This is a genomic window from Actinomycetota bacterium (assembly GCA_014360655.1).
In the GTDB taxonomy this organism is placed as follows: Bacteria; Actinomycetota; Geothermincolia; order Geothermincolales; family RBG-13-55-18; genus JACIXC01.
Map to the genome: position 1 here is coordinate 1 of JACIXC010000013.1, position 57671 is coordinate 57671.

Sequence of the window (57671 nt, forward strand, 5' to 3'; positions counted from 1 at the left end):
AGCAGCTCAAGCAGGACCTGGAGGCCGTCTACGAGATCGAGGTAGCCGATGACGGGAAGAGATGGCTCTTGAGAAGCCCCCTCGAGGGAGTAGCCAGCAAGGTTTTCAAGGCCGTAGGGGTGGCCGCGCCGCCAACGGCGAGGATGGCGGAGGTGTAGTGCCAATCCCTGTTTTTCATGCTAAAAAACGACTATCTACCTGGTATTCTGAAAATGCAACTGTAGAAGATGAGCTAGAAAAGCATGCCCTTGTTTCTGGTGCAAGAATTGAATTCCAAAGGGATAAAGTACATACTCTTTATAACAACCCGAGCACAGCAACGATTGTGTTGTATGGCTTATGGGGATGCTAATATTGACTAGGCAGCAGTTAGTGCAGGTGGGAGGAATATATGGGCTCTCTATATCTTGCCAGGTTATCTGATGAGGAGAAGAATGAACTGAAGCATAAGCTTCTTGAGTCTCAAGGGCAAAAATGCTTTATTTGCGAAAAACCGCTAGACATCTCAATACAAGAATACGAAATTGACCACATCATCCCTGTAAGCATTGGCGGTAAAGATGATATCACAAATATGGCGATAACCCATTCAACCTGTAACGAATCCAAGCAGGATTCTGACCTACGTGTTGCAAGAGTTCTTGCGAGGTTTGGGGCAATACGTGATGCATGTTTTAAGAATAATCGTGGTGTTAATTTAGATGATATTTTAAAGGAATATGGCGGTTCGAAATACGAACTTTCGATTGTTTATGATGAAACTAGAGGTATGGCAAGATATTCCTTCTCTGATATTGGATGTAATGACATATACGAGACCAAAGTCTTTGAAGATGATTTGAGCGGGTTCAAATATTTCTTCGGAATTTTCCCTATAGAATATGTCTTCCATGATGACAGGATTAATCCTCGCTCAATAGGCCAAAACATATCAAAATTGGTAAAAGAGTTCTTCCTAAAGAGGCCTCAGCTTCATGTTCCACTTGGCTGGATTGACCTAACGAACAACCGGAAGGAAAGATTGAAAGTTTTTGATGGACAACACAAAGCCGCAGCACAGGTCTTGCTAGGGGTAAGAAAATTACCGGTAAGAGTTTTTATCAATCCCGATATTGATACTCTCCTTACGACAAATACGAACGCAGGTACCACCCTGCGCCAAGTAGCCTTTGACAAGTCAGTTCAAAGGCATCTAGGAAGCGCTCTCTACTATGATAGGGTAGAAAGATACAGAAAAGAACTCGGGCTTGCGGAAGATGACCTGAGCTTCTCTGAAAGCGATTTAGTAAGATACTTTAAGGGCGAATCGCGAGAGATGAAGAGATACATTCTCGACAATGTAAGAGATTATATTACGCACCATCAAGACAATAAGCTGAAAGACTATATAGACTTCGGAGGCAGGGGAAAGGAAAAGCCTTTATCTTACAGCACGGTAGAAAAAACCTTTTACTCATTTTTTATCTTCCAGGACGTGATGGATAATCCACTTGATTATATGCAAGAAGAGGGAGAAAATCCCAGAGATATCGAGCGAGAACAGATATTGCAATTAATGAACATCATTGCTGAGGAGATATTTATTAATAAATTTGACCCGGTCATTGGGACTTCGAAGATTGAGCATAGGATACAGAAGGGAGAGGATATCCCTGAGCCGCATCTTATTGCTTATAGGATGAGCAAGGAAGAGATTCTTTATAATTGGTTAGGATATATATCCCAGATAGCAAAGAATTACTTTATTATGCAGGGGAAACCGATAACAGAGAGAAAGCTCTTTCAGTACAGATTCCCTCCCGCCCTTTGGGATAGGATACGTGTGTTCATTAGGAATCTGAGGAATCTTCCTTGCTGGGTCAATAAAGAATTGTCATCTACTGTGTTCGGTGGAAAACAGAATTATGATTTCTGGCAGGCAGTTTTTGAAACGGGCTGCACTCCTCAGGGACTCCAAGTATTAGCAGCTCCATTGAACTTAATGGAAATGATAAAAGAGGAATAGCAAACATTCTATCTAGCAATGAACTTAACGGTTTCTGGAACTGATCGACGTCAACTAGATTTTCCCTCTGGCGACAACAAGAATTCCCGTTTCTGAAAGCACACTATGATGTTTTACTATCCTTTTTCTTATCGCCTCCCTCCGCAGGTATCTTCCTGCTCTTACCAACACCTCGCTGCTCCAACCTGTAGGACGGCAGGTTGAGCTCAAGTATGACCGAATGATGCACCAAGCGGTCTATTGCGGCGGCAGTGGTCATGGCATCGCCGAAGATCTGCTCCCAGCGAGAGAAGGGCATATTGGAGGAGAGTATGATACTCTTTCTCTCATAGCGGTCGGAGATGAGGGCGAAGAGGACCTCCATCTCCTCCCGCTCGTGGCTCACATATCCCAGATCGTCGATGAGCACGACGTCGAAGGATCGCAGCTTCTTCAATTTCCTCTCCAACTCCAGCCGGCGCTTGGCTGCGATAAGCTCCTGCATGAGCAGGGAGCAGTTGTAGGAAATGACCCGGGCACCGGAATAGACGAGCTCCTGGCCTATGGCTGATAAAAGATGCGTCTTGCCCGAGCCGACGCCTCCGAAGGCGAGCACGTTTTCCGCCCGCTTGAGAAACTCACCATCAAGGAGCACCCTCACTTGATTCCTTACCCCCGAGGGCAGACGTTTCATATCGAAGGAAGCCAGGCTTTTTTCAAGCGGCAGCCTGGATTCACGCAGTCTACGCTCCACCCTGTGCTCTCGCCTCGATTCCGTCTCCAGGCGCACCAGCTCGGAGAGATATTCCTCGTAGGAGAGACCCTCGGCCCGCGCCCGCTCCGCTTCATCGGCAAAGCATTCCCTCATGGCCGGAAGGCGCAGCTCACGCAGGCGCGAGGAGAGAAGCTCGAAATCGATGGCCTTTGCCTTCATCGTCTTCCGGCCCCCTCGAGAAGCAGGTCATAGGCCGGGAGGTCGGCTGGGGATACGAAGACCTCCGCAGACGTATTTTCGGTGTTCCAGGAGAGGACCTCCTGCACCATATCCGCCGATATCTCTTCCGAGGTGTCCAGAAGCAGTCTGAGCGCCTCAGATGCCCTGGCCTCTCCCTCATCCGCCGCCAGCTTGAGTATCTTTAGATATTCACGGTCAGCACGATGCGGTGAGCTTTTCAGCAGGGCGTCGTAGGCGGCCCGGAAGCGGCTGGAGGGGAAGAGATCGGCACGGTAGCGGTAGGAGGCGAAGGCGCCGGGCTTCCGGATGAGCCAGTCGATGATATGGCGGTTTGGATATGATGACCGCCCTTTCCCCGCAAGCGGGGGATGGTCTCTACCAGCCTCTGGGCGTAGAAGACCTCCAGGCGGTCCGCGTGCACGCGCACGTCCACCTCGGAGCCGATGAGGCGCGAGGGCAGCGAGTAGGTGTTTTGTTTGACCCGGATGGTGGAGGACTTGCCCACCCCCACGCGGAGGCGCGTGAAGTCCTCGGTTCTTCTCTGTGGCAGGCGCCCGAGGTGGGGCAATTCCTCGGCCAGCCGCTCCACCCTTCCGGCGTTGCGCCTCAGGAAGAGATCCTTTATGAACCCTTCGTATTCGGATCGCGAGGAGAAATCACGGCTGCCCCTGAGCATGAGCGCCTGGTCCACCGCCCGCTTCATACGATGGTGGGATTGCTCGATATCCCCGTTCTCGTTGGCCTTGCCCGCCTGGGTCTTGGCCCCTTTTATGCCGTAGTGGGAGAGCAGGGCGTTGTACCTTTGTGTAAACTCCTCGGGGGACTCCGGTTTGGCCACTGCGGTGGTCAGGCGGTCGGTGCGATGCTCACTGGGGGTCCCTCCCAACTCCCACAGGGCGTCCTGCAACCCCTTGGAGAGGGCCTCGAAGCTCTCGGAGAAGCACACCTGCCCCGTTTCCCAGTTGGAGTAGGTCAAAGTGAAGTGATAGAGGAGATGGGGGAAGGGTTCCCCGGCGATGGTGATGCCCAAAGACGTCATGGAGGTGAAATCAGACTGCGAGAGCTTGCCGGGAGTGTGGACCTGGGGGAAGAATACCTCCTTCGGAGGGCCTTCAGTGGCCCGCCATATCTTGACCTTCCTCTGAAGGGTCCTGAGCTGCCCGTCCCGGAAGGTCCCCGGGTATTTTCTCTGCAGGTAATCAAAGAGGGTTTTGGCCTCAAGCCCTGGGCTCTCCTCCAGGAATCCCCTCACTTCGTCCCAGACCTCCGCGAAGGGATCGGGCCTCGTTCGGTAGGTTCTGGGTTGCCTGCATTGACTGGGTAGCTTATCGGAATCCCGCCATTTCCTGGCCGTCTTTTCGTCCATCCCGGCCTCAGCGGCGGCTTGCGCCAGCGTCTTTTTTTTCTGCATCAGCGACAATAGCCTCCTTACCTGTTGATCGGTAACCATCTAAGCCTCCTTTCTTGAGAGTCTTAGATAGTTGTACCGTCCCGCGAGCGGGAATTCTAATTGTCGTTGGCCGGGAATTCTAATTGTCGCTGATCATTTACGAGACGTTCTGCTCGGAGGCGGGGATCGACGAGCCGCCAGACCTAAACGACGACAAGCGTATCATCATAGTCGGCTCCGAGGTAAAGGAGAAACTCGGAAGCGTGACGCTCTGGCTGAGAGACCATACCGTCGATATCAAAGTCATCGAGGTGGAGGTGTTCAAAGAGGGCGATAATCTCCTGATGCAGCCGCACGCAATCATCCCCTTACCTGTTGGTCGGTTCACTTCCACGGGCAAGCCCGCTGGTGGTGGTGGGATGCAGCCTTGGGTCATGAACGGCAGGGAATGGCACCTGGAAAAGAGGTGCAGCCCTCAAACCAGGAAGATGTTTTAAGCTCTGGATGACATTATCAGGGACAACTTCGAGGTCGACGGACCCAGGTGGGGCCAAAAAGGCTACGTTGCATACAGGTTGAACAACTACAATTGGATTAGGGTGGAAACAAGGCCTAACTCTCTTGTCCTGCTCATCCTGGTTGCTCCCGGCAAGTTCAACAAGGCAGAGTTAGCCAAGGCCTTGGAGATAGAGGAATTCGACGAGGAGGGAACGATAGCGGATAAGATGGGACTGCCGAGCTCGGTTAACATAAGGAAGCTCACCGAATCCACTGAGCGGGTCATCCTACGGTTAAAAGGGGATTTCAACGTCCAAAGCGAAGCCTTCATCGGTTTTCTCAATAAGGCGTATAATGCCTTCCCGAAGTAGTCCCAGATATGAGCGGACTAGTCCTTACCCCTGTTGGCAACCAGGTCATCATCTATGCTCTCATTCTCTGAATTTTCCTGAGGCTTGATTTGGTTTAGGAGCTTAATGGCTTCTCTTAGCAATATTTCTGCCACCTGCTCCAACTCCTTCGCCATATCTACCCCGATTGCCGGCTTAAATTAGCCTCTGAACTTAACCTACCACATAAGTGGCACTTTTTCTATAGCTAATTAGCAGGTTTTATAGGTAATAGAAGGCGAGATAACTAAAAATCAGAGCAAAATTATATTAAAGTAACAGAAGCCTCATATTCAACAGAAGCAACATTATTGCCAAAATTGCCAATAGCAAAGCTTTACATGCGTTAGGCGCAAATATAAAATATATCCATGGCGTTCATGAAGGGGCATGGAAGGAGGCGGACATGCAAGAGGCGGAGGAGAAAAAGGAAAAGGGCACCGAGTTCGGGAGGTTCATAAAGCAACAAAGAAAGAGGCTTAACCTGAACCAGCAGCAGGCGTCGGATATCGCCGGCATACACCTGACGCAGTGGTCTACCTATGAGGCGGGAAAGAGCCCGGCGGGAATGACCATAGCGACGCTGGGGAAGTTCGCGAAAGCCCTCAGGATACATCCGTCGGTCCTCATCGCGGTGATCTTCAAGGACAACCCGTTCGCATGGGAGGGTGAGCTTCCGGAATGAGGTCATCGGCCTATCCCAGAAAAAAGCGCTTAAGGCCCTTGTGCCCGTGACCCGTAAACCGTCGGGGATTAGAATGAAGGGGAGTCTGGCGGCGAAAGGCACCGGGGAGGGATGGGAACATCCGACCCCGAATGATCGGGGCGAGGAAGCCGGGGAGCCGGCGGTTAAAGACAGTGGGGAGGGATGGGCGTATCCGACCCGGAACGACCGGAACGGGGAAGCCTAGAAAGTCGGCGGAAAGAGGCAGTGGGGAGGGATGGGCATGTTCGACGTGGTGATCCGCGGCGGCGAGTTGCTGGACGGCACCGGGGCGCCGGCCAGGAGAGCGGACGTGGCCGTGCGCGAGGGCAAGGTGGCCGCGGTGGGCGTCCTGCCGGAGGCCGCCGCCGCGCGCGAGATAGACGCCGCGGGAAAGGTCGTGTCACCCGGGTTCATCGACATCCACAGCCACAACGAGCTCTACGTCATCCGCGAGGATTACCGGGAACTCTTCGAGCCCTACGTTAGGCAGGGAATCACCACCAGCGTGGTCTCCAACTGCGGGTGGTCCCTGGCCCCCTGGCCCCCGGAGCGTAGCGAGCTCTTCGGATCCACCCTGCACACCATGGGGGTTTCCGCGGACTTTCGGCCGGACTGGGAAACGCAGGAGGAATTCCGGCGCTGGCTGCGCGAGCGAGGACTGCCCATCAACTTCGTGCCCCTCTCCGCGCACGGGCCCGTGCGCATGGCGGTGATGGGCAGCGAGGCCCGCTTCTGCACCCCCGAGGAGCTGGAGAGGATGAAGGCGCTCGTGCGCCGGGACATGGAGGCGGGGTGCCGCGGGTTCTCCACCGGCCTCACCTACTTTCCCGGCATGTACGCCCACACCGACGAGATCGTGGAGCTGGCGAAGGTCGCCGGGGAATACGGGGGCCGCTACGTCACCCACGTGCGCAGCCTGACCGACACCTTCGACCGCGCGGTGGAGGAGGCGGTGGAGATCGCCGCGCGCAGCGGCTGCGCCCTGCAGGTGAGCCACTTCATGTGCGTGCCCAACCTGGGCAGGCTGGCGGGGGCCGTCTATGCCGTCACCGGGGTCATGGAAAGGATAAACGGAGTTGTGCCCATGCCGGGATTCCCCAATCCCGTCCTCAAGCGGGCCTACGGGATCGTGGACCGCGCGCTCGCCGACGGGCTCGACGTGGGCCTGGACTTCATCCCCTACGTGATGGGCAACACCACCGTGACCCAGCTCTATCCCCCCTGGGCGCTGCAGGGAGGCACGGAGGCGCTGCTGCGCCGCCTCTCGGACCCCGGGGAACGCGCCAGGATCCGGCACGACGTGGAGACGGTCACCGCCAGGTGGCCCCACTGGGAGCCGGGGTCCTGGTCGACCAACTACGTCAAGTGCCTGGGATGGAAGATGCTCTCCATCCTCTCCGTGGGCAGCGAGAGGAACCGCCGCCTGGAAGGGAGGCGCATCGTGGACCTGGCGGCGGAGGCGGGGAAGGACCCCTTCGACTTCCTCGCCGACCTGACCGTGGAGGAGGAGGGGGCAGTGGTCTTCCTCATGGGCATCCCGCCACGCCCCTGGTCGGAAAAGGTCTTCCTGAAGGGCCAGGACCACCCCCAGCTCTCGGTGGGCGCGGACGTGCTCTTCCCCGAGAGGGGCGCGCCTCCCCAGACCGCCTACGGGACCTTCCCGCGCATACTGCAGCATTACGTGAGGGAGCTCAGGCTCTATACCCTGGAGGACGCCGTGCGCCGCTGCACGGGCCTGGCGGCCTCGCGCTACGGGCTGGAGGACCGCGGGGTGGTCAGGGAGGGGGCGGCCGCCGACCTGGTGGTCTTCGATCCCGCCGGGGTGCGGGACAACTCCAGTTACGACGACCCCCGCCGGTACCCCTCCGGCATCGAGTACGTGCTCATAAACGGCCGGTTGGTGCTGGAAAACAATACCTACCACGGGGATATCCTCCCCGGCGAGGTGCTCTCCCTTTAACGGGCACGGGGGTCGCCGGGCACAGGATACGGTCTGGCCCCTTGCCTGGCCCGTTCGCCCGGCACCAGCGCCTGGCCCCTTGCCCGGCCCGTTCGCCCGGCCCTTGCGCCGGGGAGGGAACGAGCGTTGTGTTGTCAGGGGCCGCGCGGGGAAAAATAGGAAAATACGGGCATGCAGCCATAAGGGGATGCGGCCATGCAAGAACGCGGCCACGCGACGAAAAGGAGGTCGAGATGAACAGGTGGCGGGACATGTATCGCTCCAAGCTGACCACCCCCGAGGAGGCGGCAAAGGGCATAAAGGACGGGGACAGGGTGTTCTGCAGCGGCGCCTCCTCCACCCCGGTGGCACTCCTCGAGGCGCTCTGCAAGCGCGCCCTCGCCGGCGAGATACGGGGGGTACAGATGGGTAGCTTCATCATCCTCGCCCCCATCTTCGACCTCCTCAAGCCGGAGCTGCAGCGCAACCTACTCATCGACAATTACTACGCCTCCCCCCTGGACCGCTCCGCCCTGGCGCAGGGCCTCATGACCCACACCCCCTACCACTTCCACCAGGTCACCCGCCTGGCCGTCGAGGACGTGGGCTACCGCAAGCTCATGGTGCAGACCGGGCCCATGGACAGGAACGGTTACCTCAACCTGGGACTTTTTGCCAATTACCTCGACGTGGTGGACCGCCTGGACGAGATCTACGTGGAGGTCAACGAGAAGCAGCCCGTCGTGCACGGCCCCAACTGGCTGCACGTGAGCCAGGTGACCCGCATCGTGGAGAACCACCACCCCGTCTTCGCCCTGCCGCCGGAGCCGGTGAGCGACGTGGACCGCGCCATCGCCGAGAACATCATCGGCCACGTCGCGGACGGCTCCACGGTGCAGCTGGGCATCGGGGGGACCACCAACGCCATCGGCGAGCTTCTCCTGGAGAAGAAGCACCTCGGCTGCCACACGGAGATGATGGGCGACGCCTACATGAAGCTCTTTGAGGCGGGAGCCCTGGACAACACGAGGAAGAACTTCCACCGCTACCAGATGCTCTGCTACTTCGGGCTGGGGTCGCAGGAGCTCTACGACTGGATGGACGGCAACCCCATGATCTACCTCTCCCCCATAAGCTATAACAACGACCCTTACGTCATCGGCCGCAACGACAACCTCGTCTCCATCAACACCACCCTGGAGATCGACATCACCGGCCAGTGCGCCTCGGAGTCCTTCGGCCCCATCCAGTACACGGCCACCGGGGGCCAGGTGGACTTCACCCGCGGCGCCTGGCTCTCGCGCGGCGGCAAGGCCTTCATCGTCACTCCCTCCACCGCCCTGGACAGGGAGAGCGGGGAGACGGTCTCCAAGATCGTGCCCCGCCTGCGTCCCGGTGCGGTGGTGACCCTCACCCGCACGGACGTCATGTACGTGGCCACGGAATACGGCTGCGTGCAGCTCAAGGGGAAATCGCTGCGCGAGAGGGCGCAGGCGCTCATCAGCGTGGCCCATCCCGACTTCCGCGGCGAGCTGCGCGACTACGCCAGGGACGTGAAGTATTTCATCCTCCCCGAGCACGATCCCCTCGCCGGGGGATGAGCTTCACCGCCTCGAACCACAGGACCGCGAGCGCCGCGGCGCCCACGCAGATCGCCACGTCCAGGGGCGACAGGGCACCGAAGGCGAAGAGGTCGCGCAGGAAGGGCACGCAGAGCGCCAGGGCGAGCAGGATGACCGTCCCCGCCAGGACCCACCAGAGGGCGGGGTTGCGCCTTTTGCGGGTCCGCCAGACGGTGAGCTTCCGGGAACGGTTGACCAGGATGAGCGCCAGGTTGGCGATGACCAGGGTGGTGAAGGTGAGGGCGCGCACCTCCGCTTCCTCCAGCCCTCGCAGCTGGGCGAAGGAGAAGACGGCGCTGACCACCAGTAGGGTGCTCAATCCCTGCAGGACGCTGAGGAGCAGCGTTCGCCCGTCAAAGATGCGTTCACCCGGGGGGCGCGGGGGCCGCTCCATGATATCCTCCTCCTCGGGCTCCGCCTCGAAGGCCAGGGAGCAGGCGGGATCGATGATGATCTCCAGCAGGGCCACGTGCGCGGGGGCGAAGACCAGCGGCAGCTTGAAGAGCACGGGGATGAGGGACATGCCGGCGATGGGGACGTGCACGGCGACGATGTAGGTCATGGCCTTCTTCAGGTTCTCGTAGATCCTCCTCCCCGCTCTCACCGCCGCCACGATGGAGGAGAAGTCGTCGTCCAGCAGGACGAGGTCGGCGGATTCCCTGGCCACGTCCGCTCCCCTGCCCCCCATGGCCACCCCGATCTGGGCGGCCCTGAGGGCCGGCGCGTCGTTCACTCCGTCCCCGGTCATGGCCACCACTTCCCCGTTGGCCTTGAGGGCCTGCACCAGCCGCAGCTTATGCCCGGGGACCACCCTTGCGAAGATGGAGGCTTGCCCCACGCGCTCCCGCAGCTCCCCGTCGTCCATCTCCTCCAGCTCCGGCCCGGTCATCACCTTACCGTCCGTGTCCAGGCCGATCTCCTTCGCCACGTGCAGGGCGGTCCCAGGGTAATCCCCTGTGATCATGACCACGCGTATCCCGGCACGACGGCATTCCCGCACGGAGGCCGGCACGGAGGGCCGCACCGGATCCTCCAGGCCCACCAGCCCCAGGAACCGGAAGGAGAAATCGTGCTGGTTGCTGGGAAGTTCTTCCATTTGAAAGGAAGCCTTGGCCACGCCGAGCAGGCGCAGCCCCCGGGCGGCGAGCTCCTCGACCTGCCCGGCAAGCCGCCGCCTCTGCGCACCGTCCAGGTGGCAGAGGTCCGCCACCGCTTCCGGCGCTCCCTTGGCGGCGATGACGTACTCCCTTCCGTCAGGAGATCTCCAGACGTGGGAGACGGCAAGAAGCTCAGGGGAAAGGGGGTATTCCCTCTCCAGGACCCAGTCGAAGTGCAGGTGCTCGGTGCCGTCGAGCGCGTCGCCCCCCAGGCCGGCGATGGCCACCTCCACGGGATCGTAGGGGTCCTTCTGCGAGGCCAGCACCCCGAACTCGAGGAGCTCGTGAAATTCCTCCGGCAGGAGATCGGAAGACGGGTGGCGGAGATCGTATGATCCCGTGGCCGTCTCCAGGCGGGAGACGGTCATGCGGTTTTCCGTGATGGTACCCGTCTTGTCCACGCAGAGGACGGTGGCCGATCCCAGCGTCTCCACCGCCGGTATGCGCCTGGTGAGCACGCTGTGACGGGACATGCGCCATGCTCCCAGGGTCAAGAAGACGGTGAGGACCACGGGGAATTCCTCGGGAAGCAGGGCCATGGCCATGGTGATGCCCACCAGCAGGCCCTGCAGCCAGTCGTCGCGGGTGGCGCCGTAGACGGCGAACACGGTGGCGCAGAGAACGATCCCCAGGGCCGCCAGGCGGAGGACGAGCCCGCGCGTTTCCCGCTGCAGCGCGGTGGGCTCGGCGGGGATCTCCCGCAACGACTTTCCTATTTTTCCCATTTCCGTGGAGGGTCCCGTGGCCCTGACCTCCGCGATGCCGTGGCCCTTGACCACCAGGGTCCCGGCGAACACGAAGGGCTGATCCTCCCCTCCCGGCGCTCCCATCTCCGGGGGGCCCTCGCAAGGCACCTTGCGCACCGGGACCGCCTCCCCGGTGAGGAGGGACTCGTCCACCATGAGGTTGGAGCAGGCCAGCAGCACACCGTCGGCGGGCACGCGGTCTCCCTCGGCCAGGACCACGATATCCCCGCGCACCACCTCCGTGCCGGAGATGCGCCGGCGTCTCCCCTCCCTGATCACCAGTGCGCGGGGGCTGGAGAGGTCGCGCAGGGCTTCCAGGGCGCGCTCCGTCCGCTGCTCCTGGAAGAAGGTGATGGAGAGGACCAGGACCACGAAGCTCACGAGGATGAGAGCCTCCTGCAGGTCACCCAGGACCAGGTACACGGCCCCGGCGCCGATGAGGAGCAGGAACATGGGCTCCCTGAGGATGTCCAGGGCGATGCGGAAAGGGGTCCTCCTCTCCGTGGATGGTATGAGGTTGGGTCCCTCCTCGCGCAGCCGGCGGGCTGCCTCCCCCTCGGCGAGACCGCCCATACCCGCCAGCGCGTTCTCGTCAAACATCGTCGATCCTCGCCGACTTTGGTTTTTTACGGGAAGAGTGAGCCGCATGCGGCATCCAGCCCACGGCTCCCCCGCGGCAGCCGAAGGGCCCGGGCCGCCTCGCGCAGCACCGGTTCCCTCAGGGGATATCTCTCTTCCAAGCCCTGGATATAAGCGGCATCTTTCATTTCTTGTTCCTATCCATCAGATCGACGGTCCGTCCGGGAGCGGTTTACAGAACATCGCGGTTCCCCCGCGCAAGCCGTGACCATGCCATCCAGACCGCCATCGCGCACCATGCGCCGCACCTCGTTTACGGCGCAGTGGTCCCGGCGCACATGGTTCGTTCCGCACGCCGTTCTGCCGCGCGTCATCTCCGGCGCACGTCGTCCCGCCGCGCTTTGTTCCCGGCGGGGCTCATCACGCGGTTAAGCCTCATCACGAGGCTCAACCGGCGGAGGAGCCGCCCCCGCCGAAGCCGCCGCCGGAGGAGCCTCCCCCGAAGCCCCCGCCGCCGAAGCCGGAGCGAAAGCCGGATCCGCCCGACGATCCACTCCTGTACGGGCCGCCGGTATATAGGGCGGTGGCCATGCCGCTCAGGCCGGCGGTGAGCCTCGTGGCGCTGAAAGCGGGGCCGGCTCCGCTGTACCAGTCCGGCGAGGAGGTGAGCGCGTCCGCGAAAAGGGCGGCCCACCTGTCGGCCATCCCCATCACCATGGCATAGGGGAGGTTTTCCTGGAAGCTCTGCAGGGTCATGGATTGCGGCTCCCCCGCCTCCGCGGTCCTCAGGTACTCCCGGAAACCCATGGCCTGCCAGAAGAGCCGCGATCCGAGCGCGGTGCGCCTGGGCATGGCATGGCCGATGACCCATATCGCTATACCCGCGGGAACGGTGCCCGCGAGCAGGACCCAGAGGTATCCCATGTCCATGCGGTAATGCAGGATGAAGAGGGCCAGCGGCGGCACGAGCAGCATGGCCATGGCCGCCCGGAAACAGATGCCGACCGTCCTCTCGGGGTCATCGTAGAAAAGCTTCCTTTTCCTGGCCTCCTTGCGAATGCCGTTCATGATGGCGGTGAATTTGCCCCTTAGCCTGAGGTCATCCTCCTCCACCCGTTCCCCTTTGGCGAAGATGCCTTTCATGAGCGTACGCTCGTAGGGGAGCAGGTCCCCGGTGGAGGCGTCCCTGCGCTCGAAGATGAAGCTCTTTCTCCCGGGTACCTTCTCCTCCTGGTCCTCGATGATGCGCAGCTTGCCGCGCACCGCCAGGTCCACCACCGTCGCCGCCAAGTCCTCCATCCTCGGTTGCTGGTGCATGAGCATGGCCACCACCGCCGGCCTCTCATCGCGCGGCGGCTCGTAGCAGACCCCGGGCCGGGGTCCGCCGTAGGCATCCCTTCCCCTCCAGAACCACAGCGCGAGCATGAGCAGGAAGGCGCCGAGGAGGCACCCCGCGGCCAGGAGGAGCATGAGCCAGAGGGTGGAGGCGCGGTAGGGCCACGGCTTGTCGATCAGGCCTTTGGGAAGGGAGACGTCGATGGTGAAATCGGTGTAGGGATAGATGTTCTCCGCCTCCCACAGGTCGCCGTCGTAGGGGGTGCCGTCGAGGTTGTAGACCTGCACGTCCTTGACGCGCACCTTGCCGTAGGTCCTCCCCTCGTCGAAGTAGGCCATGCGGGCGGGGATGTCGCGGGTGAGGAAGGAGAAGCTGCCGGTGAAGTTCACCACCTGCGTCTCGCGCACGGTGAAGGAGCCGTCGTCATGCACCTGTACCTGCGAGTCGAAGCGCTCGAACTCCCACTTCTTCTCGGTGTTGCCGACCTGCCCGCGGGTTTCGCTTCCCGGCAGCGGGCTGGCCATGACCAGGCCCGCCGGAAACGCGGGCGCCCGGGACGGAGATCCGGCATCCGCGAGGGTGACGGTAACCGCAAGGGCACCCTGCAGGGCGGGGAAGACGGCGCCGAGCAAGGCCAACGATAAGATGACGCGCGCCACGGGGAGCGATCGCTCATGGCGTTTTCGCATCGGACCTCCTGACGACCGTGCATCCACCGAGCTCGCGTGTATCTCATTGAGACCTTCGCATGTATTATCTCACACGTGAAGCCGCGCAGGCATGGCAGGACGGATGCGGGGGCGGTCCCCGGCGGGAAAACGGCGCCTTTCCCGCGCTCCACGACGCATTAGATGGTATATTTTTCCTTTTGCCATCACGGCAGGCGGCGCGGGCGTGCGGCAACCTCTTGCGCCGGGTCTTCATCCTGCGCGCAGCCGCGGAAAGACGATCGTCCGCGGCGCTCCGCACGTTCGGGGGCGTGGTACGAGGTGAGGCCGCCTAGACGCCGATGCCCCCGCCCAGGAGGTTCTCCACGAAGTCGCGTATACGGCCCTCCACCTCGGCGCGGTTGTACCAGCGCGAGTCGGTGTGGTCGGCCTCGATGATGAGGGCCGGCTTGCCGGTGCGGCGCGTGAACTCCCTGGCCAGGTCATACTGCCCCAGGGAATAGGGCTTGCAGCTGCGGTTGGAGTGCATGATCATGCCGTCCACCTGGAAGCGCTCCGCCAGGGATTCTATCTTGTCCGCCATGCGCTCCAGGTTGATGTTCAGGTAGACCTCGGCGTAGATCCTGGACATGCTGCCCAGGGGGTCGGCCACGTCAACGTCGTCGAAGGTCCAGGCGCTGGTGTAGGTGTCCGCCACCAGGCAGGTCTCCAGCTGCAGGAAGAGCCTCCCCAGGTTGCGCAGCTCGTACCAGACGGGGATGTTGTCCCACAGCACGCGGTACTTCTCCGAGGGGAGGATGCCGATGCCCTGCTCCACGCGCTGCCTCATCTCCTCGAGCAGCCCCTGGTAGAAATCCACCACCTCCTGGGTCCCCCGCAGGGTGACGATGGGTGCCATGAGGATGAAGGCGTCGAAGCAGGTCATGGGGGCCGGCCGGTGCTGGTTGCAGGCCAGTATCTCCCTCCACAGCCCGGAGGCGAAAAGGGACCTCGCGGCCACCTCTACGAAGTGCTGCTCGTCGTATTCTCTATTGGTTATCTTTTCCAGGAAGGCGATGTACTCCTTCATCTGGCGGAGGGAATAGTCGGCGATGTGCCGGGGCAGCTCGCCGCGCACGAAGGGGGTGTCGTAGATGAAGAGGGGCACGTCGAAGAAGCGCGCCAGCTCCTCGTACCACTTGAAGACGGTGTTGCAGATGTTGTTGCAGGCCACCAGCATGGTGGGGCGGGGCAGCCCCCCGATGGGCCCTCCCTTGGTGATGGCGCTGCCGATGTCCCCGCGCGCGTAGGAGCAGAGGTCACGCGAGAAGCCCCGCGCCTCCGCCGCCTCGCACAGCTCCACGTTCATGTGCGCCGCCCCGCACATGGCCCCGTGGTTCTCGGGGTAGACGGGGATGACGTCGAAGGCGATGAGGGGCTCCACGGGGGCGCCGCTGGTGATCCAGGCGATGTGCTTCTCCGTCCCCTCGGCCGCCTTGGCCTCCGTGTAATACTTGACCATGAGGTCGCGCATGGCGTCGGTGGTCTTGATACGACGCCTCTCCTTGTCCGCCGCCCTGGCATCCGCGTTGCCGTTTACGCTCATCTCCAACCCCCTATACTCCCCGAATGGTCTCGATGAAGGCCTGCAGGCGGGTGCGCAACTGCCCGCGCGAGAAGGACTGCAACTCGCTCTCCAGCACCAGGGAGGGCACGCCGAGCTCATCCTGCAGGCGTCCCTTGAGATAGGGCACGTCGAAGAGGTGCGGCTCGCAGAAGGACTGCAGGTAGAAGACCACCCCCCGGGCGCCGCTGTCCTCCACCTGGCGCAGGAGGCGGGTCGCCCTGTCCTCGATGCACTGGTGCTTGGCGGGGCAGTTGACCCTTCCCCACAGGCGCCTCGCCAGGGCTTCCTCCGGCTCGGCCGACTCGTCCGCGTAGGCGTCGAAGTAGCGGTGTCCGCTGCAGAGGTCGTCGTCCACCACGTCCGCGCCCAGCTCGAGCAGAAGCTCCATGAGGTCCGGGGTGGTGCACACGCTGCCGCTCACCAGCAGGGGTACCCTCTCCTCCTGGGATGTCTTCCTGTTTTCCAGTTGCTCCACCAGCTCGTGCAGCATCTCGTTGTGCTTCTCCCTCCGCATCCAGAAGCCGGCGACCAGGCAGGCGGTGGCGGAGAGCCCGTCCAGCGCTCCCGGGTTCTCCCTGCGCAGTTTGTAGAGCCTTTCCGCCAGTCGCCTGTTGCGGTTGTAGACGTGCATGCTCTCCTCGATGGCGTCGTCCCATATCTCCTGCCCGGTGAACTCCTCCACCCGCCTGCGGAAGCGGCGGACCTCCTCGACGATGAAAGGCAGGGAGGTCTCCTCTCCCATGCGGATGGGGAGCACCAGGTCGCCGTGGAAGGAAAACCCGGTGTTGCGCCGCCAGATGTCCGAAAGGCGCATCATGGTGTCGCAGGTCTGCACGAAGACCGCGCCCTCCAGGAAGTCCAGTTCCCCCGCCAGGGCCATGTCCAGGTCGGTGCGCGCCAGGGAGCAGCAGTAGGACTGCAGGTGGGCGTCGGCGTGGGTGATGGTGCGCACCGCCCCCATGAGGCGCACCGGGGTGAGCCCGGCGGCGTGCAGTATCTCCTCCGGCGTGTAGGAGCAGAAAAATGCCACCGGCTTTTCCCCCTCCTCGCGCAGGCGGGCCAGGCGCGGGTAGGGGTTGCGCCACAGCTCCACGCATTCCTCGACAACGGCTTGCACGTCCATGACGCTCCTTTCCTCGGAGGCGGTCGGATATCCCATTATTTTCATATGCAACATGGTCCCAAGGTATGGACTAAGAATTCCTATATTGTTCCATCAGCGCGTACACCGTTTTCCGAAAACGCGTGCCTTGAGGCCTTACCCTGCTTGTCGTTCTTGCCTCCTCTCTCACCCGCGCTTCCTGGAGAAGAGCTCTTCCTAATTATATCCTTTTTGCGGAAAACGGCTGACGCGGTTCCCGCCCGGAAGGAAAGACCTCAAGCGGACCTCACCAAGTAACCCATCCGTTCCCGCCGATGCGTGGAGTCAACATCGTTCTCGAAGACCAAGCCCGGGGATTGTTGCCGCCTCTCCTGCAAACATGTGGAGTCAACTCCCCTGCGGCATTACGGGATTGAGGACGGGAAGTATCTCCTGTAAACATGTTAGGTCAACTCCCCTGCGGCATTACGGGATTGAGGACGGGAAGTATCTCCTGTAAACATGTTAGGTCAACTCCCCTGCGGCATTACGGGATTGAGGACGGGAAGTATCTCCTGTAAACATTTAGGGTCAATACCTGTGCCGGGTGTCAGGCCTTGCCAAGCCCTGTTGGTACCTCTAGGAGATCTTTTCGCTAACGCTCATGATGACCTCCTCCGCTTCTTGTAATGGCTCGGAGGCGCGCACTGTAAATGTCATGGCTCGGAGAGACATCCCGAGAATGTCATGGCCTTGAGGGACATCCCGAGAATGTCATGGCCTTGAGGGACGTTCCAAAAACGTCATTGCGAGGAGGCGCGCAGCGCCGACGAAGCAATCTCGTGTGCATATGGGAGGGCCCTTCGTGGATCCTCCCACAGAGGGGACGACATACGGTTGAGATTGCTTCGCTTCGCTCGCAATGACATATAAGAACAAGAACAATGACATATAAGATCAATGACATATAAGAATAAGAACAATGACGTATAAGATCAATGACATATAAGATCAATGACGTATAAGATCAATGACGTATAAGATCAATGACGTATAAGATCAATGACGTATAAGAAGATCCTCGCGGTGACATGCAAAGCGGACCGTATTTCACGGCCCGGGGTGTTTATCCCTGCCTTCCTCTCCTGCCGCCACCGCCTTCAGCGGGAACCTCCCCCGGCGGGTAGACCACGATGGCGGGGTCTGGGCAGGTGACGCAGGTGTTCTGGCAGGCCCCGCATCCGGTGCAGCGGTCCGCGATCACGCGCGGGCGTCCACGGGAATCCACCTCTATGGCCTGGTATGAACATCGCTCGTAGCAGACCAGGCAATCCTTGCCTTCGTTCCATGCGATGCACTTCGCGCGGTTGACCGATGCCGTGCCTATGCGCACCTCGTCGTCGGCGGGGCGCCGGATGGCGCCCACGGGGCATGCGAGCGCGCAGGCCCTGCCGCATAGCTCGAACTCGCACTTGGCGCGGGCCGGGTTGAAGCGCGGCGTCCACAGGCGAGCGGCGCCGTATTCCTTTCCCGCGGGCTCCAGGCACTCCGTGAGACAGGCGCGCACGCACTCCTGGCAGCGCAGGCAACGGGAGACGAAATCCCCCTCGTCCTGCGCTCCCGGGGGGCGCAGCAGGGGCGCGGCCGAGGCGTCCCGGCGCAGGACGCCGTATAGGAAGGCGGTCACGGCCCCCGTCAGGCCGAGGGCGAGGAAATCGCGCCGGGCGATCCTCACGTCGCGCACGCCGCCTCCTCGGCTCCATCTCCCGTCTCGTCAACCTTCCCCTTTCCCCTGGATACCATGACGGGGACACCCATGGCCCGCAGGGAAAGGGCTCCCTCTCTCGGGCAGGCGGCGACGCACTCCCCGCACAGGGCGCAGTCGGCCAGGGCAAGACGTCCCGTCCTGCGGCTGTCGGCCACCTCAACGATGCCGAAGGGGCAGGCCAGGGCGCATTTCCCGCAGTGGATGCAGGAAGACTCCTCCTTCACCAGGGCCATGGGGCTGGCGGAAGCGGGCAGTCGTGAACCGGCCATTCCCGCCAGGGAAAGGCAGGCTCCCAGGGGGCACATCTCCTGGCACCAGAAGCGCGGGCCCGCAACCGCCGCCAGGACGACGAGAGCGAGAAAAACCGGGGGCACGCTCCCCGCCAGGATGAAAACCACGGCGCGGTTGCCGATGACCAGGGGGTCGAAGACCCAGAGCAGGTTCGCCCCCAAGAGGAAGAGCAGCACCAGGACCGCCAGGAAGATGTACTTCAGGCGCAGGCGGAGGTGGCCCTCCTCGATGGCCCTCCCGAGAATATCCCTTGGACGTAGCTGGGATAATTTCCCACGGCGCCTTCCGCGCGGGGAGGGAATGGCCTCCAGGACCGTCCCCAGTGGGCATATCCAGCCGCAGAAGAAACGGCCGCTCACCAGCGTCAGCCCCAACAGTATCCAGGCGGGCACGAGGTAGAGCCACAGGGAACTGGCATGCGCCGCCGCGAAGGCCGCCAAGGGATCCACGCGCAGGAAGAGGTTCTCGTCGACGGCACCGGAGGGCGGGTAGGATGCCGCCCAGGCCAACGCGACGAAAAGGGCGAGGAAGCAGAGCTGCGCCGCCCTGCGCACCCAGTGCACGGCACGTCTCCTGGCCTTGTCCGCTCGGCCACCTTTTTCCTTCCGCACCGCGGCCAGGTGATCACCCTTTCTCGCCTCTTCTCCACCCGGTTTCCAACTCACCTTCTTCCCCCGTTTTTATCTTTCCCTCCGGGCTTCACGCGGGCCGCCTCTCCGCCCGCCCCGGCCTTCAGGCGCTCACCTCCCGCACTCCCAGGGAGGCGAAATCAATGGTGCCCAAGCCTAGCTCCTCGCCGTGTACCAGGTACCTTATATTCCGCGGCAATACCCCGAAGAAGGCGCACGCGTAGGCGTCCACCGCCACGGGATCGCAGCCGATGACCACCGCTCCCGGCCGGGAGACCGTCCCCGGCCCCCCCGGCCCGTTGTCCAGCAGGATGCTGGTGGCGTCGAGTATCGCCAGCGAGGGCCGGATGACCGTGTTCAGCTCAGCGATGGCGCGGTGGAGGTCGACCTCGTGCATGCGCCCCATGTTCTGGGTGCAGCCGATGAGGTTCTTCATGGCCATGGTGAGACCGGCGCCGCTGTGGTGCTTGGCCTTGGGCATGTTCACGATGATGTCTGCCTGGAAGATCTCTTCCAGTATGCCTGCCGAGGGCAGCGCGCGTCCATTGGGGACCTGGACCACCCGCGCCTTCCCCGGTTTCCCCACCGCGTACACGGCGAGCTCCGCGCCCGCCGAGCGCGCCGCGGGGCCGATGCCGTTTTTTTCCAGGGTGGGCTCCGCCAGGTCCTGCAGGATATGGTCGTACACGGTGACCCCTGCCGCGCCCGCGGCCAGGAAAAGCCTTACCGCCTCGGCCACCAGGTCCGGGTGGGTGGTGGCGGCGTCCTGCGGTGGGCGGGCGAAGGCGGCGTTGACCTTGATGAGCACCTTCTTGCCGGCCGGGTTCAGCCGGGCCAGCCCACCCCATTCCTCCAGGCCGCGGCGCAGCATGGCGGCGGGGTCGTCCCCCTTCACCACCACCAGGCCCGGCATTTCTTCCGCGGCCGGCTCCGGCGCCGGCAGCTCCTCCGTGGATGCTTCCGGCCCCTCTTCCACCGGGCAGGTGCCGCCGCCGTCACCACCGCAGCCCGGCAGGACCGCTGCCAGGTAGAGGGCTCCCAGCCCGGCGGCCACGGAACCGGCCTTTCCCAGGAATTCCCTCCTGTTCACCAGGGGGTGACCCCCGCTTCCCGTTTCCTCTTCGTCCGGCATTTCCCACACCGTCGCCTTCCTTCTCTCGCGATGCGTCCACATATCTCCCCTGTCGTCACTGTCGTGACTGTCGTGACCCGGAAGGTCGCGGTTCTCATGTTACGACCCCGCGCGGGTGCAAGTCCTTGATCGCCGTCATGCCCGTTATCCCGGCCGCTGCCGCCTTCCCGCCGGCGCCCGGCCGCGCCGCGACCCTGCACGCCCGTTCCCACGATCCCCGCATTTGCGGGATCGCGGGAGAGCGCGGGAGGCGTGGCAGGCCGCAGGAATCCCGTCGGGCGGATCCCTGCGGCTCCCGCAGGACGGGGCGACGCAGCGGAGCAAGCGGCCCGCGCGCGGTTCGTTTCCGGCTCGGCGCAGGCCGGGTCAAGAATCCCCGGCGCTCACGCGCACGGTGAGTTCGCCGTCCGGAGCGAGGCTCCATGCGCGAGTGGTGCTTTCGCGGCCGGTTTCCATCTCGAAGATGCCCTGCGCCAGCCCGACCATCCATAGGTGCAGGCAGGAATTGCATATGGTGAGGGAGAGATGGCGCTCGTCCACCTCGAAGGCGGCGAGCATGCCCAGCCCCCGCGCGGCCACGAGCTCCTCCAGCGAGGGAGTGTAAGCCCGCCAGTCGCCCCTGTGGAAGGCTTCCTTCACGAACCTGCGCTGCGCCTCGATGACGGTTTCCGGGATGGTCTCCCCCAGCTCGCTCTCCAGCTCGTGGAAGGCCGCGTCAAGCGAAGCCGGCCCGAACAGGGCCATCCTCCTTCCGGTCGTGGGGTCCGTGATGGTGCCGTTCTCGAGGTCCCAGACGCAGCGTGCCACCACGCGCGGGACACCGCAGGCGGGGCACTTCTCCACCCGCACCTCCCCTTCCCTGTAAGCGTATTTGCGCCTCGCCAGCCTCTCCTCAAGCTCCACCGGGTGGCGGCCCACGGTCAACTGAAGCCGGCAGGTGTCTTCGTCAAGCCTCTCCCAGGTGACCGAGCACGCGCGCCCCGTCACCGCCTCCATCCCTCCCAGGTTGTCGCCGCAGTAGCGGTAGATGGAGTAAGGGTACTTTATGGTCATGACGAGGTAGTCATCTTTTTTCCTCAAGCGCCTCAAGGGGCTTGAGCGCACCTCCTCCACCTCGACATGTCCGTATCCGTAGACGCTGGCGATTCCCGCCATCCTCTTCGCGATCAACGCCGGCTGCAGTAAGTAGAGCGCCCGCCTTACGGCCAGCGGGAACTGCTTTTCCAGGTATTCCCTCGTGGAGCGGCGCTGGCTCTCCACCACGATGCGCTCCACGGAAACGCCGATGATCTCCTCGATCTTGTGGAAAACGCGGTCGATGTTCTCCGACTCGAAGAACACCATGCGGTGGTCAGGGTCCCTGGTCTGCCTGATCACCCCGTTTCCGTGCCAGGTGTGTTGCCCGCCGATCATGAGAGGCACGCCGCATTCCCCGCACGTTCTCACCCTCGCCATGGCAGCCTCCCCCTTTCCCTGCCTAACCTTGTCGCCCGTCCACCATAATTCACCCGTCTACTGCCATAATATTACATACCCCGGTCACTGCGCCGCAATCATCCCCGGTTTCTGCGGCTCAATCATCCCCCGGTCCCCGCCCTACCCTGCCGCTCTCCGGCCGGCCACACGGAAAGGCGCCTCCTCCGCCTCCCCGGTTAACCGTGCGTGAACTTCTGGTAGAATGGTCCTGTGCCCGCAGGGGACCGGCAGCGGGACATCGGGTGGAACGGTTACGTGCGAGGAGGTGCGTCATGAGAGTACTGGTGGCTTACCTTTCCCAGACGGGGAACACCCGCAAGGTGGCCGAGGCCATCTACGACGCCATCGAGGCGGAAAAGGAGATCAAGCCCCTGGGCGAGGTGGAGAGCCTGGAGGGATACGACCTCGCCTTCATCGGTTTCCCCATCCATGCCTCCAACCCGGCGACAGACGCCAAGGCTTTCCTGGAGGAAAAGGGCAAGGGAAAGCGCATCGCGGTCTTCGTCACCCACGCCGCCCCCGAGGACCACGAAAACGTCGCGCGCTACCTCGAGAACTGCAAGGCGTCCCTCGCGGAGGTGGACCTGTTGGGGATGTTCGACTGCCAGGGGGAGATGGCCCAGGCCGTCATCGATTTCCTGGCCAAGAGCGATAACCCTCGCCACCAACAGTTCGCGCAGTACGGCCCCCAGACCAAGGGACAGCCGGACGAGTCCCGCCTGGAGAAGGCGCGCGCCTTCGCCCGCGAGGTGATGGAAAAAGCCTGCTGAGACTTCAGGTTTCCGCCCGTTCAGCGGCAGCGAAAACGCGGTCTTTCCTGGGCACGGCGGGATAGTTCACGGCAAGCCACCGGCGGAGACGGGATAAATATTGCGCCGGCCACTGCAAGCGTGGGCAAAGCCCTGGCGTCTACGTATACACCCTTACGCGCAGGTCCCCGTCATCCGCGTAATCCCATTCCACCTCGCCCCGGCGACCCGTGACGATCTCGAAGAACCCCTGGAAGGTTCCCGCCATGATGAGCGGCAGGCATGCGTTCTCCAGTCTTACCCGCATGCCGTCCCTTTCCAGCGTGTACTCACGCAGGTTCCCCAACCCCTGCAAGGCAAGGCCACGCCTCAGCATCCCTTCGTGCCTCACCAGCTCTTTCTCGAAGCGGCCCTCGGTGGCAAAGCGCCTTGCCGACTCCACGACAAGGCGTGGTATGTGCTCCCCCAGCTCCTCCTCCAGGTCCTTGATGAGCGCGTCGTAGATGCCGAAAGCCCCCAGCGCCATGCGCACCCCGTCGTGCTTCCGGGTGATGATCCCCCTCTCAGTATCCCAGTCATAGGCTGAGAGCTCGACGGGGCTGCCGCATGACGGGCAGCGCTCGTACGCGATATCGCCTGGCTTGACCGCGTAATGGTGTATGTTCAGGCGGCCGCTGAACTCCACGGGATGGTCGGAGATGTAGGCATTGAGCAGGAACTCGCCGGGCGCGATCTCCTCGCTCCTCACGCTGCCCTCCCGCCCGCAGACGGCCTCCACCCCTCCCAGCAGGGTCCCGGCGCAGGAGGGGAGGTAATAGGGGTTCTTCACCTTCACGTTCAGGTAGTCGTCGTCACCCTTCCTGTAGCGCACGGACTCGAGGGTCGCCTCGCCGAAACCGTAGGCCTGCAGAAGGGAAAGCAGGTTCCTGGTGAACGCCTTGAGGGCCACCCGCTCGATTATCTTAAGCGCTACCGGATGTATATAGCTCGCCACGTACTCGCGGCTCGCCTTGCGGGCCAGCTCGATGACCATGCGATCAAGGGGTATCCCGATCATGTCCTCCGTGATCTTCAGGACGCGGGATATGTAGCCGCCTTCCCAGAAGATCATGCGGTAGGTCGGGTTCTTTCTGCTTACTATGGCTCCCCCACCCGTCCACTCGTGTCCCTTGCTCACGGCCCTTGGCACCCCGCAGGCCTTGCACTTACTCGCCTTCAACCGTGTCTCCTTGCTCGCAGAGTACCCCCGAGGCGGGGATACGGCATCATGCCTCCGACGTCTTTCACCCGCAATGCTTATCATTGAATCGGAATGGCCCGCGGAAGGCTTGAGGGCCTCCTCCCCGCGCCGCGACCGCCGCGCCGCTCCGCACGTGACCGCGCCCTCAACCCGCCCTGCCGGGGAAGATGCGCAAGAGGCTCTCCGGGCGCGGGATCCAGTAGTCGGGTCTTTCTCTTTCCAGTATTTCCCTGGGAAAGGGGCCCCACCCCACCACCCCCGCCGGAAGTCCCGCGGCATGCGCGCTGCGCACGTCGAAGGGACTGTCGCCTATGAAGGTGGCCTCCCGCGCCGAGATGCCCAGTTTTTCCAGGGCCTTGAGTACAGGCTCGGGGTGGGGCTTGTGGTTTTCCGTGTCCTCGGCGGTCACCAGCGTCTCGCAATAGGGCGCCAGGCCGAAGAGCTCCAGGTCCCGGGAGGCGTTGCAGCGGCGCTTGGAGGTCACCACCGCGAGGCGGTAGCCGCGTTCCCGCAGCGCGGACAAGGCCTCCCGCACCCCCGGATACTCCCTCACCAGGCGCCGGTAATTGTCGTCGTAAACGCGCTGGTAGAGGTCGAATATCTCCCCGGCGCGACCGGGGTCGATATCCCTTGCCTGCTCCGCGAGGGGCCGCCCGACCTGCAGGAGCAACTCCCGGTCGTCACGCGGCGGGAGGCCCAGGAGGCGGAAGGTCTCCCGGAACGAATAGAGGATGAGCGGGATGGTGTCCACCAGTGTGCCGTCCAGGTCGAAGAGCAGGGAGTTCACCGAGCGCAGGTCTGTTTCCGCCATGATTTGCGCGTCGCTTGCTCCTTCCGGTTATCCACAAATGGCACGGGTTTCCGCGCCGTCGGCCTACCTCAGGTGATAGGTCTCGTTCACCAGCGTCACCGTGGCCGAATCCCGGATTCCTCCCTCGTAGTACTTGACGGCGGAGACGGAAGCCAGGTCGATCTGGATGCGGAACATGCTGTCCAGGTCCATGCGCAGAGCCTCGCAGAGCACGCCCCTTATGGGCCCACCGTGGGAGACGACGAGGACGCTTTCCCTGCCGGGATTGAGGGAGGTGATGCGGTCGACCGCCGCCATGACCCTCTCCCTCACCGCGGCGAAATCCTCACCACCGGGAATGGCCACCGAGGAAGGGTTGCGCATCCAGTTTCCCACCGCATCCCCTTCCTGCTCGAACAGCTCCCGTATGGAGCGCCCGTCCCATTCCCCCATGTCCACTTCCATGAGGCCGTCCTCGACCTCCACGCGGAGGCCCTGCGCCTCGGCGACCGGCGCCGCCGTCTCCAGGCAACGCTTCAGGGGACTGCAATACACGGCCTTCAACTCGATACCGCGGAAGAAGTCAACCACCCGCCTCGCCTGCTCGAGGCCTTTCTCGTTGAGTCCGATGTCCAGGCGCCCCAGCAACCTCTGCTGGGCATGGTACTCGGTCTCCCCGTGCCGCAAAAGATAGAGCGTTCCCATGACCTAACCATTTTAGCCGCGGCCGGGCAGCGGGGCAAGGAACATTGAGCCCTGCCGGGAAAGCTGCACTGGACCCTGCGGGGACCCTGCCGGTCCCCGTAATCCGCATGAGGCGACCTGCGGCTTACCCGCGCCCTTCCCCCGGCAGTCCCTCATCCCCGCCCGCCATACGTGCGGCCGGTGGCGAGTGCGGGCAGGTGGCCGTCGCGGGCGAACGCCCCCAGCTCACGGAGCGACCTGACCCCGAGCAGGCGGAACGATGCGACGAGGAGTAGCGCCCCTCCCGTCTCTTCTGCCCAGAAGAGCGGCTCGCGCAGGTACTCCATCACCTGCTCCATGATGGTGCCCAGCGAGGGATGGCGCAAGAATGGCCCCAGGGAAGGCCAGAACGCCGTGGTGGGCTCCACCCATATCCTGTCCAGCACCAGGTGCGCGGCCATGCCGCAGGCAAGCCAGAGGAGCCTGTCGTCCCCGCGGCGCCTCCACCTGTACGCGCCGCCCAGAAGGAAAAGGAGGGCGAAGAGAAAGGTGTGGAAGTATATGCGCCCGTTCTGAAAATGGGCCCGCAGCAGGGCCTGCCCCAGCGGTTTATCCACCAGGTCCGGCAGCACGCTGCCCAGCAGCAACCACCGCAGGTCGGGGACATCACGGGAGAAGCCGCGGCTCTCCCCCCACCAGGAAACGGCGGCCGCGGCGGGGGCGGCCGCGAAACCCATGTGTGCGATGAGAAACACCCGCTATTCCTCCCCCCGCGGGCCGCCACCCTCATCCCCGCCGGGATCCTCCCACTCTTCCGCTGCGGGTTGCTCTTCCGCCACGGTGAAAAGCGCCTCCTGCCCCGGCCCCGTCTCCGCCTCACGGCGGCGCCGGGGGGAGAACCGTGTGCCTGCCTGGTCGAGAGCCAGGTTGGCCAGGCGGTCGGCCTCCTGGTTGCGCTCACGCGGCACGTGCTCGACGCGCCAGTCCCTGTAACGCCCCAGCATGGACATGACCTGCGCGTAAAGGCTGCGCAGCGTCTTCTCCTTCACCCGGTATTCGCCGCGGAGCTGCAGGGCCATAAGCTCGCTGTCCGTGTAGATGCGCAGGCGGTCCACCTCGAAGACGGACAGGAGCCTCAGGGCATGCACCAGCGCCGTGTACTCCGCGAAGTTGTTGGTGGCCTCGCCTATGGCCTCCCCGAAGGACGCCACCTCGCGTCCCTGGCGGGTTAGCACCAGCACCCCGATGGCCGCGGGACCAGGGTTGCCCCGCGCCGCCCCGTCCACGAACACGTGCAGCTCCTCGAAACGCTTCGCTCCCTGAAAGGCCGGTTCCAACACGCTTTTCCTGCTCTTCCTCGCCTGCAAGGTCCACACCGCCTCGTCGTTCAGCTCCCGTCCTGCCTTACCAGTATGCGCCCGCAGTTGGGACAGCGGAATATCCCCTCGCTTCTCAGGAAACGGTCGTATTCCTTTCCCGGGAGCTCCACCCGGCATCCCTGGCATATGCCCTCGATGACCTTTACCACGGCGAGGTTTTGCTTTCCCGCCAGCAGCTTCTCGTACAGCTCCAGCAGCTCGTCCTCGAGGCTCCCCGCCAGCTCCTCCCTCTCCCTTTCCAGCTCGCCGAGCTCGCCCTGCAGCTTCTCCAACTCGGCGCGCAGGGTCCCCTCCTTTTCCTCGATGTCGGCGAGCAGCTCGTTTCGCCTTGCCCGCAACCCCTCCACGCGGAAGCGTATTTCGTCCTGCCTTTCCATCTCCTCGAGGAGCTCCGTCTCCAGCTCGTCCTTCTTGCGCTTGAGCGAGCGCACCTCTGCCTGAAGCCCGCGCAACTCCTTCGGGTTCGTCACCCTCCCCCCGAAGAGCTTTTCCTCCTCGCGGGCCAGCTTCTCGTCGACGCCCTGTACCTCCGTCTCCAGCCTCTTCTGTTTCTTTCCTGATTCTTCCAGGGACGACTCCGCTTCCCCCAGGGCGCGGGCGCACGCCTCCTCCTCCTCGCGAAGCGCGGCCACCTCCTCACCCAGTGGATGGTTTTCCACCTGCTCCCGCAGCGCGAAGATGCGCGTATCCAGCTCCTGCACCTGCTGCAGCCTTGCCAGCTCGCTCAACCCTCACCTCCGGTCTGCCAGGGACACGTCTCCCTCTCGGAGCCGAAAACCTCGATCTCCATGCCGGCCGCATCGGCCATCTCCGCCAGGCGGCGGGCCAAAAAGGGGACCACCACTCTCTCGGTATGATAATGCCCGGCGTCGATGACGGCCAGCCCGGCCCCAAGGGCCGCCAGCGCCTCGTGGTGGCTAACGTCCCCGGTGACGAGGACATCGGCGCCCATGCGCCTTGCTTCGCCTGCACGGTCCCCTCCCCGGCCGCCGCAAACCGCCACCCTGCGCACCCGCGCCTCCGCGGCACCGGCGAACCTCACGGCGGGGCAAGCCAGCCGCCGGCGGCACAGCCCGGCCAGCTCGTCCAGCCTCATGGCGCGGGGAAGGTCCCCTATCCTGCCCGTGCCGCCGCGCCGCGGCGAGCGTGCCGGGTAGATGTCGATCGCCGGCTCCTCGTAGGGGTGCACGGCCATGAGCTCCCGCACCGCGCGCTCCAGGCAGGGGCCTTCCACCCACACCTCCAGCCTCACTTCCCGCACCTCGCTCCAACGCCCCTTTTCCCCGCAGAAGGGGCGCGAGCCCGGTCCCGGCAAAAAAGTCCCCACCCCCTCCGTGCGGAACGAGCAGCCCTCGTAGTCGCCGATAACCCCGGCCCCTGCGCGGAAAAGGGCTTCGCTCGCCGCCCCCAGGTGCTCCGGCGGCAGGAAGGTCACCAGCTTGAAACCCTCCAGCGCCGCTGCCCCGCCCAGGGGCACGTGGTCCCGCAGGCCCAGGACTTCGGCCAGGGCGGTGTTCACGCCCTGGGGGGAGGCGTCCAGGCTGCTGTGCGCGGCGTAGACGGTCAACCCGGAACGGACGATGTCGCGGGCGAGGGCGCCCTCCGGCTCGTCCTCCAGGAGACGTCGCAGGGGTCGGAAAAGCGGCGGGTGGTGGCAGACGACCATGCCGGCCTTCCTGGCGATCGCCTCCCGCAGCACCTCCCCGCTCACCTCGAGCGCGACCAGCACGGCGTCGACCTCCGCGTTCCGTGACCCGAACTGCAGGCCCGCGCTGTCCCACTCCTCCGCCAGTCCCGGGGGCGCCAGGCGCTCAACCAGCTCTATCACCTGACCCGCCAAGCATCCCATCTCTTTCCCCTTCCCGCATTCCCTTGACCCGCGACGCCTTTTCGCTTGCGCGCGCCAAGACTGCCCCTTCCAGGCGTCTTGCGAGAGACCCTGTTCTAATATACAGGAAAGACCGGCTTTCCACATGGCCAACCGCAAGGGGACCGTGCGGGCGATAAGCGGGCCGGGAGGCGCACCTTCCCCTTCCCGGGAGGGCGGGCGGCGGCGCCGGGCCGGGCGCCGTATCGTCGCGGCAGGCGCGCGTTCCAGGGCCGGTGGCCGTCCGCGGCGGCATGATGCCGTATCGTTTCGGTAGGCATGAGCGGCGCGCGGCACGATGCGGCGTGATGTTATACTCAATTGTTGTTCAGCGGTCGCCCGGAGCCCGCGGGCGATCCCGGCAAGGAGCGCCGATGACCAGGACGAGATTCATAGTGAGCGACCTACACCTGGGAGCCGGAGACCACCTGGACGACTTCGCGCAGGACGCCTCCTTCCGCTCCTTCGTGGAGACCATCTCCAGGCGCCGCAGCTCGGAACTCATCATAAACGGAGATTTCATCGACTTCGTCAACGTAAGCCTGGAGAAGACTGCCGGCAAGCCCTTCCAGCGCCTGGGTTGCACGGAAGCGGAATCCCTCCGCAAGCTGGAAAAGGTCCTCGAGGCCCACCGTGACTGCTTCCTGGCGCTGCGCGGTTTCATGGAGAGCGGCCATCGCCTGGTCCTCGTGCCGGGCAACCACGACGTGGACCTCTTCTGGCCGCGGGTGCGCGACCGGCTCCTCGAGGAACTGGGCACGCCGGACTCCGAGCGCTTCCACTTCGCTTACACCGGCATCTACCGCGACGGCGGCCTCTACGTGGAGCACGGAAACCAGTACTTCGCGGACAGCGCCTTCGAGAACTTCACCCACCCCTTCCTGCGCGACCCCAAGTCGGGGGAGCTGAGGCTGGAGAGGAGCTGGAGCAACTGTTTTCTTGAATATTTTGCCAGAGGAATGATCAGCGAACGGAGCCCCTTCATCAACAACGTCAGGCCCATCCCCAACATGGTCTTCATGGGCATACAGGACGAGAACCTGCGCTTCAAGCTGGTGTACGGCTACAAGCTGCTCCGCTTCATGTCCAAGGTGGGGTTTCCACCCTTCAAGGAGAGCCGGGAGCTGCAACGGCGCAGGCGGGAGGGGCTGCTGGACACATGGGGATACTCGCTCAAGAGGGCCCTCGACCTCGCTTCCGGCCGCGGCCGCGTGGAGCTGCAGGGGGTGGAGGACGCGCAGCGGTTGAGCCCCGGGCTGCCGGAGGATGACGAGGAAGAGACGACGGTGACGCCGGAAACGGGTGGGCTCCTCCTCGATTCCCTGGCCACAAGGGAGGATGCGCTCTCGGTGGCGGCGCGCGACCTTCTCCTCTCCGACCAGGGCATAGACGTGGTGGTCTTCGGCCACGACCACCGCTACTACTCCAACGAGCTGCAACCGGTGCTCGGCGGCAGGAAGGGGAAGTACTACATCAACACGGGCACCTGGATTCCCATGCTCTTCCTGACCAAGACCAAGCGGCAGCTGCGCTGGAGGGACCTTGCGGACGAGAGCCTCTACCAGCAGCTCCTCACCTACGCCACCGTCAGGAGGGGCATCCACGGCTACACCGCGTCCCTGCGCCGCTTCACGCCCTGACCCGTGTCATGCCGCAGGGAACGACGGGTCCTCAACGCTTTGCCGCTGTCGCCGGTGCATAAGCGCCGGCGGGCCAGGCCGTTCCCTCCCGCCGCAGGGCGACAACCGACGGGGGTGAAAGGTGTGTCCCTGCGCCACGGGGAACCGGCCCTCTCAGGACTTGGAGCAGACGAGCTGGATATACTTGCCTACGCCCTTGAGGTGAGGCTCCTGCCCCGCCCTTTCCTCCAGGTCCAGAATGCCGCGGTAGCACTGCCCTTCCTCGAAAAGCGAGCAGTCGATGAACTCCGAGAAGATGAGCAGTCCGTACTGGCCCTCCAGGTTATATCCCAGGGGGTCGAGCAGGTTCATCATCTCCTCGTCCGAATAGAGGTGGCCGCGGCCGCGGTGCAGTTGTGTGGGAAATTCTTCCATATCAAAGGCCTCCATGGCCTCGCGCACGTTTCCCTCCATGATGACCTTCTGCATTATCAGCCCGTAGCGGTTGAGGAAGACCAGGGAGAGCCTGCCGCGCGGCCGCAGCACCCGGGTGATGATGTTGAGGGCCCGCAGCGGGTCGTCAACGTACTCTATGGTCTCGTGGCAGATGATGAGGTCGAACTCGTCGGAGATGCATTCCTCCAGGTTCTCGATGCGCTCGTTGAGAAAGCGCAGCAGGGTGGCCCGTTCGGGCAACTGCTCCCGCGCCCTCTCCTCCGCCGTCTGCAGCAGGCATGCCTGCGGTTCCAACATGGTCACCTTGTGACCGAGGGCGGCGAAACGCAGTGCCACTTCCCCCAGTCCGCTTCCCACGTCGAGGATGTTGAGCCCTTCTCCTCCTTTTTTCATCTCCGCCTCGAGATGCCGGTGCAGGTAGCGGAAAGCCAGCTCCGCCTCCAGGCGGGTGGTGGGGGCCTCCGCGAGCTCCATGAGGAATTCGGTTTTTTCTTCCGGGGTTCTTTCCATGCAGCGACCTCCCTTTTCTCGATCCCGCAGGAACATGATATGACCGGGCTTTCGCCGCGGTCAACCGCTCTCCGGCCCGGCCCGCCGCCTCATGCGGCCGGGAAAGCTCACGCGGGCCTGAGGGTGCCTTCCCCGACTCGCAAGATGCTTACTCCCCGCCGTAAAAAGCATGGGGGGCAGGCGGTATCTCACGCCTGCCCCCCTTAAACGCGTATGGCGCCGCCGCGGCGGCGCTGCGCCTGCCGGCTCAGAAGCGGTAGCCGCTCCTCGCCTCCGTGGTCCTCGGCTTCGCCTCGCTCACCTTGAGGGTGCGTCCGTCCATCTCCCTGCCGTTAAGGCCGGAGATGGCCGCTTTCGCCTCGCTCTCGTTGGACATCTCCACGAAACCGAACCCGCGCGAGCGGTTGGTGTTGCGGTCCGTGACGACCTCGGCCGAATCCACGGTCCCGAACTTCTCGAAAGCCCCGCGCAGGTCGCCGGAATCCGTCGCGTAACTCAGGTTTCCCACGTATATCTTCACTTCTCTCACCTCCTTCGTTTTAAAAAATCCCGAGGAGCAGGTCTCCTCGGGACGATCTTCGTAACACCTCAAAAACCAATGCATTTATACAATACCCCTCCCCGGCATAAATAGCAAGGGCTTTCGTGCGCATTTCTTGTTGCTGCAACGGAGAGGGACCCGCGCGATCGGCCCCGCGCGCGAAACGGCGGCGCGCGGGCCGGCAAGGGCGCAGCCGCTCTCAGGCGGGGAAGACGACCTCTATCTTGTCATGCGACAGCTTCCTGACCTTCAGGTCTTCATGGAAATATATCCCAACTCACTTGACGAGGCCCATGCATATGCCTATGAGTCCACGGTGGGACTTGTAGGCCATGATGAGGGTGCGGTCGTCTACCCACTCGTACTCGAAGCGCGGCGGACTGGCGTTTTCCATGGTCTTGGTGGCCTTTACGTGCACCTCGTCCATCTTGAGCAGGAAGTCCCTCGCGCTGTTGACGCCGCGGCAATATATCCCGTAGACCTTGGGGGCGTAGACGTTGACCCAGTATTCGCCGAAGGCTTCCGCCGCCTGCTCCAGGGTTATCCCCAGGACCTGGCAGGTGTTCTTAAGCATTTCAAGCGCGCTCCCGTCGAGCCAAAGCCCCTGTTAAAGGCAACGGCAAGACGCGCAGGTGAAACGGGAGACATTCAACGCGTGTCCGCCCGGCTTGCCTCCCCGGTACTCCACGTCACGGCGCCAGGAATGCGGTGACCCCCTCCTCGCCTTCCTCCTCCAGCTCCATCTTCAGGCCCTTGAGCACTTCCAGGATATCGTAGCCCTTGTCGAGGAACCCCAGGTACTCGTCATGAAAGGAGTACATGTCATCCCATAATTTTACGATCCGCTCCACCGCGCTTGCGTCGAAACTGTCCCAGTCCGCGCAAAGTACCTCGAAGGCATCTATGTCGCCGTTGATAATCGACCTCTTCAAGCGGTCGAAAAGAGATCTCTGCTCCTGGATGAGCGACAACACGCCATCCTGCATGTTGCAGCATTCCGCGGGTGGATTGAGGGCCTGGAAGCGCTTGGTCACCTGGTCGATATGGGCGATGTCCTGGTCGATGAGGGCCACGGCGTCCGCGGGAGTCATGTTCTCCCGCACGTTGTCCGAGGCGAAGGATGTTTCCACCCATTCTTCCCATATGCGCGACCAATCTCCCGCGAACGTGAATACCGCAACTGCGCGGGCGGCGTAATCGGCCGTTTCTTCGTAGTATGAAAGTGCCTCCGAGGCCAGCGAAGTGCATTGCTCGGGCGGCTGCAATCCCTGCAATTCCTTCACCGCCTGGTCGATCACCGAACCGACCGTTGCGAATTCGTCGCGTAGCTCGTCGCACCACCAGCTGAAGGGTTTGTCGCTGTAATCGCTCCGGTTCCACTTGTTCTCAACATGCTGGAGCTTGGCGACAACGCCGTCGTGGATTCCCAGCGCCTCTTTCTTGTATTCCTCCGGGCTCATGCCCTTGTGAAAAACGAAAAAGAAGAGCAGCAGGAAAACGGCGGCGCAGATGGACAAGGCTGCCGGAATGGAAATGAGCATTATCTTCCTCCTTCGCCTGTCCTCCTCGATCAAGCGCCGCAGTTGCTCCCTGCTCACATAATAGCTCGTGCCGGCGGTCGAAACATCCTGGCGCTGCGCGTTGGGGAGACCTTGCCCCCGCACCGGCGCCGGCGCTCTTTTCCTCGCGGCGTAAGGCGTTGCCGTCACGGAAGCCCGCTGCGCCGTCCCCGCCGCCCTTACGGTCATGCCTTGCGGCCCATCCGCCGCAAGCCGCCCGGGAGCCGTAGCCCCGCATGGGGGTGGGTTGTTCCCCGGCGACTCCGCCGTCTCCTCGGCGAACAACACGTTGCCGCATTGCGGGCAGAAATATTCCTGGATACCGACCTGCGCACCGCATTGCCTGCAGATTTTTCCCAGCACATCCACCACTCCCTTCATAACTCGCCTCTTTCAATTATTCGAAGGGATGTGGGGAGAACTTAACACTCATCTTATCGTTTACATTTTACGCGAAAATCGCCCGATATGCGCCCAACGCCGAGATCCCCATGCGTGTTGGAGAGGCGTCTTCGACCCTCTGTGTTAGAACCGGCAGCGGAAGAAGGGGGGATGCCCCTCGTGGGCCTGATGATCATGGCTCGACCGGAGAACCCGCCCGGTTTCGCGATGTCGCTTCCCGCTACATCCATACCACAAGCCGACCGGAGGGAACCCTTCCTACTGCGACGTCTTCCGCTGTTGTCTGCGAGCGCAACTAGTGAGGATGAAGTCCTTTCTTCCGTCCAGGCCCGGGACCCTGAAGAGAGGCGAAGCCGATTCGTGCGTGGGTGCGCCACAAGGACAAGCCGGCCGGCGGGGAATACCCTCCGGCCGTGCTTTTTCATGGTGGGCGTTGCGGGATTTGAACCCACGACCTCCTGCTTGTAAGGCAGGCGCTCTCCCGCTGAGCTAAACGCCCCGAGTCAATGAAAATATACGGCACGGCCACGGGGAAGACAACACTCCATGTGCACGGCCACGGGGAAGACAACACTTCGTGACCGGCTCTGCCCCCACCGGCTCCGCCCCGGTCGGCACGGTGCGATTGCCCGGGCGGGGCGAGGCGATGTAATCACGCCTGCCGCCCGCGTTCGCTTCCCGCTAGGTCCCGCCGCCCTTAACCGCGAGCCTTTCCGCCCTTTCCTTGTGGGCCCGGTTCATGGCCTCGAAGGGGGCCCGGGAGGTCTTTACCACTACCTTCCATACCAGCGGCGCCAGGATCCCGGAGACGGAAACGCCGTGTTTCAGCAGGGTCCTTCCTTCTGCCAGGGGCTCCAGGAGCCACCAGTGCTCGAACTCGAACACCCCGGGCAGGTTGAGGAAGGCCGTCCAGCGCAGTTCCCCGGGAGGCTCCACCACCGTCAACCTGGGACGGTAATCGCGCCCCCGCATCCCCTCCGGCTCGAAGCGCACGCGCAGTACCTTGCCCGGCGCGAGTTCTCCGCTCGCCCTGCGTATCATGGGGTTCCATGCGGGATAGGCGGCAAGGTCGCTCAGCACCTCCCACACGCGGTCCCTCCCCGCCTCCACCTCCAGGCTTGTCACAAGCTCGCGCTTCAGCATCACCCACCTCCGGATATTCACCGCCGGCGCGCGCCTACCTCCTCAATTCGAAGAGGAAGGTGCGCTCCGCGACGATCTCCCGCTGTGCCTGTATCAACACGGCGACCTCGTTCGCCTGTCCCACCTCGGCCGCCACGTCCACGCTCAGGAGGCCCAGGGAGGGCAGCGTGTAGTTACGTGAGACCTTCTCCCCCGACCCCAGCAGGAAAGTCACCTTCGCCTTCTGCGCTCCTTCCAGGGGGTTGAAGAGGGCCAGGCGCTCCGCAAAACCGGGGGCGGTGCACCCTTCCGCGAAGCACCAGCGCTCGCCGGGAGGCTCGCCCCCGGTGTCGCAGGAGCCGCCCGATACGTTGTTGAAGAGGAAGAAGGCGTTGCGTTCCGCCACCACGGGAAGCAGGCTCTCCACCCGCACGGCATAATCGATGTCGGGGGGGAGGTAGGAGTTGAGGAAAAGGTCCCTGCGCTCTCCCGCCTGCAGGACGAACTCCTCGTCCACGCGCGTGCCGTCCGACCCCGAGAGCGCGCAACGCACCCGGGTAGCCTCCCGGCAGGGATTGTACACGGTCAGGTAGGTGTCGCAGAGGCTCCTGGTGGTGCCTCCCGCAAAGTACCAGTCTCCCCTGGGAAAGGAGGTCCCCGTCGTGCAGTTGCCGCCCTTTATCCCGTTCCCGTAGCTGAAATATTGCGCCCTCTCCACGACAACGGGGGTGTCGCATCTCGCCACCAGTACGTGGTCCCCCGCAGGCACCAGGTCGTTTACGCGCAGGGTCGCCCGCGCGAGAGGCGGGACCGACAGCCCGCTCGCCGTGGTCCCGCTGCCGCCGATGAAGCCCAGGTCGACAAGCGCCGTCGTCCCGGAGGGATTGAAGACGCTGAGGTATTCCTCGAAACCCTCCCGAGTGGTGCTGCCGGGGAAATAGAAGATCCTGCCCGGCTCCCGCACCCCCCTCGCTATGGAGCCGCCGCAGCACCCGGAACCCCGGTCGAAAATGAGCGTCCTCTCCGCCGCCACCGGCGCGGAGGACAGCAACTGCACGGACACGTCCCCCTGCCAGGGGACCTCCCGGTTCACGGGGATGGAGATGCGGCCCTGCGGCGGTACCACGTAGCTCCTCGCCACGCTCCCCTGCGCGGTGTAATAGCGCGCTTCCAGGTCCGCCTGCGACCTGCCGGGGTTTACGACGTTCACCCACTCCTCGAAGCCCTCGGCGGTAGTGCCGTCGGCGAAGTAGATGCTCCGGGAGGCCTCGCTTATGCCGGGGCCCGTCTCCCCGCCCCTCATCACCCTCTTCCACCCGTACAGCTCTGTGATGGTGACGAAACAGAACCCCCTCTGCTGCAGCCCCTTCACCACGCCAGTCAAAAGCTCGTAGGTATGCCGGCCGCCGAAATGGAAGAGAAGGATGCTGCCGTCACGGGCGGCGTTGACCATGTAGGCGGCGCGCTCCGGAACCGGGTAGTCGACCCCTCGCGAATCGCCGCTGTCCAGGTCCCACATCACCGGGGTATAGCCCGCGGCGGCGGCCACCGCCTGCACGCGCGCATCGATGAATCCTCCCGGCGGGCGGAAGAGGGGGAGCTGCTGCCCGGTCAGTGACGCGATCACCGCCTGGCAGGTGTTTAGCTCCGCCCTGATCTGGTCGTCGCCGATCCTGGTGAGCCAGGGATGGTTCTGGGTGTGGTTGCAGATGTCCCATCCCAGGGCGTTCATCTCCCGCAGCAGGGAAGGGTTCCTCTCCGCCCAGGACCCGATGACGAAAGCGGTCGCGCTGATCCCCTGCGAGGAGAGGAACTCGAGGATGCGATGGTCGAAGTTGTAGCCGTCGTCGAAGGTGAGGGCCACGCGCGGCGGGTCATCCGCGGCGAGGGCGCGAGGAACGCCCGCTGGCGGGGCAAAGAGCGCGACGCCCAGGGCGAGCGCGAGAAAAAGGACCGCACAGCGCCTCATGTTCATTCACCCACCTTCCTTCCGGCCGCTACCCTCTTACCGGCTTCCGACGCACTTCCTTCGCTCCTCTCCCCCATCTCCTCCGGCACCCACAGGATAGAGCGTGGCGATTCTCCCCCTTCGCCGCCATAGGCATTTTCACGCCCTATCCTTCTCTCCCCTTCCTCCGGCCTTCACCACGTCTTTCCTCCGCCTCTTTTCCTCCTCTTTTCCGGCAAACTTTCCCCACTCTTTTCCGACGCATTTTCGGCCCGATGCCTCCCCACCCTACCCGGGCTCATCCCGCCAGCACCTCCACCACGTCCCCGATAGCCCTGCGGGCGACCCGGGGACGCGCCCCGCCGGACAGCACGTAACATACCCTGCTTGGGAAATATTTCCTTACCTTCACCGCGAACTCGCGGTACGCGCCATCGCTCAACTCGAAGGCGCCGTAATCCTCGCGATGGCTGTCATGGCCGAAAATTATGAAAAGGAGCTCCGGCGCGAATTCCTCCGCCGCCAGCAGGGCCTGGTCCACGGCGCGCAGGAACTGCCCGTCGCCCGCGTTGTGGGGCAAGGCCAGGTCCAGGTTATGGGGTCCGCGGGGCTCCTTCATCGTATATCCGGAATGGAAGTTCACGTGCAGTATCTCGGGGTCGCCCCCCAGGATGTCACGCGTGCCGTCCCCGAAGTGGGGATCTATGTCTATGATGGCCATGCGCCTCGTTCCCACCTCCTCACGCAGGAGGTCGATAGCCATGGCCACGTCGTTCAGGTAACAGAAACCCCAGAAGCCGTCATGGCTCGCGTGATGCCCGGCGGTGCCCACGAAGCAGAAGGCGGCATGCGCCCGCCCCTCCACCACCTCGCGAGCCCCCATGATCACCGCCCCCGCCGACAGTAGGGCGACCCCGTAATAGCCGCTGTTCCTCACGCCCTGGATGTGTTGTTCGCTGTGCGCCCTTGCGGCCAGGCCCTCCTCCGCCGGCTCCGCCTGCAGGACCTTCACCCCCTCCCGCTGCAGCAGGCCCCGGGAGCGCAGTTCGCCGAAAGCGGGCGCTACCCTTTCCCGCAGTGCGGGGTGGCCCCGCAGGGCGAAATCGGGGTGATAGACGATCACCAGCCTGCAGCTCTCCGCCGACGCCATCTCCGTCCTCCTCATCCCTCGCGTCGCGAGATCATTTCCGGGCGGGCGACGGAGGAACCTCCCGGAATCCGCCGGCCTTCCTTCCTTGCCTCGTGGTCCCAGCCGCAGCCAGCGCTGCCGCCCCCTCGCGTTCCACGTCTTCCGTGCCTTTCACGCCTCAACTTCCGTGCCTCCCATGCCTGCCGCCTCCCGCCGTTCCTCCTATGTCTGCCCCGCCTTCCGTGCCTCCCATGCCTTCCATCCCTTACCTTGCATGCCATATCTTCCATGATCTTTCCATGCCCAACCTCGCATGCCTCCATATTACTCGTTGTCGCCGCCAAGGAGTATGAGGAGATCGTCTTGCCGGCCTGCCCGCCGCCCCCTGCGCCGCCGGCAAGCGGGCCTCCCGCCACGCGGGAGTTTATCCCGGCGGGAAGAGGGGTAAAAACTTAAAGTGCCGCAGAGAACCGGTTGGATGGTCGAGAAAGGAGGAGGGCTTATGGCGACCTATATCCTCATCAGCCGGCTGACGGACGAGGGATGTGCCACCCTGACCAAGAACCCCGATCGCATCAAGGAAGTGAACAAGGACGTAGAGGCCATGGGCGGCAAGGTGATCGCGCAGTACGTGGTGCTGGGGCAGTACGACTTCGTCAACATCGTGGAGGCACCGAACAACGAGACCATCGCCCGCATCTCCGTGCAGCTGGCCTCGCGCGGGACCGTGCGCATCATGACCCTGCCGGCCATCGAGGTGGATGCCTTCATAGAGAGCCTGAAGTAGGTCAAGCGATAGGGCTGGGCGAGGCGGAGGGGCGCCGCGCGGCGCCCCTCTATGCGCTCCAGGCCGGGAAAAGCGGCGGAAACGCGCGCGGCCCGCGCGATATGCTCCTGCGGCGGTTCCGGTAGTCCTATCAATCCACGAAGCGGTACTTGATGAGGGTCCAGAGCGCCGGGAGGCCATCCCTCCAGGAGATCTTCTTCCCCTCCTCGATCTCCCGCCCCGTGTAGGATATGGGGACCTCGTAGATCCTGATCTTCTTCTTGAGGATCTTGGCGGTTATTTCCGGCTCTATCTCGAAGCGGTTGGAACGCAGGACTATGCCCTCCAGGGCGCGCCGGGTGAAGAGCTTGTAACAGGTCTCCATGTCGGAGAGGGTGGTGTTGTAGAGGATGTTGGTCACCAGGGCCAGGAAGCGGTTGCCCACGTAATGCCAGAAGAGCATGTTCTTGCGCGGTCCGGTGAAACGGGAACCGTAGACCACCTCCGCCTTCCCTTTCAGTATGGGCTCGAGCATCTTGGGGTAGTCCTCGGGATCGTACTCCAGGTCCGCGTCCTGGATGATGATGAGGTCGCCGCTTGCGGCGGCCAGGCCGGCACGCACGGCGGCTCCCTTGCCCCGGTTCTCCGGTTGATAGATGACCCGGGTCGCCGAGTTTTCCTCCATGGCCAGGATGTCGCGCGTACCGTCCGTGGAGCCGTCGTCCACCACCACTATCTCCAGCTCCAGGTCGCCCAGGTCCACCTGGCGCACCCGGCGCAGGATCTCCTTGATGGTGTTGCGCTCGTTGTAAACGGGGATGATGACCGATAGCTTCAAGGGGCTTCCTCCCACAACTCTGTCTTGCCGTTCCGCCGGTTAGCCTCCTTCATCACGGCGCCCGCTTTGCCCGCACCGGCTGTTTACGACTTCCCGCCGGCCGTGCATCCGCTCCCCTCGCAACGGAGGCCTTTTTCGCATCTTTCGGCATTCTCCACCATCCTTTTTACGCAGCGAGGAGTCCGCCGCGCAACCCTCACCCCGCTCGCGCGGCGCCGGAGACCTGCCCCGTACGCCGCCACCCGCGTCATATATCGCCGTAACGCTCGCGGTAATAGCTGCGGAACTCGCCGCTCTTCAACGGCCGCCACCACGCCTCGTTCTCGCGGTACCAGCGCACCGTCTCCCGCAGCCCCTCCTCGAAAGCCACGAGCGGCCGCCACCCCAGGGCATGGATCCTGGAACAATCCAGGGAATACCTGAAGTCATGCCCCGGCCGGTCGGCCACGCGCTGGATGCGGTCCTCCCCCATCCCCATGATCTCGAGGATGGCGCGCGTCAGGGCAAGGTTGCTCTTCTCGTTGCCGCCCCCCACGTTGTATATCCCGCCTCTCTCCCCGCGCCGCAGGACCAGGTCTATGGCCCGGCAGTTGTCCTCCACGAAGAGCCAGTCCCGCACGTTCTTCCCCTCGCCGTAGAGGGGGACCTTCCTCCCCTCGAGGAGGTTGGTGACGAAGAGGGGGATGACCTTCTCCGGGTACTGGTAGGGGCCGTAGTTGTTGGAGCTGCGCACGATGACGGCATCCAGGCCGTAGGTCTCCACGTACGAGCGGACCAGGAGGTCCGCGCCCGCTTTGGACGCCGCGTAGGGGCTGTTGGGCTGCAGGGGGCTGTCCTCGCGGAACGACCCCTCCGGGACGCTCCCGTAAACCTCGTCGGTGCTGATCTGCACGTAGCGTATCCCCCGCTCCTGCGCCGCGCGCAGCAGGCGGAAGGTGCCGAGCACGTCGGTGCGGACGAAGTCCTCGGGAGAGGTGATGGAGCGGTCCACGTGGGTCTCCGCGGCGAAGTTGATCACCGCCTCCGGCCCCCAGGCGAAGGCCTCCTCCACGTCCCGCTCCTCGCAGATGTCGCCACGCAGGAACCGGTAACGCGGGTCACCCTCCACGTCACGCAGGTTCTCGGGATTGCCGGCGTAGGTGAGCTTGTCCAGGTTGAGGACCTCGTCCTCCTCGTGCTCCCGCAGCACGTGGCGGATGAAGTTGCTCCCTATGAACCCGCATCCCCCGGTGACCAGCAGGCGCATCCCCTTCACATCCTTCCTATCGCTCTTTGCTTCCTCAGCGCATCACTATTTCCCAGTCGTAGGGGACGGCCGCCTCCTGCTGGCCGACGTATTCCGGGTCCTCGCCCTCCCCCTCCACGACCAGGAGCACCAGGGCGGGGCGGCCTCCCACCGCCTTCCACCCGCGCAGCACTCCCGGCGGGACGGCGACCTCGCGAAAGCGGTATTCTCCCAGGAAGAGCTCCATAACCTCGCCCCCGGCCTGCGAGCCCTCCCTGCGATCGCAGAGCACCAGCTTGATCATCCCCTGCAGGCAGATCACCCTCTCCGCTACCGCCTTTCTCCGGAACCAGGCCTCCACCCTTCCCGGGAACAGGTGGCGCAGGGTCGCCCTCCCGTAAGGAGGAGACGAGGCTTCACCGCCCCAGAGGTCCACCGCGTAACCGGTGGCGTCCAAGGCAGTGGGAAGTTCGCGAACGATAACTCCCGGGATCAATGCCGCCCTCCTCAGATCAGGCCTCAGATCAGGCCCACCCTGGAATTGTCTCCCAGCATGAAACGGAACGTCTTGGGGCGGTCGAACGACCGTTCGATCACCACGTTCTTTCCGATGAGGCTGTCCTCGATCCTGCCTGGGATGTTCCGGATGGCGCTGTTCTCCATGACGATGGAGTGCTCCAGCTCGCTTCCCTCCAGCGTGACCCCGTAATATATGGAGGTGAAGGGCCCCACGTAGGAATCGACGATGCGAGATCCCTTCCCCACCACGGAAGGCCCGCGCAGGGTGGAACGGATCACCTCCGCACCCTCCTCCACCACCACCCTGCCGAGGATGCGGGACTCCCCGTCCACCGTCCCCGCGCACAGCGGCTCCAGGTCCTCGAGGACCATGCGGTTGGCCTCCAGCAGGTCCTCGATATGCCCGGTGTCCTTCCACCAACCCCTGATCACGTGCGCCTCCACGTGATAGCCGTTCTCGATGAGGTGCTGGATGGCGTCGGTTATCTCCAGCTCGTTCCTCCATGAGGGCTTGATGGCGCGCGCGGCCTCGAGTATTACGGAGCGGAACATGTAGACCCCCACCAGGGCCAGGTCGCTCGGCGGCTCCTTGGGCTTTTCCACCAGCTCCACCACCTTGTTCCCCTCCAGGCGGGCCACCCCGAAGCGCTGCGGCTCCGCTACGTGCGCAAGCAGGATGAGGGCATCCACCTCCTTGCCGCGGAACTCGTCCACGAAGGCTACGATGCCTTCCTTGATGAGATTGTCGCCTAGGTACATGACGAAGGGGGTGTCCCCCAGGAAATCGGCCGCGGTGAGCACGGCGTGCGCCAGTCCGAGCGGCGCCTCCTGTCGGATATAGGTGACCTCGACCCCCCAGTGGGACCCGTCGCCCACCGCCTCGCGGATCTCGTCCTCGGTATCTCCCACGATGATGCCGACGTCCTCGATCCCCGCCTCCCGCAGGGCTTCCAGCCCGTAGAAGAGGATGGGCTTGTTGGCCACCGGCACCAGTTGCTTGGCCCTGGTATGGGTGATGGGACGCAGGCGCGTCCCCTCTCCGCCGCTAAGTATCAATCCCTTGAGCTCCATGAGAGTGAATTTTATCACACCGCCACATGTGCCGGCACGCCACACCGGCGCAGCCCGTCATTTCCATTTTCAGCCACGGGGTATATGATAGCCGTAGCGACGCTCGGCGACGGACGGCGACTTGCACGTGCGTCGCGGCGCGGCAAGCGACGGCGCAGCCGGAGAGAAAGCGGTGAGGGCGGTGAGGCACAGGTGAGCAGGGGTACGAAGGCGTTTCTTTCCCTGCTGGCGGCCGCCCTCCTCCTGGGTTCCGTCTTCGGCCTGGTGGTGACCCTCAACGCAGCGGAGCCCGCGCAGGGCACCCCGAAGCTGGAGATAAAGGTCCACACGCGCGAGGAGATCATGACCTGCGCCTACAAGGTGTACGGCGACGACCAGCAGGGGATGTGGGCGGCCAAGACCATAATCAGGAACACGGGAGAGGTGCCGGCGCGCGATTTCCGCATCGCCTACAAGATCGAGGGCTATACCGACTGGACCTCGACCGAGGTCTATCCCCTCATCCTGCCCGGCCAGACGGTGCGCGACTACTGCTGGCCCAACCTCGACGACGCCAAGGTGAAGCAGATCTCCACCAAGACGCCCGTGGAGCTAAAGGTGAGGTACGAATACGACGGCCTGGACTCCCCCGTGGAGGACACGGAGAAGATCTACCTCCTGGGCAAGAACGACTTCACCTTCACCTCCCTCGAGGAGGACGACATCTTCACCTTCTCCGATGCCTTCGACAATTACCCCTTGCTGGCCGCCTTCGTGACCCCCAACGAGGAAACGGTGAAGCGCTTCGCAAACCAGGTCTCCGGAGGGCTCGAGACGGTGATCAACGACCAGGATGCCCTCACGGCCTTCATCCGCTGCTTCGAGATCATGCGCCAGGCCGGCATCAAGTACATCATGGAGCCCTCCGGCTTCTGGACGGAAAGGCAGGCGCAGTACGTGCAGTACCCGCACGAGACCCTGCTCAGGGCCTCCGGCACCTGCCTGGACCTGGCCATCTGCATGGCCGCCCTCATGGAGGCGGTGGGCATCCGGTCCTACGTGGCCCTCATACCGGGGCACGCCATCCCGGTCATCCAGTTGCCCCAGAGCGGCACCTTCTTCGCCATAGAATCGACCTTCATAGACCGCGACTACGCCCTCTCCCATTACCCGGGGCAGACCAGCCCCGAGGTCACGGCGCAGGAGTGCATGGACATGGCGGAGATGGAGATCTACGACGCCATGAGCGAAGGCTCCTACATCCTCATCGATATCGAGAAGAGCTGGGAGAACGGGGTGATGCCCATATGGTGAGAGGGAAAGCGTGGGCTGCGTTGATCCTGGCGCCGGTCGCGGTACTGCTCGTCTTCCTCCCGGCGGCAGCGCCCCTCGCGCAGGAGCTGGGCGAGGGGGGATCCTATTCCCTGAGCGAAGACTACCGCATCGAGCTCAACGAGCTGGGCGACGGCCACGTCACGGACACCATAAGCTACGATCCCGACTGGTTCTCCACTTATGGCAGCCTTTTCCAGGAAAACCCCAACCTCCTCTCGCGGCGTTTCCGCGCGGACACCAACCTGGGTGAGATAGAGGATTTCGACGTGAGGATAAGCCAGAGCAAGGCCACCGTCACCGTGTCCTTCAACGCGCCCGGCCTGGCCTACCTCCTCGACGACGGGTGGCACCTCTTCGGCTACGGGGGATACCGGTTGGTGGACGAGGGGAACGACAGGATTGTCCTGGAGGCTTCCTGGGTCCTGAACAACGAATTCACCCTCTTCGAGGAGATGCCGCTCGAGGAAAAGGTGACCATAGTCCTGCCGGAAGGCGCGCGCAACGCGGAATGGGACGAGAAGACGGGGGCGGTGAGATACGAGCTGCCGGAGATCGTCCCCGCGGGCGGGGGCTTCCTCTACCGGCACAAGGCGCTCTTCACCGCCGTCTTTTCCCTCCTCGCCGCCCTCGGCCTGCTCCTCTTCCTCTTCGCCTCCACGCGCAGGGCCAGGGAGCCCGTGCCGGCCGCGGCGCCCCCGCTTGGCGCGCCGGCCCCGCCGGTCATGCCGCCGTTGCCGGAGACGCCCCCGCCGGCGGAACCTCCCGCGGTCATGCCCCCGGCGGAGGCGCATATATCCCCACCACCCACTCCGCCGGCACCGGGAAAACCCCCCGCCCCGCCGTCACCGCGGGAGAAGCCCTCCTCCCCGGCTTTCTGCACCAGGTGCGGGCATCCGCGCGGCGAGGGGGATGCCCTCTACTGCCGGCGGTGCGGCGCCAGGTATGAATAGCCCGCGGCGAAAAGGGGGCCGTTTACCGGACTTGCCTTATAGGGATCACGCGTGACCGGAAGGTAGCCTTTCTGCCAGGGCCTCCCCCACCGCCTCCAGCTGCCACCCCTTGAGCAGGCCGCTCTTGCGGATATCCTCCAGCCCCCGCGGTCTCAGCCTGGCCAGACCCTTGAGGGACGCGTTGGGCAGGAGGAATCCGGGGTCCATCCCCAGCTCAGCGGCTTTATTATCCCGGACTTCCTTGAACTTCCTCAGCAACTTCTCCGCTTCGAGATCCCTCGGCGCCCTCGCGGGCGCAGGGAACTGCGGCAGGGATGATCTCGCTCTCCTCAGGCCGCGGTTGATGGCCCTCGCCATCTCCTCCCCGAAGCGGGAGGCCTGCCTGCGGGAGAGAGCCCCGCAGGCCTCCAGTTCACGCCGGTCGCGGGGAAGCGCCTCCGCCAGCCTGAGCAACCTCTCCGTGCCCACCACCTTGAAGGGAGGGAGATCCATGCGCCTGGCCACCCCCTCCCTCCATTCCAGCAGTTCCTCGAGCACGGCGAGCTGCCGGGGCGAAAGGTTGCGCGCTCCCTTCACCCTGAAGAGGTTGGTCTTCTTCTCCGGCATGGGCTCCAGCTCGCGCACCAGCCTGTCGAACTCCTCGCGCGCCCACGCCAGGCGTCCCAGCCTCTCCATCTCCTCCTCCATCCTGTCCCGGAGGGGAAGCAGGTAGGCCACGTCCATGGCGGCATAGGCCAGCATATCCGCCTCCAGCGGGCGCCGCGACCAGTCGGCCTTCTGGAATACCTTGTCCACGCCCAGGCCGAAATATTCCTCCAGCAGGTCGGCGAGGCCCACCCTCTGCTTGCCCAGGACGCGCGCGGCGATCATGGTGTCGAACACCGGGCCGGGTTTCACTCCCAGGGAGGTTAGGATCATCCTGCCGTCGTAATCCGCATCGTGGAAGACCTTCTCCCTGGAGGCTTCGGCGAAGAGGGGGGCGAGCGGCAGGATCTCCACGCGCAGGGGATCGACGATGAAGACCTTCCCTTTCGCCGCGATCTGCAGGAGGGCTATCCTCTCCGCGTAGTGGTGAAAGCTGTCCGACTCCAGGTCCACCGAAAAGCGGGGGCACTTCTCGAGGAAAGCGAGCATCTCGTGAAGGGAGGCGTCTTCGTCTATTAATTGGAATTCGCTCATGGCCCTTATTATATCCACCGTGACGCGCGGGGGGGAAACGCGCGAAGAGCGGCTCCGCGGCCAGGAGTCCCAAGCGGCCGCCGCGCGCCACCGGGGGGCACGCCCGCGCCCCTGTTCATCTCCCGCAGCGGGGAAGTTATAATATTGTCACAAACAGGGTAGAGGTCAGAACGCACGACGGCACCAGCACCACCACGGCAGGCAGCGGCACCCCTTGACGGAATATATACGGTCAACCCGGAAGCAAAATGCGGGCGGTCAACCCGGAAGCAGGGTCACCGGCATGCTCGAGCGCGCGGCTTCGCGTTCCGCGAGCCCCCGAGCCGGTATGCGGGGATGCGAAAGGAACGGGTTGTGAGGGAGCGCGTCCCTGCGCACCCCACCAGCGGCCCGGGCACATCCCGCAGGTTCCCGGCACGATTCCCCGCCGGTCCACGTAGGACTGAAAGTAGGAGGAGGGAGTCACTTGCAGGAAAGCATCCGCGTTCTTCACGTGGAGGATAACCCGGATCATGCTCTCCTCATAAGGCGGAGCCTGGAACGCGAGGATCCAGGCCTGCGCATAGTCACCGCAAGCAGCGCGGAAGAGGCCCTGCGGGTGATCGGGGAGGGAGGCTGTGACGTCATCCTCAGCGATTACCTCCTGGGGCCGGAGATGAGCGGCCTCGACCTCCTCGAGAGGGTGCGCGCAAGGGAAATCGGGATACCCTTCATCATCCTTACCGGCCAGGGAAACGAGGAGGTGGCCTCGCAGGCGCTGCGCATGGGGGCGGACGATTACATCATCAAGCGCTCCGGGCTCCTGCAGTTCAAGCGCCTGGCGCTCACCATCCGCAGGCAGTGGGAGGCTTACCGGGACCGCCTGGCCAGGGAGGAGACGGAGGCGCGCTACCGCCACCTGGTGGAGAACGTCAACGCCGGCATCGCCCTGCTGCGCGGGGAACGCGCCACCTACGTCAACCCAAAGCTCTGCGAGATGCTCGGTTACAGCGCTGTGGAGTTCACTTCCCGCCCCTTCATCGAATTCGTCGCACCACGCAGCAGGGAGATGGTGATGGAAAGGTACCGGCGCCGCCAGGCGGGTGAGGAGCTCGACCCCACCTACGACCTGTGGGCCATCCACCGGGACGGCCAAGAGGTCTGTCTTGAGCTCACCGCCTCCGCCAGGCAGGACCCCGAGGGTATGTACACCCTGGCGGTGGTGAGGGACGTTACGGAGGAGAGGCGTTCCAAGGCCAGGGCGAGGCAGGCCGAGGAGAGATGGCGACTCGTGCTTGAGCAAGCGAGCGACGCTGTCTTCCTCCACGACACGGAGGGCAAGATCCTGGACGCCAACCCCGCCGCCTCTCGCCTGACCGGGTACAGCAGGGAGGAATTGCTCTCCATGCACGTGCAGGACCTGCACATACCGGAAGAGCGCGCCCTCTCCGAAAGCGAGCTCATCAAGACACGCAAGGGGGAGTTCTTCGGTTTCACCGCCACGGCGCTGAGCAAGGACGGTTCGCAAAAAGGGGTTGCCGTCACCGCTACCTTCCTGGAGGGCGGGGACGAAAGACTGCTCCTCTCCCTGGTCAAGGAGCTGCCCGGGCTAACCCCGGGGGACTGGGAGGAAAGGGTTTCCCACGAGGCGGAAGCCCGCTTCAAGGCGGCCTTGGACCAGGCTCCCCTGGTGGCGGTGCAGGGCTATGACCAGGAAGGGCGGGTCACCTACTGGAACCGCGCCTCCGAGGAGCTTTACGGTTTCCGGCAGGAGGAAGCCCTGGGCAAGACCCTGGACCAGCTCATCCTGGACCATGAAGAGGCGGCGAGCTTCCTGGAGGAGCTGCGCCTGATCGGCGAGACGGGAAGGCCTTCCGCGCCGCGGGAATGGATCACCCGCGACCGCTGGGGCAACCAGAGATGGGTGTATTCCACCATCTTCCCGGTAATGCGGGCGGGGAGGCCGATCGAGGTGTTCTGCATGGATATAGACATAACCGCCAGGAAGGAACTGGAAGATGACCTTCGGGAGCGCAACGAGGACCTGGCGGCCTTCGCCCAGATGGTCTCCCACGACCTGCGCGCTCCCCTGACCAGCATAGACGGCTTCGCGCGCCTCGCCCGCGACGCGGCGGAGGGGAGGTGCGCGCCCCACGAGATGGAGTACTTCGATTACATCCTCAGGGCCTGCCGGGGAATGGAGAGGATCATCGACTCCGTCATGGAGATGGCGCGCTGCGGCCTGGAGCCCTGGAACCGCGTGGAGGTGAACCTGGCGGACATGGCGCGCGAGATATGGGACGACCTGCGCATGCAGGAACAGGCACCGCAGGCCCGCATGCTCCTCTCCCTCCAGCGGGAGAGCGTCACCGCCGACCCCGTCCTCCTGCGGCAGGTGCTGGTGAACCTGGTGGAAAACGCGTTGAAGTTCAACCGGGAGACATCCGGTCCCCTGGTCGAGGTGAGCTCCGACGCGGGAGACGGGGAGACGGTCATCGCGGTAAGGGACAACGGGCCGGGTATCCCGGAAGAGATGAGAGAATCCCTCTTCGAGCCCTTCCGACAGATGGACGAAGGCTCGCCGGGTTACGGCATGGGACTCTACGTCGTGCGGCGCATCGTGGCGAGCTGGCGCGGCAGGGTGTGGCTGGATTCCACGCCGGGGGAAGGGGCTTCCTTTTATTTCACCGTGCCGGACTGACGGAGCCCGCCGTGCGGCGAGGACCCGCCGCGCGGCACCGTTGCTGCGGCAACGGGAAGCATCGCCGTTTCAACGGCAAAGGGAAGCATGGTAATATGTTCCCTGGTGAAGTCATGGAGAAGAACGAGAACCGCGTGAAGAAACGGCTCCCCGCGTCGGAGCGGAGAAAGGTCATCCTCGATGCGGCCCTGGACACCTTCGTGGAGTTCGGGTACCACGGCGCTCTCATGGACACCATCGCCGAGAGGGCGGACGTCACCAAGCCCATCCTCTACCGCCATTTTTCCAGCAAGCTCGACCTGCTCCTGGCCATCATCAACCGTTCCGGGGAGAACCTCCGCGATTCCCTGCTCCGCCTCGAGGAGAGCGAGGCGGACTGGCTCACGGCCATCCGCCACTCGGTGCGCTCCTACTTCGACTTCGTGGAGGAATCGGAGGCGGGGTTCCGCCTCATCTACGACACCGACCTCAACGTGGACAGCAAGGCCCAGGAACGCGTCACCGAGATAAGGCTGAGCATCATCGACCTGGTCAATGAAAGGGTCCAACGCTACACGGACATGGATGCCGTCCCGGAGAAACAGGTGTACATCATCGCGGTTATGCTCGTGGGGATGGTGGAGTCCACCGTCATCCACTGGATGAAATACAGCACGGAGCCGCGCGAGGTCTACGAGGAGAGCCTGGTGAGCGGGGTGGCGAGCATCCTGGCCAAGCTGCCTCCCAGGAAAAGGCAAGGGGGGGTTACGGGATGAGCTCGGCGAAGCACCTGCACATGCCCAGGCTGGCCCAGGTCGGCGTGGTGGTCAGGGACATGGACGCCACCATAGAGCGCTTCGAAAAGACCTTCGGGATCGGCCCCTGGCTGGTTCTGGAGGGGGAGACCGCCTACTGCCTGGACCGGGGCAGGGAGACGACCATCAAGGGGCGCATCGCCATGGGCTACAGCGGCAAGGTCCAGATCGAGCTCATCCAGATCCTGGAAGGGGACAGCTTCCACCTCCACACCCTGGGAGACCGCGACGAGGGCCTGCACCACCTGGGCTTCGCCGTGGACGACCTGGAAGAGAGGCTTGAGGCGGCCCGCGAGGCGGGAATCGGCATCCTGCAGCGGGGCACCCTGAAGCAACTGGGCATGACCATCGATTACGCCTACCTGGACACCATCGCCTCGACGGGCGTGATACTCGAGTTCATCCAGACCCGCTTCCTGGGCATGAGGGCCCGCCAGTACCCCTGGCTGCTGAAGACGGTGGCACGGGTGCAGAAGCGTTTCGGCTTCCCCCGTTAGGGGACGGGGCCGAAAGCGCACGGCACGGGGCACCAAGCGCGTCCGCGGCGAACAACCCGCCTCCGCCGCGGCAGGCTCCCTTCTCCGGCCTCGCTCCCGGGCGCTTTTTCCCAACGTATCCGTCTCCCGGAGAACCTTTTACTTTTCTCGTTCTTTCCTTTTATCAAGTCCGCTTGCCTTGCCGCCGAATAGCTATGTGACGGAGACATGTTTCCAGCGATCCGCGGTGGGGCCCATGGAAGGAAAACGCGTCGAGATCGACGGTATCGTTTACAACCTGGAGGATCCCGAACAGAGGAAGGCAGCCATAAGGGCGTGGCTTGTGGAGAAGGCCCGCGACAGGAGCGGGGATAAGGAGCAAGCCGAGGAGCAGGCCGGCGGGGAGGACGAACCCACGCGCGAAAAAGAGGGACTCCCTTGATGACCTCTTTCTGTCTGCTGCTGAAAGGCGGCCTCGACGGCGTGCCGACGGCCTGGCGGCGTGCTATTATTAGCACGGAACGTTTTATATCGTTAGTAACTGGTTCTTTTAAAATGGGGGCGGGTTATTTTAACGCCCGTGAACGCTTGCCGTAGCGGCGCTTGCGGGAAGGGACGAGGCACATGGCCAAAAAGCGGTTGCCGGCGGAGAAGCGCAGGGAGAGCATCCTGAAGGCGGCTGAGCGCTGCCTGGCGCGCCGCGGGTACTATTCATGCACCACGGCGGACATCGCCGCCGAGGCGGGCATCACCGAGCCCATCCTCTACCAGCACTTCGAGGACAAGCGGGACCTGGTGGAGTGCATGCGGGACCGCACCATCAAGGACCTCTCCCACTACGTGGTCATGCGCGTCCTCAAGCGCGGCAACCCGCTGGCCGGCCTGCGCGAGGCGGCGGAGGCCGCCTTCGATTACACGAGACGCCACCGCAGCAAGATGAGGGCCTACTACTACTCCATCCCAGAACTCGGGCGCGGGGGCTTCCACCGTACCCCCGTGGACCGCTTGCACCACCTCTACGCGGCGGTCTCCTACATGATCGAGGAGGCACAGCGACGGGGCGAGGCGAAAAGCGAGGTGAACGCCGCGGAGTTCGCTTGGAGTTTCATCGCCCTCATGGAGATCGTCTACATCGCCAACGCGCTGGGCCTGGAGGTCCCCTTCAGCGACAAGCACATGTACTTGGAAATGGTGGACAGGTTGCTCTTGAGCATTTCCACCTCCGATCACATCGAGGACTGACGCCATGCCCGGGACGAGACCTTCCAGGAGAAACAGCCGCCCGCTCATCGTCGCCGCGGCCCTCAAGGCCTTCGCGGCCAAGAACTACGACGGCGCGTCCATGGCGGACATCGCGCGGGCCGCCGGCATCACCAAGCGCGCCATCTACCGCCACTTCCCCTCCAAGCGCGAGCTCTTCTACGCCGTGCGCAACGAGGTTTACGACGCCATCGTGGAGAACCTCTGGCGCGAGCTCCCCCCCGCCCGGGACTTCACGGAACTGGCGGACGCCATCATGCGGGCGCACCTGCGCTTCTGCAAGGAGAACCCCGACATGCTGCGCATCGTGGTGAACACCGTTTCCGAGGCGGCGACGAGGGAGTTCCAGCAGAATATCGAGGGCCTGCTCGCGGACAGGGCGGGCGACATCAATGCCCTGGTACGGGCCGGGATCGAGGAGGGGACCCTCGACCCCTCCCTCGATCCCGACTACCTGGCCTGGGTCCTCGTGCTCATCTTCTTCTTTCTCACCTACATGATGGCCTTCGAGGAGGACTGGCTGCTGCCGCGTGGTGAGGAGGCCGCGTCGGTGATCATGCGCCCTATCCTGTCCTCCTGGGCCCCGAAGGAGGGTTGAGGCGGCGCGGCATCCCCTTTCGCGCCCCGGCGCCCGTGCCGGACCCGGTTACCAGCCGGCCGGGCGGACCCCTGAAGCGAAGGCTGGGCCGCAGGCCTTCCCGCCCGTCAGAGTTCTCTACTCGTAGATCTTCTCGTCTTCGTTGAAGGCCTCCGGGGCGTCCAGCTCCACGTCCCTCCTCCCCTTCACCTGCTGCTCAAGCTCCTTGTAGAACTCGTGCTGGATGATGAGGTTCATGACCTGGTTGGTGCCCGTCCATATGGAGAGGAGGCGGGAGTCGCGCAGCATCCTCTCGATAGGATAGACGTTGGTGTAGGCGATACCCCCCATGGCCTGCATGGCGTTGTAGCAAATCTCCCACACGGCCTCCGTGGCGAACTTCTTCGCCTCCGAAACCATGCGCCGCATCCTTCCGTGGGGGACGCCGGAATCGATGGCCCGCGCCGTCATCCAGATGAGGCTGGCCATGGCGTCCAGCTTCACCAGGCTCTCGGCGATCATGAAGCTCACCGCCTGGAAGTTCTTGATGGCCGTTCCGAAGGCCTTGCGCCGCGTGGTGTAGCGTGCCGCGAGCTCTATGGCCTCCCGCGCCGCCCCCACGCATCCGGCCGCCGAGGTCATGCGCTCGGGAACCATCATGCGGTAGAAGATGTGCGAGGCGCCGTTCTCCTCCCCCACCAGGTTCTCCGCCGGTACCCTGGTGTCGCGGAAGAGAACCCTGCCGGTGCCGCTGCCCCGCGCCCCCATGAGCCCGTAGACCGTCTTCACCTCCACGCTCTCGTCCCGTTCGACCAGGAAGCAGCTCAGGCCGTCGCGGGGAGGGGCGTCCGGGTCTGTGCGCGCGTAGACCATGAAGTAATCGGCTCCCTCCGCGCCCACGATGAAGCGCTTCTGGCCGTGCAGGACGTAGTGGTCGCCCTCGCGGCGCGCCGTGCACGTGGCGCCGAAGAAGTCGGAGCCGCCGCGCGGCTCGGTAAGCGCCTCCGCGCACACCTTCTCCCCCTTGATGGTGGGCACCAGGAAGCGCCGCTTCTGGTCCTCGCTCCCGAACTGGACGATGCACTCCCCCACGATGCTCACCAGGGAGTAGAGGCAGGTCAGTGGCACTCCCACCAGGGACATCTCGGAGATGGCTATGATCTCGTCTTCCCACTTCAGGCCCCGCCCCCCGTATTCCTCGGGGAAACGCAGGCCGAGGAGGTTCCTCCTTCCGGCCTCCTCCAGGAAAAACCTGGGAAAGGGCGCGATCATGGCATCCATGTCCAGGATGAGCTGGCGGGGGACCCAGCTCACCAGGTCACGCACCTCCTCCTGCAGCCTCCTCTGCCCCTCGCTCATGACGAAGTCGAACATCCTCATCCCTCCCGTGACGGTCTCCCTGCGGACCCGCGGTCCCGAACCTTCGCGCCCCGTGCAGCGCCCTTCTCACCCGCCTTCTTCCCCGCCTTCTTCACTGGTCTCCTTCCCGGCCCCTTTCCCGGCCCCTCACGCTTCCCGGCGACGGGACCGAATTCCCTTTCCTCCAGCTCGGCGATGACCTTCCCCGCCGCTTCCAGGAAAGCTTCCCTCCCGCCGTCTCCCCCTCCCTTCCGTTGCAGGATAGCGAGGAAGTCCCGGGCGAATTCCAGCATCTCGCCGCGTATCTCCAGGAGCTCCTCTATCCTCTCGTCTATCTCGCGGATATGCCGGAACCCGTATTCCAGGGTGCGCACGATCTGCTTCTCCTGGGTGGGGTCGGCGTCGTAGAGCGCGAGGATGTCGGCGAGCTCGGAAAGGGAATAGCCGAAGCGCCTGCCGCGCAGGATGAGCTTGAGGCGCGCCCGGTCCCGCTCGTCGTAGAGCCTCTGGCTCCTGGGGGAGTCGCGGTGGGGAGAGAGCAGCCCCACCTCCTCGTAATACCTGATGGCGCTGGGCGCGATGCCGAATTCTCCCGCCAGCTCCGAGATGGTCATCTTCCTGTCGCGTCCCATGGCCGTCCCGTCATGCCGCCCCGCATACTCCCCCACGGGCTCCCTCGCCTCGTGAGTCACCTACCCGCCGCCGTTTTCGCCGCGTATTCTCCCGCTTCCGCCGCGGCCTCTGCATCGGCGAGGGCCAGGTCCTGGTAGGCGTGGAAGAGGCGGCCGCAGAAATCGTCCCAGCGCGTGCAGACCTCCAGCGTCCTCTCGTTCATCTCGAAGAGGTGCGGTATGGAGAGGAGCTCCCTTATCTCCCGCGAGAACTCCCCCACCAGGGAGGGGTCAGCCCCCCGCAGCACGGAGGCCACGAACTCGTCCGCCGGGTACCATTCCGCCACCCGCTGGAAGTCCCGGTGCATCTGCGTGAGCAGCACGTTGCGGGGCCCCTCCCAGAGCTCGTTCACCAGCCCATCGCGCAGCATGCGGGGGAAAATGGAAAAGTCTTCCATGACGCCGTGGCCCCCGAAGAGGCTGATGCCCCTGCGGGCGAAGTCGTTGGTGTCCGCGGCAACGGTGATCTTCTGCAACATGACCAGCTGGCGCACCTCGAAGCGTCTCCTCTTCAGGTCCAGGGGTTCCCGGGTGGTGAGGCCGGGCGCGAGCCCGCCGGGTAGGGCGATGAAATCGCGGTACAGCCTGAAGCTGCCGGCGATGGTGCGCCGGGTGCACCTCTCGTACTCGGCGATCTGCGCGGCCACCATGGGGAAAAGGTGCAGGGGGAGTCCGAAAGCGGTGCGGAACTCGGCGTACTTCCTGCCCTCGCGCAGCCCCCGCGCCATGCCCGCCCCTCCCCCTATGCCCACCACCAGGCGGGAGATGGTGAGCACGATCCCCACCACGATGGCCACTCCCCTGTCCAGGGGCCCCACCGGGTAGGCGAGCGCCCCGTCGAAGGTGATCTCGGCGGTGGGCAGCTCCACCGTTCCCATCTTCCACTTCAGGCGGTCTATTGTGTACCCGTTGCGTATCTCCCTCTCCTTGTCCCGCCACATGGGGACGACGAAACAGCCCACGCGCTCCGAGCCGCTGGGCTTAGCCGTGACCACGGCGTAGTCGGCCTGGGCAGCCGAGCAGAAGAACTTCCTCCCGTAGATGCGCCATTCCCCGCCCTCCTGCACGGCCTCCACGAGGTTGGCGGGGACGTCGGAGCCGCCCTGGATCTCGGTGACGAACTGGGCGCCTACGGCGTACTCGCCGTCGCGGCCATCCTTCACGTGTGCGAGGATGCGCTGCGTCTCTGGTCTGTCGGCATATTTTTCCAGAAGTGCCGCCAAGCCCCACGTGCAGGCCAGCGGGCATACTATCCCCGCCTCGGAGTTCTCGCTCAAGAGAAAGATCTTCATGAAGCGGGCCCAGGGCGAGACGGCGTCCGAGAACATGCCCTCCGAGAAGACCTCCCTCTCCATGACCTCCGTCTCGTAAGGCCGCACTATGCGGTCGATGCGGTTCCCGTGTCCGTCGAAATGCTTCATGTAGGGCCGGTTCTCGGGCGTGGCCGCCCTCTCTGCGAGATCGCGCCAGCGGAAGGAGGCCTTGCGCGAGAACTCCCTGGCCTCGCGGTCCACCGCTTCTGCCTCGGGGCCCGCGAACGCGCGCAGCATCCTCTGCAGGAAAGGATCGTCCGCGTAGTAATCGACGTTCCTGCGCCACTCGAGGTAAGGGTTGAAGCTGTAGGGGTTGTTCCTGTCCGGTAGAGACATGGTGGCACCTCCTCCGCCTCGCTCCGTCGCCGACGGCTACCCCGCAACCGGGTTCCCGCGCCTCCGCGCCCGCCCGCCAAGGGCGGCGGGCGCAGGTCAGGATTTTTAAAGTTCAATTTAACTTGATATCATAAACCTAATATCCCGCACCCCTGCCTGTCAACCGTATCCCTTGCCGGTCTCCCGATCTTTTTCGAGCAGGAAAGCGCCAACCGAAACGATTCAGCATCCCTTGCCGGCTCCGCTTTTCCCTCGACCTCGTTGCGGTTTTTCGCCTCCCCGACCAACCTGGTCGCCAGGGCGGATAAGTCGAACGTTTCGGGGGTCGCCCCTTTCTTCATCCGGGTTCAGCCTGTTTTGCCGGGATGATGGTACGGCATTGTGCGGCCTCTCGATCCTTTTCGACCCCAAGGCGCCCGGCGAAACGGTAGGCTGGTGCGACCTCTGCGGGGAATATGTATTTCGACCCCCGGGCGCCCGGCGAAACGTCAACGTATCCCCTGCCGCCCGGAAGGCGCCTAGGTAATGCTTGGGCACCCACTCCGCGCGCCCCCTGTCCGCGCTGTTATCCGCGACGCGTTCTGCGGCGCGCGGTTTTACGCGCCACGTCCCTCGCTGCCTCGCCTCCCGCGGCGAGCCCGTTCCCGTCACATCCTCCGGGCCGGCGCCGTACGCGTAATTCCCGTGAAGCCGCGCGGGGACCTCCCCGCCACCCCCCGCTTCCGCCGTCCCGCTGCATCGCGCCGGCTCAGGCCCAGCGGCGCGCCCTCTCCACCGCCCGCTTCCAGCCCGCGTAGAGCTGCTCCCGGGTGGCGGCGTCCATGCGGGGCTCGAAGACCCTCTCCACCCTCCTGGTCCCCAGGATGTCGTCGGGATATCTCCAGTATCCCGCCGCCATGCCCGCCAGGTAGGCGGCCCCCAGTGCCGTGGCCTCGAGCATTTCCGGGCGCTCCACCTGCACCTCGAGGATATCCGCCAGGAACTGCATGAGGAAGTCGTTGCGGGAGGCCCCCCCGTCCGCCTTGATGGCGCGCACCTCGATGCCGGAATCCCCCTGCATGGCCTCGATGACGTCCCGGCACTGGTAGGCGATGGACTCCAGGGTAGCCCTCACCACCTGCTCGCGGGTGGTGGCCCGCGTGAGGCCGATCACCGTGCCCCGCGCGTAGGGGTCCCAGTAAGGGGCGGTGAGCCCGGTGAAGGCGGGGACCACGTAGACTCCGCCGCAGTCGGAGCAGGACTCCGCCAGCTCCTGCGACTCCGCGGCCTCCCTGATTATCTGCAGGTTGTCCCGCAGCCACTGCACGGAGGAGCCCGCGCTGGAGATGATCCCCTCTATCATGTAGGTGGTCTTTCCCCCTATCCTCCAGGCGATGAGGGGGGTGAGCCTGTGCACCGAGGCCATGGGCTCCTCGCCCGTGTTCATGTCGATGAAGGACCCCGTCCCGTTGGTGCACTTCACGCTCCCCGGCTCGAAGCAGGCCTCGCCGAAGAGGGCGGCCTGCTGGTCCGCCACCACGCTGCGGATGGGGATGGGTTCTCCGAAGGCCTCGGTGACCCCGAAGTCGCCGCTGGTCTCCCGTATCTCCGGCAGGCGCAACCCGCCCGGCAGCCCGAAGGGCTTGAGGAGGAGCGGGCTCCAGCGCATGCCGAAGGGGTCATACATGCCGGTGGCGCTCACGTTGGAGTAGTCGGTGGCGTGCACCGCTCCCCGCGTGTACTTCCACACCAGCCAGGAATCCACGGTTCCGAAGAGCAGTTCACCCGCCTCCGCCCTGCGCGCCGCCCCCTCCACGTTGTCCAGGATCCAGCGGGCGTGGGCGGAGGACTGGGCGGGGGTCACGGTGAAGTGCGCCGCGGTGATGAGCAGCTTCCCCAGGCGGTTGCGCCGAAGGCCCTCGCCGAGGACGGCGATTCTCTGGTAAATATTGCCAAGCAGGTGCAGGAAGCGGAACAGCGGGCTGCGGTTGATCTTCTCGCACGTGTCGGACATGCGCGTGTCCTGCCAGGTGATGGCGTTGTACACCGGTTCCCCGCTCGCGCGGTCCCAGAGGAGGCTGGTGGCGCGCTGCGTGGCGATGCCCATGGCCGCGATGCGCGACGGCTCCACGCCCGCCTCCCTCAGGGTCTCCCGCGTCACCTCCACGCACTTCTCGAAGAGAAGGATGGGGTCCTGCTCCGTCCAGCCGGGCCTGGGGAACAACTGCGGGATCTCCGCGTAGGTCTCGTGGAGGATGTTCGCGTCTCGATCGAACAGGGCCGCCCGCACCCCCGTGGTCCCCACGTCGTTCACCAGGATATAGCGATCGTCCATTGGCAGCCCCCTCACTGCATCACATCCTGCAAGTCAAATAATACCATGACCCTGCCCTCGAGGCTTTCGGCATCGCGGCCGC

50 protein-coding genes, 1 tRNA gene and 1 pseudogene are annotated in these 57671 nt (G+C 63.9%); 18 read left to right on the forward strand and 34 right to left on the reverse strand.

Annotated elements, in window-relative coordinates; all coding sequences use genetic code 11:
• Both H5T73_09420 and H5T73_09425 read left to right on the forward strand, forming a co-directional pair.
• Positions 1 to 158 (forward strand): transposase (locus H5T73_09420; GenBank protein MBC7247984.1); only part of this gene is annotated, 158 nt, incomplete at its 5' end.
• A 233-nt stretch (positions 159 to 391) separates the two neighbouring features.
• A complete protein-coding gene (locus tag H5T73_09425) occupies positions 392 to 2005 on the forward strand; it encodes an HNH endonuclease (protein ID MBC7247985.1) in 1614 nt (537 codons plus the stop codon).
• A 103-nt stretch (positions 2006 to 2108) separates the two neighbouring features.
• On the opposite strand, the gene H5T73_09430 is transcribed toward H5T73_09425, so the two are convergent.
• The gene (locus tag H5T73_09430) at positions 2109 to 2918 is read right to left on the reverse strand and encodes an ATP-binding protein (GenBank protein ID MBC7247986.1); all 810 of its coding nucleotides are present in this window, start codon (positions 2916 to 2918) and stop codon (positions 2109 to 2111) included.
• A pseudogene (locus tag H5T73_09435) lies at positions 2915 to 4350 on the reverse strand (IS21 family transposase). The gene H5T73_09430 and the pseudogene H5T73_09435 overlap by 4 nt, the downstream one beginning before the upstream one ends.
• A gap of 122 nt (positions 4351 to 4472) precedes the next feature.
• Here H5T73_09435 and H5T73_09440 point away from each other — a divergent pair.
• From H5T73_09440 to H5T73_09460, 5 genes are all read left to right on the forward strand, one after another.
• Positions 4473 to 4826, forward strand: a complete 354-nt coding sequence (locus tag H5T73_09440) for a hypothetical protein (GenBank protein MBC7247987.1) — start codon at positions 4473 to 4475, stop codon at positions 4824 to 4826.
• A 78-nt stretch (positions 4827 to 4904) separates the two neighbouring features.
• Positions 4905 to 5198: a hypothetical protein gene (locus tag H5T73_09445; GenBank protein ID MBC7247988.1), complete on the forward strand. Its 294-nt coding sequence runs from the start codon at positions 4905 to 4907 to the stop codon at positions 5196 to 5198.
• A 424-nt stretch (positions 5199 to 5622) separates the two neighbouring features.
• Complete coding sequence (locus H5T73_09450) at positions 5623 to 5901, forward strand: helix-turn-helix transcriptional regulator (GenBank protein MBC7247989.1); 279 nt, start codon at positions 5623 to 5625, stop codon at positions 5899 to 5901.
• Between the two features lie 256 nt (positions 5902 to 6157).
• On the forward strand, positions 6158 to 7882 hold the full coding sequence (locus H5T73_09455; GenBank protein MBC7247990.1) for an amidohydrolase family protein: 1725 nt from the start codon (positions 6158 to 6160) through the stop codon (positions 7880 to 7882).
• 233 nt (positions 7883 to 8115) lie between these two features.
• A complete protein-coding gene (locus H5T73_09460) occupies positions 8116 to 9462 on the forward strand; it encodes a 4-hydroxybutyrate CoA-transferase (protein MBC7247991.1) in 1347 nt (448 codons plus the stop codon).
• On the opposite strand, the gene H5T73_09465 is transcribed toward H5T73_09460, so the two are convergent.
• From H5T73_09465 to H5T73_09500, 8 genes are all read right to left on the reverse strand, one after another.
• On the reverse strand, positions 9425 to 11986 hold the full coding sequence (locus H5T73_09465; GenBank protein ID MBC7247992.1) for a cation-translocating P-type ATPase: 2562 nt from the start codon (positions 11984 to 11986) through the stop codon (positions 9425 to 9427). The two genes, H5T73_09460 and H5T73_09465, sit on opposite strands and share 38 nt — an antisense overlap.
• A gap of 426 nt (positions 11987 to 12412) precedes the next feature.
• The gene (locus H5T73_09470; GenBank protein ID MBC7247993.1) at positions 12413 to 13990 is read right to left on the reverse strand and encodes a DUF2207 domain-containing protein; all 1578 of its coding nucleotides are present in this window, start codon (positions 13988 to 13990) and stop codon (positions 12413 to 12415) included.
• Between the two features lie 310 nt (positions 13991 to 14300).
• Positions 14301 to 15554 (reverse strand): 2-hydroxyacyl-CoA dehydratase, encoded by a 1254-nt coding sequence (locus H5T73_09475; protein MBC7247994.1) that lies wholly within the window; start codon positions 15552 to 15554, stop codon positions 14301 to 14303.
• 10 nt (positions 15555 to 15564) lie between these two features.
• A complete protein-coding gene (locus H5T73_09480; GenBank protein ID MBC7247995.1) occupies positions 15565 to 16698 on the reverse strand; it encodes a 2-hydroxyacyl-CoA dehydratase in 1134 nt (377 codons plus the stop codon).
• Positions 16699 to 17782: 1084 nt separating this feature from the next.
• Positions 17783 to 18400, reverse strand: a complete 618-nt coding sequence (locus H5T73_09485; protein MBC7247996.1) for a 4Fe-4S dicluster domain-containing protein — start codon at positions 18398 to 18400, stop codon at positions 17783 to 17785.
• The gene (locus H5T73_09490) at positions 18388 to 19380 is read right to left on the reverse strand and encodes a 4Fe-4S binding protein (GenBank protein ID MBC7247997.1); all 993 of its coding nucleotides are present in this window, start codon (positions 19378 to 19380) and stop codon (positions 18388 to 18390) included. Before H5T73_09490 ends, H5T73_09485 begins: the two co-directional genes overlap by 13 nt.
• A 67-nt stretch (positions 19381 to 19447) precedes the next feature.
• Positions 19448 to 20476, reverse strand: a complete 1029-nt coding sequence (locus H5T73_09495) for a DUF362 domain-containing protein (GenBank protein MBC7247998.1) — start codon at positions 20474 to 20476, stop codon at positions 19448 to 19450.
• 366 nt (positions 20477 to 20842) lie between these two features.
• The gene (locus H5T73_09500) at positions 20843 to 21931 is read right to left on the reverse strand and encodes a hypothetical protein (protein MBC7247999.1); all 1089 of its coding nucleotides are present in this window, start codon (positions 21929 to 21931) and stop codon (positions 20843 to 20845) included.
• A gap of 293 nt (positions 21932 to 22224) precedes the next feature.
• Between H5T73_09500 and H5T73_09505 the strand changes: the two genes are divergently transcribed.
• The gene (locus H5T73_09505; GenBank protein MBC7248000.1) at positions 22225 to 22722 is read left to right on the forward strand and encodes a flavodoxin; all 498 of its coding nucleotides are present in this window, start codon (positions 22225 to 22227) and stop codon (positions 22720 to 22722) included.
• 139 nt (positions 22723 to 22861) lie between these two features.
• On the opposite strand, the gene H5T73_09510 is transcribed toward H5T73_09505, so the two are convergent.
• The 7 genes from H5T73_09510 to H5T73_09540 form a co-directional block, all read right to left on the reverse strand.
• Positions 22862 to 23920 (reverse strand): hypothetical protein, encoded by a 1059-nt coding sequence (locus H5T73_09510; protein MBC7248001.1) that lies wholly within the window; start codon positions 23918 to 23920, stop codon positions 22862 to 22864.
• A 166-nt stretch (positions 23921 to 24086) separates the two neighbouring features.
• On the reverse strand, positions 24087 to 24752 hold the full coding sequence (locus H5T73_09515; protein MBC7248002.1) for an HAD-IA family hydrolase: 666 nt from the start codon (positions 24750 to 24752) through the stop codon (positions 24087 to 24089).
• A gap of 63 nt (positions 24753 to 24815) precedes the next feature.
• A complete protein-coding gene (locus tag H5T73_09520) occupies positions 24816 to 25436 on the reverse strand; it encodes a histidine phosphatase family protein (GenBank protein ID MBC7248003.1) in 621 nt (206 codons plus the stop codon).
• Positions 25437 to 25588: 152 nt separating this feature from the next.
• Positions 25589 to 26170 carry a metal-dependent hydrolase gene (locus H5T73_09525; protein MBC7248004.1) on the reverse strand — a complete coding sequence of 194 codons (582 nt, stop codon included), beginning with the start codon at positions 26168 to 26170 and terminating at the stop codon, positions 25589 to 25591.
• A gap of 3 nt (positions 26171 to 26173) precedes the next feature.
• Positions 26174 to 26911, reverse strand: coding sequence for a ribonuclease HI family protein (locus H5T73_09530; GenBank protein ID MBC7248005.1), 738 nt, complete (start codon positions 26909 to 26911; stop codon positions 26174 to 26176).
• Positions 26803 to 27522 (reverse strand): hypothetical protein, encoded by a 720-nt coding sequence (locus H5T73_09535; protein ID MBC7248006.1) that lies wholly within the window; start codon positions 27520 to 27522, stop codon positions 26803 to 26805. Before H5T73_09535 ends, H5T73_09530 begins: the two co-directional genes overlap by 109 nt.
• Complete coding sequence (locus tag H5T73_09540) at positions 27519 to 28622, reverse strand: Nif3-like dinuclear metal center hexameric protein (GenBank protein ID MBC7248007.1); 1104 nt, start codon at positions 28620 to 28622, stop codon at positions 27519 to 27521. The genes H5T73_09535 and H5T73_09540 overlap by 4 nt, the downstream gene beginning before the upstream one ends.
• Positions 28623 to 29035: 413 nt before the next feature.
• On the opposite strand from H5T73_09540, the gene H5T73_09545 reads away from it, so the two are divergent.
• Positions 29036 to 30301, forward strand: coding sequence for a metallophosphoesterase (locus H5T73_09545; GenBank protein ID MBC7248008.1), 1266 nt, complete (start codon positions 29036 to 29038; stop codon positions 30299 to 30301).
• 153 nt (positions 30302 to 30454) lie between these two features.
• Here H5T73_09545 and H5T73_09550 read toward each other — a convergent pair whose 3' ends face one another.
• From H5T73_09550 to H5T73_09585, 8 genes are all read right to left on the reverse strand, one after another.
• Positions 30455 to 31246 carry a methyltransferase domain-containing protein gene (locus H5T73_09550; GenBank protein ID MBC7248009.1) on the reverse strand — a complete coding sequence of 264 codons (792 nt, stop codon included), beginning with the start codon at positions 31244 to 31246 and terminating at the stop codon, positions 30455 to 30457.
• Positions 31247 to 31493: 247 nt separating this feature from the next.
• Positions 31494 to 31766, reverse strand: a complete 273-nt coding sequence (locus H5T73_09555) for an RNA-binding protein (GenBank protein MBC7248010.1) — start codon at positions 31764 to 31766, stop codon at positions 31494 to 31496.
• 298 nt (positions 31767 to 32064) lie between these two features.
• The gene (locus H5T73_09560) at positions 32065 to 32361 is read right to left on the reverse strand and encodes a heme NO-binding domain-containing protein (protein ID MBC7248011.1); all 297 of its coding nucleotides are present in this window, start codon (positions 32359 to 32361) and stop codon (positions 32065 to 32067) included.
• A 115-nt stretch (positions 32362 to 32476) separates the two neighbouring features.
• Positions 32477 to 33727, reverse strand: coding sequence for a zinc ribbon domain-containing protein (locus H5T73_09565; protein MBC7248012.1), 1251 nt, complete (start codon positions 33725 to 33727; stop codon positions 32477 to 32479).
• Between the two features lie 445 nt (positions 33728 to 34172).
• Positions 34173 to 34247, reverse strand: a tRNA-Val gene (locus tag H5T73_09570).
• 182 nt (positions 34248 to 34429) lie between these two features.
• The gene (locus tag H5T73_09575) at positions 34430 to 34891 is read right to left on the reverse strand and encodes an SRPBCC domain-containing protein (GenBank protein ID MBC7248013.1); all 462 of its coding nucleotides are present in this window, start codon (positions 34889 to 34891) and stop codon (positions 34430 to 34432) included.
• Between the two features lie 34 nt (positions 34892 to 34925).
• Positions 34926 to 36845, reverse strand: coding sequence for a polysaccharide deacetylase family protein (locus tag H5T73_09580; protein ID MBC7248014.1), 1920 nt, complete (start codon positions 36843 to 36845; stop codon positions 34926 to 34928).
• Between the two features lie 271 nt (positions 36846 to 37116).
• Positions 37117 to 37968 (reverse strand): histone deacetylase, encoded by an 852-nt coding sequence (locus tag H5T73_09585; protein MBC7248015.1) that lies wholly within the window; start codon positions 37966 to 37968, stop codon positions 37117 to 37119.
• A gap of 481 nt (positions 37969 to 38449) precedes the next feature.
• Between H5T73_09585 and H5T73_09590 the strand changes: the two genes are divergently transcribed.
• Positions 38450 to 38734, forward strand: a complete 285-nt coding sequence (locus H5T73_09590; GenBank protein ID MBC7248016.1) for a GYD domain-containing protein — start codon at positions 38450 to 38452, stop codon at positions 38732 to 38734.
• Between the two features lie 130 nt (positions 38735 to 38864).
• Here H5T73_09590 and H5T73_09595 read toward each other — a convergent pair whose 3' ends face one another.
• From H5T73_09595 to H5T73_09610, 4 genes are all read right to left on the reverse strand, one after another.
• Positions 38865 to 39551 (reverse strand): glycosyltransferase family 2 protein, encoded by a 687-nt coding sequence (locus H5T73_09595; GenBank protein ID MBC7248017.1) that lies wholly within the window; start codon positions 39549 to 39551, stop codon positions 38865 to 38867.
• Positions 39552 to 39798: 247 nt separating this feature from the next.
• Positions 39799 to 40797: a dTDP-glucose 4,6-dehydratase gene (gene rfbB, locus H5T73_09600; GenBank protein ID MBC7248018.1), complete on the reverse strand. Its 999-nt coding sequence runs from the start codon at positions 40795 to 40797 to the stop codon at positions 39799 to 39801.
• Between the two features lie 34 nt (positions 40798 to 40831).
• Positions 40832 to 41272, reverse strand: a complete 441-nt coding sequence (locus H5T73_09605) for a dTDP-4-dehydrorhamnose 3,5-epimerase family protein (protein ID MBC7248019.1) — start codon at positions 41270 to 41272, stop codon at positions 40832 to 40834.
• A gap of 23 nt (positions 41273 to 41295) precedes the next feature.
• Entirely contained in the window at positions 41296 to 42366 is a 1071-nt protein-coding gene (locus H5T73_09610; GenBank protein MBC7248020.1) for a glucose-1-phosphate thymidylyltransferase, read from the reverse strand.
• Positions 42367 to 42558: 192 nt separating this feature from the next.
• Here H5T73_09610 and H5T73_09615 point away from each other — a divergent pair, with 192 nt between their 5' ends.
• A complete protein-coding gene (locus H5T73_09615) occupies positions 42559 to 43659 on the forward strand; it encodes a hypothetical protein (protein ID MBC7248021.1) in 1101 nt (366 codons plus the stop codon).
• Positions 43653 to 44630: a hypothetical protein gene (locus H5T73_09620; protein MBC7248022.1), complete on the forward strand. Its 978-nt coding sequence runs from the start codon at positions 43653 to 43655 to the stop codon at positions 44628 to 44630. The genes H5T73_09615 and H5T73_09620 overlap by 7 nt, the downstream gene beginning before the upstream one ends.
• 45 nt (positions 44631 to 44675) lie before the next feature.
• Here H5T73_09620 and H5T73_09625 read toward each other — a convergent pair whose 3' ends face one another.
• Entirely contained in the window at positions 44676 to 45827 is a 1152-nt protein-coding gene (locus tag H5T73_09625; GenBank protein MBC7248023.1) for a ribonuclease D, read from the reverse strand.
• A gap of 448 nt (positions 45828 to 46275) precedes the next feature.
• Between H5T73_09625 and H5T73_09630 the strand changes: the two genes are divergently transcribed.
• From H5T73_09630 to H5T73_09655, 6 genes are all read left to right on the forward strand, one after another.
• Positions 46276 to 48489: a PAS domain S-box protein gene (locus H5T73_09630; protein MBC7248024.1), complete on the forward strand. Its 2214-nt coding sequence runs from the start codon at positions 46276 to 46278 to the stop codon at positions 48487 to 48489.
• Between the two features lie 113 nt (positions 48490 to 48602).
• Positions 48603 to 49244 carry a TetR/AcrR family transcriptional regulator gene (locus tag H5T73_09635; protein ID MBC7248025.1) on the forward strand — a complete coding sequence of 214 codons (642 nt, stop codon included), beginning with the start codon at positions 48603 to 48605 and terminating at the stop codon, positions 49242 to 49244.
• A complete protein-coding gene (locus H5T73_09640) occupies positions 49241 to 49780 on the forward strand; it encodes a VOC family protein (GenBank protein MBC7248026.1) in 540 nt (179 codons plus the stop codon). Before H5T73_09635 ends, H5T73_09640 begins: the two co-directional genes overlap by 4 nt.
• A 235-nt stretch (positions 49781 to 50015) precedes the next feature.
• The gene (locus H5T73_09645) at positions 50016 to 50201 is read left to right on the forward strand and encodes a hypothetical protein (protein MBC7248027.1); all 186 of its coding nucleotides are present in this window, start codon (positions 50016 to 50018) and stop codon (positions 50199 to 50201) included.
• A 182-nt stretch (positions 50202 to 50383) separates the two neighbouring features.
• Complete coding sequence (locus tag H5T73_09650; protein ID MBC7248028.1) at positions 50384 to 51001, forward strand: TetR/AcrR family transcriptional regulator; 618 nt, start codon at positions 50384 to 50386, stop codon at positions 50999 to 51001.
• Between the two features lie 4 nt (positions 51002 to 51005).
• Positions 51006 to 51617, forward strand: a complete 612-nt coding sequence (locus H5T73_09655) for a TetR/AcrR family transcriptional regulator (GenBank protein MBC7248029.1) — start codon at positions 51006 to 51008, stop codon at positions 51615 to 51617.
• A 117-nt stretch (positions 51618 to 51734) separates the two neighbouring features.
• Here the strand turns inward: H5T73_09655 and H5T73_09660 are convergent, their stop codons facing one another.
• From H5T73_09660 to H5T73_09675, 4 genes are all read right to left on the reverse strand, one after another.
• On the reverse strand, positions 51735 to 52970 hold the full coding sequence (locus H5T73_09660; GenBank protein MBC7248030.1) for an acyl-CoA/acyl-ACP dehydrogenase: 1236 nt from the start codon (positions 52968 to 52970) through the stop codon (positions 51735 to 51737).
• Between the two features lie 2 nt (positions 52971 to 52972).
• Positions 52973 to 53569 carry a MerR family transcriptional regulator gene (locus tag H5T73_09665; GenBank protein MBC7248031.1) on the reverse strand — a complete coding sequence of 199 codons (597 nt, stop codon included), beginning with the start codon at positions 53567 to 53569 and terminating at the stop codon, positions 52973 to 52975.
• Between the two features lie 74 nt (positions 53570 to 53643).
• The gene (locus tag H5T73_09670; GenBank protein ID MBC7248032.1) at positions 53644 to 55275 is read right to left on the reverse strand and encodes an acyl-CoA dehydrogenase family protein; all 1632 of its coding nucleotides are present in this window, start codon (positions 55273 to 55275) and stop codon (positions 53644 to 53646) included.
• A 748-nt stretch (positions 55276 to 56023) separates the two neighbouring features.
• Entirely contained in the window at positions 56024 to 57589 is a 1566-nt protein-coding gene (locus tag H5T73_09675) for a glycerol kinase (protein ID MBC7248033.1), read from the reverse strand.
• Between the last annotated feature and the right edge of the window lie 82 nt (positions 57590 to 57671).

Coding starts and splice junctions, on each gene's coding strand:
- H5T73_09425 (MBC7247985.1), top strand. CDS start 392: ATGGGCTCTCTATATCTTGCCAGGTTATCTGATGAGGAGAAGAATGAA.
- H5T73_09430 (MBC7247986.1), bottom strand. CDS start 2,918: ATGAAGGCAAAGGCCATCGATTTCGAGCTTCTCTCCTCGCGCCTGCGT.
- H5T73_09450 (MBC7247989.1), top strand. CDS start 5,623: ATGCAAGAGGCGGAGGAGAAAAAGGAAAAGGGCACCGAGTTCGGGAGG.
- H5T73_09455 (MBC7247990.1), top strand. CDS start 6,158: ATGGGCATGTTCGACGTGGTGATCCGCGGCGGCGAGTTGCTGGACGGC.
- H5T73_09460 (MBC7247991.1), top strand. CDS start 8,116: ATGAACAGGTGGCGGGACATGTATCGCTCCAAGCTGACCACCCCCGAG.
- H5T73_09465 (MBC7247992.1), bottom strand. CDS start 11,986: ATGTTTGACGAGAACGCGCTGGCGGGTATGGGCGGTCTCGCCGAGGGG.
- H5T73_09470 (MBC7247993.1), bottom strand. CDS start 13,990: ATGCGAAAACGCCATGAGCGATCGCTCCCCGTGGCGCGCGTCATCTTA.
- H5T73_09475 (MBC7247994.1), bottom strand. CDS start 15,554: ATGAGCGTAAACGGCAACGCGGATGCCAGGGCGGCGGACAAGGAGAGG.
- H5T73_09480 (MBC7247995.1), bottom strand. CDS start 16,698: ATGGACGTGCAAGCCGTTGTCGAGGAATGCGTGGAGCTGTGGCGCAAC.
- H5T73_09495 (MBC7247998.1), bottom strand. CDS start 20,476: ATGCCGGACGAAGAGGAAACGGGAAGCGGGGGTCACCCCCTGGTGAAC.
- H5T73_09500 (MBC7247999.1), bottom strand. CDS start 21,931: ATGGCGAGGGTGAGAACGTGCGGGGAATGCGGCGTGCCTCTCATGATC.
- H5T73_09505 (MBC7248000.1), top strand. CDS start 22,225: ATGAGAGTACTGGTGGCTTACCTTTCCCAGACGGGGAACACCCGCAAG.
- H5T73_09515 (MBC7248002.1), bottom strand. CDS start 24,752: ATGGCGGAAACAGACCTGCGCTCGGTGAACTCCCTGCTCTTCGACCTG.
- H5T73_09520 (MBC7248003.1), bottom strand. CDS start 25,436: ATGGGAACGCTCTATCTTTTGCGGCACGGGGAGACCGAGTACCATGCC.
- H5T73_09530 (MBC7248005.1), bottom strand. CDS start 26,911: ATGCCGGGTGGAGCTCCCGGGAAAGGAATACGACCGTTTCCTGAGAAG.
- H5T73_09545 (MBC7248008.1), top strand. CDS start 29,036: ATGACCAGGACGAGATTCATAGTGAGCGACCTACACCTGGGAGCCGGA.
- H5T73_09550 (MBC7248009.1), bottom strand. CDS start 31,246: ATGGAAAGAACCCCGGAAGAAAAAACCGAATTCCTCATGGAGCTCGCG.
- H5T73_09560 (MBC7248011.1), bottom strand. CDS start 32,361: ATGCTTAAGAACACCTGCCAGGTCCTGGGGATAACCCTGGAGCAGGCG.
- H5T73_09565 (MBC7248012.1), bottom strand. CDS start 33,727: ATGAAGGGAGTGGTGGATGTGCTGGGAAAAATCTGCAGGCAATGCGGT.
- H5T73_09575 (MBC7248013.1), bottom strand. CDS start 34,891: ATGCTGAAGCGCGAGCTTGTGACAAGCCTGGAGGTGGAGGCGGGGAGG.
- H5T73_09580 (MBC7248014.1), bottom strand. CDS start 36,845: ATGAACATGAGGCGCTGTGCGGTCCTTTTTCTCGCGCTCGCCCTGGGC.
- H5T73_09585 (MBC7248015.1), bottom strand. CDS start 37,968: ATGGCGTCGGCGGAGAGCTGCAGGCTGGTGATCGTCTATCACCCCGAT.
- H5T73_09590 (MBC7248016.1), top strand. CDS start 38,450: ATGGCGACCTATATCCTCATCAGCCGGCTGACGGACGAGGGATGTGCC.
- rfbB (MBC7248018.1), bottom strand. CDS start 40,797: ATGCGCCTGCTGGTCACCGGGGGATGCGGGTTCATAGGGAGCAACTTC.
- H5T73_09610 (MBC7248020.1), bottom strand. CDS start 42,366: ATGGAGCTCAAGGGATTGATACTTAGCGGCGGAGAGGGGACGCGCCTG.
- H5T73_09620 (MBC7248022.1), top strand. CDS start 43,653: ATGGTGAGAGGGAAAGCGTGGGCTGCGTTGATCCTGGCGCCGGTCGCG.
- H5T73_09635 (MBC7248025.1), top strand. CDS start 48,603: ATGGAGAAGAACGAGAACCGCGTGAAGAAACGGCTCCCCGCGTCGGAG.
- H5T73_09640 (MBC7248026.1), top strand. CDS start 49,241: ATGAGCTCGGCGAAGCACCTGCACATGCCCAGGCTGGCCCAGGTCGGC.
- H5T73_09645 (MBC7248027.1), top strand. CDS start 50,016: ATGGAAGGAAAACGCGTCGAGATCGACGGTATCGTTTACAACCTGGAG.
- H5T73_09650 (MBC7248028.1), top strand. CDS start 50,384: ATGGCCAAAAAGCGGTTGCCGGCGGAGAAGCGCAGGGAGAGCATCCTG.
- H5T73_09655 (MBC7248029.1), top strand. CDS start 51,006: ATGCCCGGGACGAGACCTTCCAGGAGAAACAGCCGCCCGCTCATCGTC.
- H5T73_09660 (MBC7248030.1), bottom strand. CDS start 52,970: ATGTTCGACTTCGTCATGAGCGAGGGGCAGAGGAGGCTGCAGGAGGAG.
- H5T73_09665 (MBC7248031.1), bottom strand. CDS start 53,569: ATGACCATCTCGGAGCTGGCGGGAGAATTCGGCATCGCGCCCAGCGCC.
- H5T73_09670 (MBC7248032.1), bottom strand. CDS start 55,275: ATGTCTCTACCGGACAGGAACAACCCCTACAGCTTCAACCCTTACCTC.
- H5T73_09675 (MBC7248033.1), bottom strand. CDS start 57,589: ATGGACGATCGCTATATCCTGGTGAACGACGTGGGGACCACGGGGGTG.